Source organism: Aldersonia sp. NBC_00410 (genome assembly GCF_026342035.1).
Taxonomy (GTDB): domain Bacteria; phylum Actinomycetota; class Actinomycetes; order Mycobacteriales; family Mycobacteriaceae; genus Aldersonia.
Genome location: NZ_JAPENM010000001.1, coordinates 741,954 through 788,042, shown reverse-complemented (window position 1 = coordinate 788,042; position 46,089 = coordinate 741,954). Strand labels below are relative to the sequence as shown.

Here is a 46,089-nt window from a genome sequence, read left to right as displayed (position 1 = left end):
GAGCACCTCGTTGCGCGACATGAGACAGCGCGCCGGACGCGGTCGAACGGGCAGTCGGGCATCGGGTCGAGGTCGATGCGCCACTCGTCGGGGCGTTCGGTGTTGGCCCGGCGCGAGTTCCACGGATGGAACTCGACGGTGGACATCTGCACCGCCCAGATCACGCTGGCGAGTTCGGTGACGCACAGTTCGTCGGCCGTGCGGTTGTAGCGCGGGAAATGCACTCGCACGGTCTCGACCCAGTCGGGCGCGCCGCGCGGCAGCCGCTTCTGGTGCACCTTCTCACCCGCGAGTCCCTCCGGAAAGCGGTGCAGCATGCAGGGTCGTTCGCGCAGAGCCCGGACGATGCCGTCACCGACGGAAAGGTAGTACTGCACGAGATCGAGCTTGGTCAGCCCGGAAGCGGGGAAGTAGACGCGATCCGGGTTCGAGATGCGGACGGTGCGCTCGCCCACCTCGAGCTCGACCGATGGGGGCTTCCCGCGGGTGGCAGCCATGCGCTCAAACTAGCGCGGCGACCCCGGTTTCGGCGCGCGTCAGCCTCGCGCGCGCAGACCGTTGAGGAACGGGCAGCCCATCAGAATCCGGATTGCCTTGGTGAGTTCGGTGAAGTCGGTGACCGGGTCGTTGAACGGCATCCGCACATCACGATCGCCGTCGGCGGTTTCCACGCGCAGCGTCAGGCCGAACCGGTCGAGTGCGAGCGGGCGGACGCGACCACGACGCATTCCGGTGGGCAGGCGCCGGGCGAGCCGCTCGACAACATCGGGGTGGTCGCAGTCGAGATGCTGCAGCCACGGCTTCTCCATCTCGGCGAATGGGTCCGGGTTGGCGCTGCGCAGGGCGTCCGGCTGCACGGATTCGGCACCGGATGTGTCGGCGACGACGGCGGACGCGATCGTCAGGCGCAGCAGCGTCGAGCCGTGGCCGACATCGAGCAGAGACGGATGTGGATGCTCCGCGGCGACCTCGGCGGCGAGGGCGCGCTCGGCCTGGCTGCTCACCGCAGTGACGGTGCCGCGCAGCCACACCAGCGACCGCACCGGTTCGCGCAGCGCGAGCGGCGCTTCGTCGGTCAGCTCGAGCACGGCGGGCAAGCCGGTTCGGCTCGACTGCCACGCCATCGCGGTCGCGGGCGAATCGGTCGGGATCGCGATGACCGCATCGCCGCAGGCCCGCAGGCGATGCAACTGCGTGGGGACCGGATCGCTGCCGGGGATCGCGAGCACCGAACTCTCTGCTCGGGCGCACGCGCTGTGAATGCGCTCGGCAGTGGTCGGTCCATCGGTTGCGATCGAGCGTGTCATCGGGTCTCCCTCGACGCCGGGGTCAGTTAGGTAAACCTAAGCTAAGACATAGACCGGATGCTGGCAAGGGTTTCCTAACAATCCGAGCCGCTCGCTACCGTTGACGCGTGCCGATTCCGCTCACGCTCGGGGTGCCGAACCGCCCGGACGCCCGCCCGCTCGTCGACCGACTGCTCCTGCCGCGGCTCGACGTGCCGGGGCCCGTTCCGGGCGGGGACGCAGACGATTCGCGACTGCTCGGCACGCCCGTCATTCCGCTCGCCGCGATACCCGCCGGCGTCGCGCCCGGCAGCGTGATCGTGGCGGTCGACCTGCACGAACACGACCACGAGAGCGAACTCGTCTTGCCCAGGGGCGTAAGCGTGCACATCGACTGCCCGCCGGACCTGCTGAGCGAAGTGCTCGCGCTGCCCGCCCGCGCCGTGGTCTTCCTCGACGGTCCGGTCGACGTGGCAGCGGTGCGCCGCGTCGTGTCGGCCGGGCGGCGGCCCGGCATCGATCTCGCGGTATCCGGTGTGGAAATCGCCGACTTCCTCGCGGTCCTCGCGCACGCCGACACCGGGTTCGTCGCGCGCGCGTGGACCGGAGCCCAAGCGCTCGCCGGTATCGCCGCGACCGTGGCGGCACTGCGCGGTGACGATGTGCGCACCGCGTTCGCGACCCCCGACGTCGGGGCGCTGGCGCGGCTCAACCCGGCCGCGGCGGAGGCGGTGCGCGACGTGCTCGTCGGCATCGAAGTCACCGATCCGGTCGCCGTCGCCCGCGACCTCGTAGTGCTGTCCTGACCGTTGAGTAATCTCGTAGAGTGCCGCGCATCGCCTACTTCGGTCCCTCGGGGACATTCACCGAGATGGCTCTCGCAGCGATCGAGGCTGCCGGTGCGTTCGAGGGGCAGGTGGAGCGCGTCGTCGCGGTGAGCCAACTCGCGGCGCTCGAGCTCGTGCGCTCGGGTGATGTCGAGGGTGCGGTGGTGCCGATCGAGAGTTCGATCACCGGATCGATCCCGATCACGCTCGATGCGCTGGCGACCGGTTCGCGGCTGCAGATCGTCGCGGAGACGGAACTCGACGTGCGCTTCTCCATCGTCGCTCGCCCGGGGACGACGATGGCCGATGTCCGTACGCTCGCCTCGTATCCCATTGCCACCGATCAGGTTCGCGGCTGGATTGCGGGCACACTGCCCGGCGCGCAGATGGTGATCTCGGCGTCGAATGCGGCCGCGGCCGAGGATGTCGCTGCCGGCGCCGCCGATGCCGGTGTGTCCACCCCGCTCGCCGCAGAGCGGCTCGGGCTGATCGAACTCGCGTCCGGTGTCGCCGATCATGCCGATGCGGTCACCCGGTTCGTGCTGTGCACACCGCCTCGGCGCGCGCCTGCCCGCACCGGCGCCGACCGCACGTCGGTCGTACTCGGATTGCCGAACGAGCCCGGCTCATTGATGCGTGCCTTCGACGAATTCGCCACTCGCGGGATCGATCTCACCCGGATCGAGTCTCGCCCGACGCGCACCGGGCTGGGTACCTACCGGTTCTATCTCGACTGTGTCGGGCATATCGACGACACCGCGGTCGCGGAAGCGCTCAAGGCGCTGCACCGCACGGTGCAGGTGCGCTTCCTCGGGTCGTGGCCGGCGTACTCGGCGTCCGGTTCGCCGCCGCCATCGGACGCGGACGCGGCGGAGTGGTTGGCCGCGCTGCGCAGCGGGGAAGCCGACACGTGAGCGGGAAACTGATCCTGGTGCGGCACGGTGAGACCGAGGCGAATGTCGCGCGTCGCCTCGACACCCGCCTGCCCGGTGCTGCACTGACCCCCAAGGGCGCGCAGCAGGCGCGGACCGTCGGGTCGGTGCTTGCGGCGATGCCGCCGCTGGCGCTGGTGAGTTCGCAGGCGTTGCGGGCCAGGCAGACCGCAACCCATATCGAGTCGGTCACCGGTGTCTCGGCGCAGGCGGTCGACGGCCTGCACGAGGTGCAGGTGGGTGAGCTCGAAGATCGTGACGACGAGCCGTCCCATGAGCTGTTCAAGGATGTCTATCACCGCTGGCACACAGGCGAACTCGGCGCGCGCACGCCCGGTGGTGAGACCGGATACGAGGTGCTCGACCGCTATCTGCCGATCCTCGGTGACCTACGCGCGAAGTACCTCGACGTACCGAGCGACGACGCCGGCGCGGCGCCGAGTCGCGACCTCGTCGTCGTCAGCCATGGTGCGGTGATCCGGTTGGCCGCGGCGCGCCTGTTGGAGCTGCCGTCGGGGTTCGCCTCGAAGAACCATCTCGACAACACCGAGCGCATCGAATTGGTACCGGTGGTCGGTGGTGGCTGGACCTGTGTGCGGTGGGGGCGGTTCGAGCCGCCGTTCGAGTCCGCAGATGTCAGTCCGCTGCCCGACGACCCGATGGGCTGAGCGGCTAGCAGCAGTCGCATTCGTCGCCGGCATCGTCGCGCGTGGCAGTGGCGGTTGTCGAGGCGGTCGGAGCCGGGCAACACGGATCGCCCCGCCAAGCATCGATGCCCTCTCGCACGGCGATGGCGGCAATGAACAGCGCGGCCACGGGATCGGCCCACGACCAACCGAGCAGGCTGTTGGCGAGTAGTCCGGCCAGCAGTACGGCGGACAGATAGGTGCACAGCAGGGTCTGCTTGGAGTCGGCGACCGCCGAGAGCGAACCGAGTTCGCGCCCGGTTCGCCGCTGCGCCAGGGAAAGTATCGGCATGATCACCAAGCTCGCTGTGGCCAGGGCGATCCCGACCGTCGAGGGCTGTGGCTCGGTGGTGCCCAGGAGGGTGCGGACCGAATCGAAGCTCACGTACGCGGCGAGCCCGAAGAAGGAGAACGCGATGATGCGCAGCGCGGTCTTCTCTCGGACCTCGGGATCGGCGGCCGCGAACTGCCAGGCCACTGCGGCGGCGGAGGAAATCTCGATCACCGAGTCCAGGCCGAATCCGATGAGCGCCGTCGATGAGACCCGCGCGCCCTCGGCGAGTGCGACGACCGCCTCGATCACGTTGTAGGTGATGGTCGCGGCGACGAGCCACCGAATACGCCGACCGAGTTCGGCGCGCCGAGCGGCGGACGGTGCTGCGGCAGTGGCCATCAGCAGCAACCGTCGGCCGCCGCCGAGTCGCAATGCGCAGGGTCGACGGCGAGGACGACGTGCAGCAAGTCGTCGAGCGCTCGGGCGAGATTGACGTCCGCGAGTTCGTAGCGGGTCCGCCGGCCCTCGGGAACCGCAACGACGAGCCCGCAACCACGAAGGCAGGCAAGATGATTCGAGATCGACTGGCGCGATACGCCGGCCAATTCGGCCAACTCGGCCGGGTACTGCGGCCCGCTGCGCAGCGCCAGCAGGATCTGGGTGCGGGTCGCGTCGGAGAGCGCGTGCCCGAATCTGCTGAGCACCGAGACCTGCGTGAGCGTTGGGGGCATGGGTCAACGGTACATCGGGTTATGTATCCATAGAAGAGTGAATCCTCGCGTCAACTAAGACCGCCCGGCTTGCTAGCGAATGACGTTGCTGCGCAGCGGATTAGATGGCGATTAGCCGGCTCTCCCGGTAGAGCCCTGTGACCGGTTCGTCTGTGCCGTCGACGTCGAGTTCGACATGGATCAAGCCGTCTTGCGCGCTTGTCACGATCCCGTCGACAAGCCGGTAACCAAAGCGCACCCGGATACGATCTCCCGGCTCTAGTGCCGGGTTGTTGTGCTTACTCACTGGTCACCTCCCGCCTCGTTCCAACCTGATCCCGTCAGGTGCTGCAAGTATCCACCCACCACTTTGTCGAAGCCATAGACAGCGCCGTGGAGCGAACTTCTCCACTTCTTGAACGTTGCCAGACTCAACGGATGTTTGCGTCTGACCTCGGTGATCTTCGTTCCGTGACTGTGCGCCACCGCGTTGCGGACCTGATTGAGGTCGTCAAGCGTCGTGTTCCATTTCGTACCCTTCTTCGGGTATGCGGAATGTACATCGGCCCAAAGGTCATGCCCAGCACACCGAAGTCATTGCCCAGCCCTCCCGGCGAAGCGTTGCCGATGTCCAGCTTCCGCCCGCGTACCAGTGCGCTCAGAACGACGGAAATCTGAGCTCCTCGCCGTGTGCGACTGCTCAGACCCGGCGGTACGGGAAGGGCGATTCCTCGGGTAGGCCGTTCATCAGCGTCTGCAGCGCCTGCCGGATCCGGGTGTCACTGCCCGGGGAAAGGGCTGTCCACTTAGTGCCGTCGAGCGCTTCGCTCGCGGTCGCGAGAAAGCGCCCGTGGTGGGTGTCGAACACGGCGAGGTGGCCGGGTGCCTGCTCGCGCACACCGTCGCCGTACCCGATCCCGACGATCTCCGCGTGCGAGAAACAGTGCAGCATCGCATTGCCGACTGCGGCGGCGTCGTTGGCCGGAGCGCCCAGTTGCTGCAAGTGGTTGCTCGTCCGGTCCGGGTCCCCGGTGTCGTCGAAGATCGGGCTGAGCTGCTCGGTGGGGGCATTGAGCCCGCCGAAGGCGAGCGGTTGTGCCGGACCGAGTGCGGCGACCACAGGACCGGCCGGGTCGCCGGTCAGTTCGCTGATCAGGTAGGACTGCGGTCCACGCAGCGCGAGGACCGACATGTCCGCGCCGCGCGCGACGCAGAGTCGGGAGATCTGTTCGCCGGTGAACAGGCGCAGTGCCACCACCCAGTGCGGGCGACCGAGCACTTGCAGGCGGTCCTCGAGTTCGCGGGTGACCGCGTCGCCGTCGAGCAGCCCGCGGGCATCGAGCGACTCGCGCGCCAATCTCATCGCCGCATCGTGCTCGTCGGCATTGTCGTAGCGGCCGAGCGTGTCGAGGACGACCGGAAGGTCGACGTCCTCCAGCGACTCGAGCAGCCACTGCATCTCGTCCAGGCCCAGCCTGACCGATTCGAGTGAGGACGGCGTGTGGCCGGTGCCGAGATCGATCACCGCGTCGCTCCGGGATCCGCGCCGAGCACGGACGGCACGACCATCCGGCCATCCTCGAAGTGCTCGATGTTGCGCAGGTAGTCGGGAGTTTCGTGCTCGCCCTCGTCGTCGGCACCCGCGGTGCGCGGCATCATCTGACCCATCCCGGAGGTGCGCGCCGCGGCGGGGTCGACGCGACCCGCGCTGTAGGTCTGCTGGCCGCCGTCGGCGCCCGATCCGGCGATGCCGGTGCCCGGGCCCGACGTGGTGCCGCCGACCTGCCCGCCCGCCCAGCCTTCGGGCAGCGCGACCGGCGACAGCCGTGCGGCGTTCATATCGCCGACGCCCGCAGCGCGGGTCGACGTCGCCCCGGCGCCACCGCCACCCGTGCCGAGCCCGCCGAGTCCACCGACCGGGGCGAACGGTCCGCCCGCGGCGCCGGTGCCGCCGCCGGTCAACGCCGACACCGCGGCGTTGCCGATGTTGCTTGCCGCGGAGGCGGTCGTGGAGGCCGCGGTGCTGGCGATCTGTCCGGCCTGGGCGGCGACGGTCTGCACGCCCGGGTTCTGCAGCAGCCCGGTGGCGGCGAGTGAAGCGGCCCGCACCGGATCCCCCTCCACCAGCGCACGCAGCGGATCGGCGTCGTCGCCGGACTGCGCCTGGCCGACGCCGGATGCGATCGAGGGCGCGGGCGGGAAGATGCTCGGAGTGAGGACCGTGGCGGTCGTCGCGGCCTCGTAGGCCTCCATCGTGATTGCCGCGCGGATATCCATCGCGCGATCGGCCACTTCCGCCGCCTCGGCGGTGCCGTTCAGTACGCCGCCGGTGGTGTATGCGGCAGCCTTCGCGGACTTGACCGCGACGATCTCGGGCAGGCTCGGCATCGCGATCGAGGCGACGGTGTAGGCGGTGGCGTTGGCACCGGTCTTGGTGGCCATCACCGCGGCATTCTCCGCGCACCGCTCGGCCCAGACCGCGAACCCGGCGAGCTTGCCGCCTGCGATGACACCGTTGACACCTTGCATACCCACGGCGAGCTCGGCGATGACTCGGGCCGCTGTGAACGTGGCATCGGCGTACGCGGCCGAGATCGCCGTCCAGGCCCCGCTTGCCGCCGAGATCGGCACCGCGTGCGCGCCGGCGTTGAGCGTCGTCGAATTGACCGCCGCCATCCGGGGCAGCCAGAAGACGCCCGTGATGCCCAGAGTCATGAGTTCTCCCCCGTAGTGGTTGGTGCGATGCCGGTGGGCGTCCCGATCAGACCGGGATCGTGCCGATGGTGGCCGCGTTGGCCAGGTCCTGGCCGAGGTACTGCGCCACGTGGGTCCGCAGCGTGTTGGCGGCGTTGCGCAGTTCGAGGATGCCCTTGCCGAGTGCCTGATCCTGCAGGGTCGCGACCTGGTTGAAGTGCGTGGCAGCCAGGATCGAGACCTCTTCGGTCCCGGACGGGATCACGTGGGTCGCGGGGCCGGTGGTTGCCGCGACGCCGGCCAGGCGGTCGGCCAGCAGGTCGAGTTCCGCGGCGGCGGCGAGGACGATCTCGGGGACGACGAGAACGTGAGTCATATTCGAACTCCTTCGTGGGACCGGATGTCTCGAGACCGTGCGGCGCGGAGTCGGGAGCGTCAGCGCCCGAAAATCCCCTCGACAAGTTCGACGCGGTGCGACCGGCGAAGGTTCCGTGCCGCGCGAAATAAATCGGCGCGGCTCCGCCTCAGCCCCAGCCGAGCTCGTGCAGCCGCTCCTCCTCGATACCGAAATAGTGCGCGACCTCGTGAATCACCGTGATCGCCACCTCCTCGACCACCTCGGCCTCGCTGTTGCAGATGGCCAGCAGAGGTTCCCGATAGATGGTGATCGTGTCCGGCAGCGAGCCGCCGTAGTGACTGTCCCGCTCGGTGAGTGCGATGCCGTGATAGAGCCCGAGAAGCCCCGGTTCCTCCGGATTGTTCGGCTCCACCAGCACGACGACGTTGTCGATCGCGTGGGTCAGCTGTTCGGGTATGAGATCGAGCGCATCGCCGACCAGCTCGTCGAAGCGCTCGTCGCTCATCGTGACCGGCACGGCGTCAGCCCGGTGGGAGCGGCGCGGGCGCGGCGCCCGGCAGCGGCGTCGGAACCGATCGACCGTCCGGAACCGCGGGTGGCGGAACCGGCGGCTGCCCGTCGATGAGGATGTCGCCCTTGGCCGAACCCTGGATCGGCGCGAAGCCGACGTCGGCACCCTTACCCACCGAGCAGTTCACCCGGCGACTGCCGGCCAACCAGCTCGTCGCGTCGAACTGTCCCCAGAACAGTGTCAACGTCTTGTTGCGCAGCGCGTCGGGGGAGCCGAGGTATGCGGTGGAGGCCTGCGTACAGGCGGGCTCGATGAATTTGTCCTGGTCCTCGACCGAGGGCGGGCCGGCGGGAAACTGCGCGGCCAGGTCGACGATCCCGACGGTCTCGAAGGCATGCGGCTGGGGGCAGTCCACCGGATCGGCAGGCAGATTCTGGTTGATCCCCACACAGACACCGGGCTCCAGCACATCGGATTGGTCCTGCTCGGCGACCGTGCCGATGATCGGCCGCAGCGCACCGGAGCTGCCCGAGTACTGCAGCCCGCAGCGCAGCGTGCGCTCGTTGGACGCCCAGCCCGCGTCACCCGGATTGATCAGGCCGACGCTGAACTTGCCACTCGGGTCGAACTTCGCGCCGAGGTAGTTCTCCACCGCGGGGGTGCACAGCTGATCCTTCAGTTCGGCGAAGCGCAGCACACCGGGAAACTTCGAACCGGGGCCGAATTCGGCGCCGGGGTACGTGCTCAGATCGATCTCCGCGGCGACCTCGAACAGATGCTCGCCGCCGCAGTCGACCTTGCTCAGGTCGCTGGCATCCGACTTCGACCAGGTCAGGCAGTCACCGGGTCGCGCGGTGCCGAACGCCTCGCCCGCCGCCGCACCGGTGGCCGCGGCCTGCCCCGGCTGGCGGGTCTGCAGGTTGGAATCGTTGCTGAATCCGCCGGTCAGGAAGATGGTGACCACCGCGGCCGCGACCGCGCCGAACGCGATCACGGCGAGCGCGCGACGGGTCGTCGACGCGGAAAAGTGCAGGCGGTGACTACTTTCGCCGGCTGGCTCGGGATTCCGTCCGCCGCCCGGCTCGGGTGCCGGATCGGTTCCGTTCGGTTCCGATCCGGCCCGGTCGCGCGACGGACCGAGACCCGCGAGGCTTGCGCGCAGCTTCGCGAGTGGATTGCGTTTGGTTGGCATTTCTTCCTCGGGCATCGCGGTCCATAATGCCCAATCCCCGCGGGCGCGGAAGCCGCGAGGCAGGAACCGGGACGCGGGAGCCCGGCGGCGTCGGTAGTTTGGGCCGCGATGAGCGAAGACGTGCACGAACTCGCGGGTCGCCTTTTCACGATGGCGAGGGAGGGCGACGCGACCACCCTCGAGGCCTACCTCGACGCCGGTGTGCCGGTGAACCTGTCCAACGAGAAGGGCGACACGCTGCTCATGCTCGGCGCCTATCACGGGCACGCCGAAGTGGTCCGTTTGCTGGTGGGCCGGGATGCCGATGTCGATCGCGTCAACGATCGCGGACAGACCCCGTTGGCAGGCGCGGTCTTCAAGGGCGAGGACGAGATCGTCGCCGTGCTGATCGAGGCGGGCGCGGATCCCGCCGCGGGCAAGCCGAATGCACTGGACACCGCGCGGATGTTCGGCCGCGAGGAGTACTTCCCCGCCGGGTGAGGCGTCGACCGGCCGACTCGGCGCACCAAGTAGGGTTTTCAAGCGTGATCGACCTCAAGTTTCTGCGTGACCAGCCCGATGTGGTGCGTGCATCGCAGACCGCGCGCGGCGAGGATCCCGCGCTGGTCGATGTCCTGCTCGACGCCGATGTGACGCGCCGCTCCGCGGTCGCGACCGCCGATGGGCTGCGGGCCGAGCACAAGGCGCTCGGCAAACAGGTCGGCAAGGCGTCCGCCGAGGACCGCCCCGCACTGCTCGCCCAGGCGCAGGAACTCGCGGCGAAGGTGAAGGAAGCCGAGGCGCTGCAGCACAGCTCCGACGCAGCGCTGGACGCCGCGCACCGGGCGATCTCCAACGTGATTGCGCCCGAGGTGCCGCCCGGCGGCGAGGACGACTTCCGGCTGCTCGACACCGTCGGCGAGCCACGGACCTTCGACTTCGAGCCGAAGGACCATCTTGCACTCGGCGAGTCGCTCGGCTTGATCGACATGGAACGCGGCGCGAAGGTCGCCGGCGCCCGGTTCTACTTCCTCACCGGCTACGGCGCGATGCTGCAACTGGCGATGCTGCAGCTCGCTGCGCAGAAGGCGATGGCGAACGGGTTTCAGATGATGATCCCGCCGGTGCTGGTGCGGCCGGAGGTGATGGCCGGGACCGGGTTCCTCGGCGCGCACGCCGACGAGGTGTACAAGCTCGCCGACGAGGACCTGTACCTGGTGGGCACGTCCGAGGTACCGCTGGCCGGCTACCACTCCGGGGAAATCCTCGATCTGAGCAAGGGGCCGCGTCGCTATGCCGGCTGGTCGTCGTGCTTCCGGCGCGAGGCGGGCAGCTACGGCAAGGACACCCGCGGCATCATCCGCGTGCATCAGTTCGACAAGGTCGAGATGTTCGTCTACTGCCGTCCGGAGGACGCCGACGCAGAACATCGGCGGCTGCTCGATTGGGAGCGGGAAATGCTCACGGCGATCGAGGTGCCCTACCGGGTGATCGACATCGCGGCCGGTGACCTGGGCTCGTCGGCGGTGCGCAAGTTCGACTGCGAGGCGTGGGTGCCAACACAGGAGCGCTACCGCGAGCTGACGTCCACCTCGAACTGCACCACGTTCCAGGCGCGGCGATTGGCCATCCGGTACCGCGACGAGAACGGCAAGCCGCAGATGGCCGCGACGTTGAACGGCACGCTGGCGACCACCCGATGGCTGGTTGCGATCCTGGAGAACCACCAGCAGGCCGACGGTTCGGTGCGGGTGCCCGCCGCGTTGGCGCCGCTCGTCGGGACCGACGTGCTGCGCCCGCCGAACTAGCGCGAAATTCGCTTGACGCGGCTGCGCGTGGGTCGCAGAGTTGAGCCATGTTCGCCCGCGCCCCGAATTGAACCGATTCCGATCGATCCCTTGCGCTGCGTGCCGTCGCCTATCGAGGCGCCGGTGAGTTCATTCCGTTCTACGCGCTGTACGCGCTGCTGTTCGCCGACCATGGCCTGAACACGGCGCAGATTTCCGCCCTGCTCGCCGTCTGGTCGCTCACCGCGTTCGTGCTGGAGGTCCCGTCCGGGGCGTGGGCCGACCTCGTGTCGCGGCGGCTGCTGCTCGTGATGGCCGGGGTGCTGACCGCGGTCGGATTCGCATGCTGGTCGATCTTTCCCGGCTTCATCGGTTTCGCCGCGGGATTCCTGCTGTGGGGTGTCGGTGGCGCGCTGCAGTCCGGCACGTTCGAGGCGTTGCTCTACGACGAACTCGACGCCCGCGGCGCGGCGGGCGACTACGCCCGCATATTGGGCTACGCGACGGCTGCCGCGGAGTTGTCCGCGCTGCTGGCGATCCTGGCGGCGGCGCCGTTGTTCGATTGGGGCGGTTACGCGCTGGTTGGGTGGAGCAGCGTGGCCGCCGCCCTCGTGCAGGTGGCATTGGCGTCCACGCTCCCAGCTGCGCCCAAGGTCGCCGAGCCGCTGACTGCGCGCCGCACACCGCTGGCGGGCTATCTGGCCATGCTGCGCAGCGGCGTCGGCGAGGCGATGCGCCATGGCGTGGTGCGGCGCGGGGTGCTGCTCGCCGCGTTGCTCTACGGCCTGACCGCGATCGACGAGTATTTCGGACTGCTCGCCCACGATGCGGGCGCGGCGACCGGAACCGTGCCGCTGCTGGTCGGACTGACCGTCGCCGGCTCCCTGATCGGCAGCACCCTGGCCGCGCGGACCTCGGGGATGCGGGCGCGCGCGATGGCCGCCGCGTTGATCGTCGCCGGCCTCGCACTCGCCGTCGGGGCGCTGATCGGGGGTCCCGGTCTGTTCGGGGCGGCCGGTTTCGCCGCGATCGGCGTCGGCTACGGCATCGTCATGAACGCCACGGTGGTGACCGAGGCGCGACTGCAGGACGCGATCACCGGCCCCGCCCGCGCCACGGTCACCTCGGCGGCCGGGCTGTTGTCCGAGCTGGTGTCGCTGGCGATCTTCGCAGCTGTCGCGGTGCTGACGGCGGTCCTGCCCATCTCCGCGACGCTGGCACTGCTCGCCACTCCGGTGCTGCTGTCCGGCTTCCTCGCGCTGCGCTGGCTACCGCGTGCCCGGGCGATCGTCGCCGAAGACGGCACTACCCGGGCAACCGAAGATCGGCTGCCCGGGTAGCGGGGGTGGGTCAGCGCTGGACGTAGCGACGGTTCGACGCGTCCCAGCGCGGGGCGTTCAGCGTCACGAGGGTGAGCCGGTCGAAGGCCTGCGCGAATTTACGTACGGAAGTAATCAATGGGATTCGTACTCCTGGGTCGAGGCTGGTAGAGCGTGCCTCGTTGCACACATCAGTACTGCACCAACGCTAGCGAGGCTGCGCGGAGACGGCAAAGGTTTGCGGGGTTGAACTCGGCACAGCTTCCTGAACACGTGACGAGCGACACTGCTGTGCGAACCGCCAGATCATCGCGGGTCCGCCCGATACATTCGTTACGAAAGTGTCGAATCGACCGGAAAGCCGCGATGTGACGAGTCCGACCAGCGGGGGCATGAGCCCCGGCGAGCGCCGCCTGCTGGTGCTGTGGGTCGTGATCGCAGTGCTCGCGGTCGCTGGTGCGGCGGTGGTGATTGCCGTGCGTTTTGCGGGCGGTTCGGACTCGTCGGATGCGCTGTCGACGGCAACGGGCTCGATGACACCGTCGACGGCCGGGGCGGATTTCCCGGAGACCGGGGTCCCGCTCACCGCGGAGGACATCCCCCCAGCGCCCGTTCCGGTACCGCCGACGGTCGTGCCGCTGAGTAGTTCCACGCGCGCGAGCGCGGTGTCCGGCTTGCTGCCAATCGTTCCCGGCGCGGCCCAGCCCGTGAACGCAACGGCAGCCAATCCGCTTACCACCGTGGGTGTTTCGCTCTCCCGGCAGGCGTGCAAGCTACCCGGCTGGGGGGAGGACGCGGCTGCGGAGACGACGTTCCTGCAAGCCGCACTCGGCTGTCTGGACACGGCGTGGCGCCCGATCCTGGAGCGATTGAAGCTGCCGTTCGCACCCGCCTCCGTGGTGGTCACCGAGACCGTCACCGGCGGCCAGTGCAGCGCGGTACCTGCCCAGAGCAGCTTCTACTGTGACGGCACCATCTATCTGGTGCCGGCCAGCTACCGGAACACGACCACCGGTGCGCGTGGGGTGCCGGCCGCGGCGATGGGCATGCTGGCGCACGAGTATGGCCATCACCTGCAACGACTCAGCGGCACGCTGGCGGCGTCGGTGGAGCAGATGAACGCGGCCGGGCGGGGGACACCGGAGGGACTTGAGCTTTCGCGCCGCGCAGAGCTGCAGGCGCAGTGCCTATCCGGGATGTTTTTTGGCGTCACATTCGATCCGCCGAGTGTGGCGCTGGCCCAGCAGGACAATTACACCCGGGGGGACCAGCCGGGTGGCGCGCAGTCGCACGGCACCCCGCAGAGTTGGGGCGACTGGTTCACCAAAGGGCTGCAACGCAATTCGCTCGACGTCTGCAACACGTGGGTGGCGCTGCCGAACGCGGTGAGCTGAGCCGGTGCGTCGGCGTGCCGGCCTCGCGCTGGCCTTTCTGGTTGGCGTGCTCGTCGCGACGCAGGCCCGCGTCAACGGTGAACTGGGCGATCGACTCGGCAGCGCAGTACTGGCGGCGCTGGTCAGTTTTGCCGGCGGATTGGCGCTGCTCTGCGCCGCAGTGGTTTCGGTGCCATCGCTGCGAAAGCGAATGAGTGCGGTGCGCGGCGCGGTCCGTGACCACAGCCTGCCGCGCTGGCAACTCGCCGGCGGATTGTGCGGTGCAGGGCTGGTCACCTGCCAGGGCCTGACGGTGGCGTCGCTCGGCGTCGCAGCATTCACCGTCGCAGTCGTCGGCGGGCAGGTGCTGGGCAGTCTGTGGGTGGATCGGAGTGGGCTGGCGCCCTCGGGCGCGACCCCGATCACGGTGACTCGGCTGCTGGGGGCGGGGATCGCGGTGGCTGCGGTGGCGGTCGCGGGGGTGGGCGAATGGCGGACCGACGAGGGCTCGCTGTGGATGGCGGTGCTCGCGGCAATTGCCGGTGGCAGCCTGGCCTGGCAGCAGGCGGTCAACGGAAGGGTCGGGACGGTCGGCGGCCCCATCGTCGCCGCGTGGGTCAACTTCGCCGCAGGTACAGCCGCATTGGTACTGGTCACGGGCGTGGTCGTGGCGTTGCGCGGGGTGCCGGGCGACTGGCCCAGCACGCCGTGGCTCTACCTCGGTGGCGCGCTCGGCGTAGTGCTCATCGCGGCGGGCGTGCTGGCGGTCCGCTGGATCGGGGTGCTGCTGCTCGGTCTGGCATCGGTCGCCGGCCAGTTGGTGGGCGCCGTCGCGCTCGACGCCGTGACCCCGACTGGCGCGGGGTTGTCCGCCACCGCCGTGGTGGCCTGCGTGCTCACGGTTTTCGCCGTTGCGCTGGCGGCTCGGTCGCGTTAGAGGTGGTCGGGGAGGACCGGGGTGATGATGTCGAGGACTCTTTCGGCTTCGGCGCAGGCTTGGTCGATGGTGGTGATATCGCCGGGAAGTGGACCCATGGCCGGCGGGGTGTAACCGACGCGGATCTGCAACGTGCCCGGCGGGATGTCGATGCTGATGATGCAAAGGTTCGTGGCTTCGGACGCGTCTCCGATCGAGACGTCGCGTCCGGCGACGGTGCGATGTTCGCGCTCGACGAGCCGCTTGTCGGCCACGACCGCATCGTATGGCTTGCCGACGACGTGAATGCTTGGCGAATGGTTTGGGTCGTGGTGGACGAAGTAGCAAACCAGTTCAGGGGTTGGTGAAGTGCCGTCATGGCGTTCCGGCGAGGTGTATTCGCTGCCTGCCATGGCGGCCGTGAATTGTTCGCAGGGGTCCACACTCACTGGAACGGTGGTGGCGGTTGTGATCGAGGCCGTGGCGGTGTCACCGTCATCGGAGCACCCTGAGGCGACTACGGCTAGCGCGCCGATGGCAATGACAGCTCGGATCGCCGGCGCTGCGGATTGCTTCACGTGTCGGCCTCTACGTTCCCAAGAGTGGTGGCGGTTGCCGCGTCGGTGGCGAGGTACGCGTTGCGCGCCGCTTGCAGGGCGTCGCGAAAATCGGTGACCCAGGTGATCAGCGCTCGAATGTAGCCGACGGCGGAGCTCTGCTCGGGGATGCTGCCTCCGCCGCGTGCCTTGTGCTGGTATTTCGTGAGGAGCTGCTGGGCTGGCTCGAAGCCGTTCTCGCCGATTCCGAGCGAGTCGACCCACAGCTCATTGTGTGCCCGCTGCTGTAACACGCGGAGCGCGTCAATGTGCTTGTCGCAGTTGGCAATAACCTCCTGCAACCCGTCCGGGTCCATCGTCAGGTCCTGCCCCGACTCGATGTACTGGTCGATGGTTCGCTTCAACGCCGGCGCAGGAGCGACCGGCGGCGTCGCGGTGCCGGCCGAGAGCAGACCCTCGAGGGTGGTCGGGGTGGACGGTGCCGAGGTGGTCAGCGAGGTCAGATAGTCATCGACAGTGCCGGGAGTGCTCATCGCGCGCCTGTCACAACTGGTCCGGGAGGACGGGGGTGATGATGTCGAGCACCTTCTCGGCTTCGGCGCAGGCTTGGTCGATGGTGGTCAGGGCGTCGGGCTGAGTTATTGGCGGCGGGACGTATCCCACTCGGATCTGGAGAGTGCCGGGGGGAATGTCGATGCTGATGATGCACATGTCCGAGACTGCGGAAGCATCTCCGATCGAGACGTCGTGTCCGGCAACGGTGCGCGGCTCGCGTTCCACCAACCGATCGTCGGCGACCACGTCCTCGTACGGTTTGCCCATCACGTAGATCCCGGCGGAGTAGCCCGGGTTGTCGTGCGCGAATCCGCAGCTCAGTTCGGGATACGGGGTCGTACGGTCCGGGCGTCGTCGAGGCGTGTCGTATCCGCCAGCGGCCAATGCGGTGGCAAAGGGCTCACAGGGGTCCAGGCTCACCGCGACGGTGGTGACGGTAGTAGCTGGGCTGGCGGCGTTGTCCGTCTCGCCGGAACAGCCGGCGGCGAGCGCAGCGATACCAGCGAGAATGCTTACGACGCTCGCGATGCGCTTCACTGGTCGATCGCGATCGCGATCGCGATCGAGCCGAGTTTGCCGTCGGTCGCTGCGTCGGTGGCGAGATAGGCGTTGCGGGCGGATTGCAACGCGTCGCGGAAGTCGGTCACCCAGGTGATCAGGGACGCGATGTAGCCGACGGCAGAGCTCTGTTCGGGGATGCTGCCGCCGCCGCGCGCCTTGTGCTGGTATTTCGTGAGGAGCTGCTTGGCTGGCTCGAAGCCGTTCTCGCCGATTCCGAGCGACTCCACATACAACTCGTCACGTGCTCGCTGCTGCAGATCGCTGAGGGCCCTAATGTGCTTCTCACAGTTCGCAATAACCTCCTGCAGCCCGTCCGGATCCATCGTCAGGTCCTGCCCCGACTCGATGTACTGGTCGATGGTGCGCTTCAACGCCGGCGCGGGTGCGACCGGCGGCGTCGCGGTGCCGGCCGAGAGCAAACCTTCGAGCGTGGTCGTGGTGGACGGAGCCGAGGTGGTCAGCGAGGTCAGATAGTCATCGACATTGCCGGGAGTGCTCATCGCGATTGTCCCTCCTTCAACTCTTCCGAGGCCCGCTCGAGCAGCCCGTCGACGATCTGGCTGAGGCGCTGCGGGTCGGCCGGCGCCGCGCGGGTGCGATCACGCGGCCCGATCACGTACCGACCGTCGCCGGCGATGTCGATCCAGCGCACCTGGCCCGTCTCGGACTGCCGCCCGTACCGCGGGCCCGACCACACCCGGATCGTGCCATCTCCGGCATGCCGGGTTGCGAGCACCTGCTCGAGGCGAGCAGCCCGGCGGGAGACGGCGACGGTCGTGGTGAATCCGCGCGGGGAGTCTTCGGCAGGTTCGGTGGGGCCTTTGAATTCGCTGGTTCCGCCGGCATTGGGTGGCAGCACGCCGACGATCTGGCCGGCGAGTCGGCCCGCCGGCCCGAAGCCGAGCGTGACGTCGCCGCCTTGTTCGTCGTCGGGTCCGGGCTGCTGCACCGCGATCGCCGCGTATCGCTGCGCCTGCGCGCCGATCACGCGGATCCGCGCATTCGCAGCGGTACGGCCCGACACCGCGACATGCACCTCGGGGTTGGCGAGCACGCTGACGGCGGCCCGCATCCGCTCGTGCTCCGAACCGGCGAACGCGTCACGCACCTGCTGCTCGAATCGTTCGGCATCGTCGCGCCAGGTGAACCCGGAGACGATGTCGAACGGGAACGGATAGCGATCCAGGCCGGTGCCGTACCAGAGCGCGCCGAACTGGGCGGCCCCCATTTTCCAGTTGATCATGCGCCGATCACCGGGGGCGCGATCTTCGGCATCTCACCGATCAGCTCTTTGCCGTTGTCGACGGTCACGAGGTAGCCCGGCGAGCGGTGCTCCTTGTCCTCGTCACCCTTGCCGCGGGCACCGTGCCCGCCGGCCATTCCACCCATGCCTGCCGCACCGGCACGACCGACACCTGCTGCGGCACCGATTGCGCCACCGCCGCGTCCGCCGGACAGACCCGCACCGCTCGGACTTCCCGCCGACGGCGCCGCGAGTTTGCCACCGATCGCGGCACCACCGACACCGCCTGTGCCCGTGTGCGAGCCGACGCCGCCCGATGCGGATCCACCGGAACTGCCTGCGCCCGAACCGGATCCGACTCCGGTACCCGTACGCGAGGAACCGTCGGCGCTCGCCGGGCTGGTCGCGTCCGCCGAAGCGGGGCTCGTTGCGGAAGGGTCGGTCAGTGACGACGGATCGGTTGTGTCCGAGGTGTCCGCGGTGTCCGCCGCGGTGGGATCCCCGGATGTGTCGGTCGGGTCGTCGGTACCGGGCACATCCGTTCCGCGGTTACCGTCGCTGTTGCTCGGCGTGCGGGAGTTGGTCGTGCCGTCGTTGCCATTGTTCCCATCGCCCCCGGCACCGCTGATGACCGGCTTGCCGGGGGTGGGCGACAACGAGCCCGGCGCCGTAAACCCCGGCACCGTGCCGTCGGTGGTGACCAGGTTCGTGTTGTAACTGGTCAGTGCGGCGCGGGCCTCACCCTGGCGCCGGTAGTACTCGTCCTCGGTATCGGTGTCCCAGGGCGACACCTTGTCCCAGAAGCCCTTGTCGATCTTCTCCGGAACCCCTTGTTGGACAGCACTTACCGCACCGGCAAGTTCGGTCAACGTCCGCGCGACCTCTTGGAAGGCGCCCGCGCCCTGGTCCGCAGTCGGCGCGTATTCCTTGGTCAACGCCCCCGTGGCGAGCGTCCCGGCCTTGCTCTGCCAGGTCTCCCCGAGCTTCGTTGCCGAGGTTGTGGAGAACTGTGTGATCTCCGCATGGATGTCCTTGGCCAACGCTGCCCATCCGGCGTCCAGACCGCCCGGCCCCGCTGCCGACATGGGCTGTACGAGCCCGACGATCTTGCCCAGACTCCACCCGTCCACGGCCAGCGCGTGGACGTACTGCGGATCGGGACCGCCACCCGATGTACTCATTACGATCCCCCCGGATCATCGACCGCCGCAGCGGTAGCCGTCATACCCCCCCGCCCGGTGATGCGTCGTGCGAGACCACATCGGGGCAGGCGAATACTACCCGGCGCATGCGAAGCGTTCCGACCTGCGACGGTAAAGTCGCTCCGGTTCGGGGGAGAACACTTCGGGGGGAGTACCGGCATGAACGCGCCGTCGGGCGGCCACGCGCCGCCGCACGCACCGCGTCGCAAATGGGCGATCGCCGGGCTCACGCTCGCGCTCGTCGTTGTCCTGGCTGCGCTGGTGGTGCTGACGAGGGTCGCGCTCGACGCTTCGCGGTCACGGGCAGCGGTCGGACGCACCGACCCCAATCCAGTTGTCACCGTTGAAGAGTCGTATGCGGCGACCGACGATTCGGTGACCACGCCATCGCTCCCGATGTCTCCAACCAGGCCGCCGGTGCCCGCGGGCCCGCGCCCGGTCGCCGCGACCGCGGCGAATCCGCTGATGGCCGACCTCGGCATGCCGGACGGCGGGTGCGTGCTGCCGCCGTGGTCGAAGTACGAGAAGGGGGTCATGGACTTTCTTCGGGCCGGTCTGAACTGCCTGGACGCGCGGTGGCGGCCGATCATGGCGCAGCTGAACCTGCCGTGGCGTCCACCCGCGCTCGAGGTGACGTTGGAAAGCAAGACGACGCCATGTGGCGGCAGCAGGCTCGATCCGTACAACAGCTACTACTGTTCGGCGAACGACCTCATCACCGTGGTCCCGGAGAGTTATCTGAGCACGCCGGACGGCATCGAGTTCTCCGCGGCGACCGCGATGGCCATGCTCGCGCACGAGTACGGGCACCATCTGCAGTACCTCAGCGGGATTGGTCACGCGTCACGGGCGAGGGAAACCGCCGCGGGCGAGCACAGCCCCGAAGGGCTCGAACTCAGCCGTCGGCTCGAACTGCAGGCCCAGTGCCTGGCCGGGATCTTCTACGGCGCGACGTTCGGTGCGACCGCTGTCGAATTCGCCGTACGCGACGCCTACCGCCGAGGGGACGGGCCCGGCCGCGAGCCCGACCATGGGCAGCGGGCGAACGTGGGCGCGTGGTTCGAGCATGGCGTCACCAGGAACCGGCTCGCCGATTGCAATACCTACACGGCGGAGCCCGACGCCGTCGGCTGAGCGGTCAGAGCCTGCGTGAGCGCAGCTCGTGGCCTTTCGAGGTGAGGCAGCGTCCGCTCGTCAGATCCCATTCCCAGCCGTGCAAATTACAGGTGAGCCGCTCGCCCTCGATGACGCCGAACTTGGTCAGGTCCGCCTTGAGGTGCGGGCAGCGGCGCTGCACCTCCCAGCCGGCCACCTCGATCGAGGCGGTGTCGTCGTGGGCCTCGGCGAACCAGCCGTCGGCGTAGGCGATCCGCTCGTCGGTGAGGCATTTGAAGAACGTGTAGAGGAATTCGTTGTAGCCGCCGATGCGCCAGGCCTCGAAGCGGGTGGACAGAAAGATGCTGTTGACCCAGTCCGGTTCGTTGTCACGCAGCACCGTGCGAACCAGTTCGGGGGCGATGCGGAAGCCGTACCGGTACTTCTTGTCGTCGGGTGCCGGTGCACGGACCGTGCGGGTAGGGAAGTCCAGGACCACGGTCTCGGATCCCAGCTCGAGGGCCACCGCATAGCCGATGCCGTCGCAGATCAGGTCGCTCTGGCGCATCAGCGGCTCGAACCGGTCGCGCAAAGGCCCGAGTAGCGGCTCGCCAGCCGCCGGTGCCCACCGCGCCTTCTCGGACGCGATCACCGGGGCAGCCCGCCGCGCCATGTCCTCGATGTAGTCGGCCTTGTTCGCGAAGATCGCCTTGACCTCGCCGTCCGGGATCGGGTGGGTGAGCGTGAGCTCGCCACCGCGCAGGTCGGCGACCGACCCCGGGATCATCAACAACCCGTTATCGGCGCCGTGCAGGTTCATCTGCTCCAGGAACACGAGCTGGTCCGGGAAGATGTTGCCCTCGTCGCCGCGGTCGTCGTTGAGGTAGCGCAGATCCGCGTCGAGGAACACCGGCGGCCCGGCCGACGGCACCACCCAGGTGGCGTCCACCTGCTCGATATAACTGCGTGCCCGGTCCATGCCGCGCTGGCGCTTCTGCTTGCCGAAGACCGTTTTGCTGCGCTCGGGGATGTCGTAGACCATCGGGTACCAGATCGCGCCCGAGAACTGGACCAGATGGATATCGAGCTTGCCGAACGCGTCGTGTACGACGTCCATATCCATCGGCCGCGAGTCGTTCATGTTGAAACACGTGGTCTCGCCGTCGGACACGACCAACCCGGAGTCGCCAATCGGCCCGTCGGCCGGTGCGCGCAGCGCGACGATCATGATGTCGAGACTGCCGAGCTTGTTGGTGACCCGGTGCTTCACCGAATCCTCGGTCTCCAGGAACTTGTGGAACCCGAGGGCCTCCAGCTCGCGGCGCAGGTCCGGGACCGGGTAGTCCGGCAGCAGCACGGTGGCGTCCTTGTTGACGTGCTCGGCCAGCGTCGCCGGATCGAAATGGTCTTTGTGCAGGTGGGAGACGTAAAGGTAGTCGCAATCGCCGAGCGCGTCCCAGTTCAGCAAGGTGTTGTCCGGGAACGGGAACCATGAGGCGAAATAGGCAGGGTTCACCCACGGATCGCACAGAATCGATCCTGCCGCCGTCTGGATATGAAATCCGGCGTGCCCGACGCTGGTGACCTGCATGGTGTTGTCGGATTCCTTTCCGTTGCCATCCCGAACAGGGGACTACTCTACGTCGCACCGGAAATGGCCGTCCGTGACGCGACCCGGTGCCAGCACCGTCCGATGTGCCCCGAACGGATAGGCTCACTCGTTGTGGATCCCGTTTACCGGACGGCTATCGGCCTCGCCCGCGCCGTCTTCTTTCTGCAAGGCCTGACCTTCACCGTGCACGGCGCGGAGAACGTCCCCGCAAAGGGCGGCGCGGTGATCGCGATCAACCACACCGGCTACATGGACTTCACCTACGCCGGGCTGCCCGTCCGGACCCCGAAGCGCTACATCCGCTTCATGGCGAAGAAGGAAGTGTTCGACAACAAGATCTCCGGTCCGATCATGCGCGCGCTCAAGCACATTCCGGTGGACCGCGGAGCGGGCGCGGACTCCTACCGCGCCGCGGTGGACGTCCTGCGCAAGGGCGAACTCGTCGGCGTGTATCCCGAGGCGACGATCAGCCGCAGCTTCGAGATCAAGGAGTTCAAGTCGGGCGCTGCGCGGATGGCCATCGAGGCGGATGTGCCGATCGTGCCGGTCGTGATCTGGGGTGCGCAGCGGGTGTGGACCAAGGGCTTCGACAAGCACCTCGGACGCTCGAACACACCGATCTCGATCGCCGTCGGGGAACCGATCGCGCCGTTCGAGCCCGCCGCCGAACTCACCGCACAGGTGCGCGCCACGATGCAGGAACTGCTGGCGGGTCTGCAGCAGGACTACCCGCATCCGGCGGGCGAGTACTGGGTGCCGGCGAAGCTGGGCGGCAGCGCGCCCACGCTGGAGGAAGCCGATCGGATGGACGCCGAGGAAGCCGCGGCGAAGGCCAAGCGGCGCGCGGCGAAGGCCACCGACCAGGGGGAGTAGGAGCAGCCGACCAGGGCGAGTAGGAAGCAGCCGACCAGGGGAGTGACCGCGATGAAGCGCGAACCCGTCTACGACGCGTTGTCCGTGCTGGTGCAGACGGTGATCGCTGCGCAGGGTCTGCGCATCGCGATCACCGGCCAGCGCAACATGCCACGGTCGGGTGGTGCGGTGCTCGCGGTCAACCACACCTCGTACGTGGACTTCTTCGAGGCCGGGCTCGTCGGCCGCAAGTCGGGCCGCAATGTGCGCTACATGATGAAGGCCGAGCTCGAACGCAATCCCGTCGTCGGTTTCCTGATGCGGCACTGCAAGGCGATCGGCGTGGATCGTGAGGCAGGCGCCGAGTCCTATGGCAAGGCAGTGAACTCGCTGCGCGACGGCGAGATCGTCGTCGTGTACCCGGAGGCAACGATCAGCCGCAGCTTCGATCTCAAGGACTTCAAGACCGGCGCGGCGCGGATGGCGCTGGAGGCAGACGTGCCGATCGTCCCGATGACGATCTGGGGTGCGCACCGGGTGTGGACCAAGGGCTTCCCGCGCCAGCTCGGCCGGCATAAATTCCCGGTGAATATCGTTATCGGTGAACCGATTCCGCCGCACGGGACGGTCGACGAACTCACCGTCGAACTGCGTGCCGCGATGTCGGTGCTGCTCGACAAAGCGCAGACCGGATACCCGATGGAGCCCGGCGCACCCTGGGTCCCCGCGCGGTTCGGCGGCAGCGCACCGGATCCGGCGACCGCGAAGGAACTCGAGATCGCGGAGTTCGCCGCCCGTCGGGCGAAGGCCGCAGCAGCGCTCGCCGCACCCCGGAAACCGCGCCGCCGCACCCTCTTTTGACGGGATGAACGGAACCGTTCAGTCGAACAGATCGACTGAACGGTTCCGTTCAGTCGATTGGACGCACCAAATCTTCCATTCACACCTTGGCGGGTGCGCGACCGGACCCGCCCGCAACGGAAAGTTCGGAGAGCTCTTGCGCCGCCTCGCGCAGCGCGGCGACATACGCCTCGCGCTCGGCGCCCGGCACCGCGGGGCGCAACGGCGCCAGCTGCACCTCGAAGCCGGGCAGTGCGTCGTCGAACACGGGCGCGGTCAGGTAGCTCACCGGCAGCGCGGCGTCCGAATGCAGTTCGGTTGCGGTGTACGGACGCGACGTGAGGCTGGCGAGTTGGCGCAGCACCCGGTCGCGCAGTTGTGGCCGCAGGACGTCGCTGCCGACCACAGCGAGCAGATCCGCGAGCACGTCGACGAGGCCGACGTCGTCGGCGACGGGACGAAAAACCGCGCACCCGAATTCGCGCACGGTGCCAAGCAGTTCGATGCCTGCGCGGCGCGGTGCCGGTGCGGTGGCGAGCCAGGCGTCTCGGTCGTCGCGCTCCCGCCACGGCATGACCGCCGCGCCCGCTGGATACGCCAGCGGAATACGCTGTCCCACAGACAGTCCCGGCACAATCCGCAAACCGGCATGGTGTTTGGCGACCACGGTGAGCCGGCGCGGTTCGATGCGGCTCAGCGTGACCCCACACCCCGCGCGTGCGGCAAGCGCGGTGAGTACGTCGTCGACCCCGGCAGGGATGGGCGGGGCGGGAACGTGTAGGCCGGACAGTGCCGGACCGAGGCGGTAGCGCAGTTCGGAATCGCGGATGGTCCATCCGGCCGCGGTGAGCTCGGTCAACACGGCGGTGGCGGTCGCGCGCGCGGCGCCGGTCGCCTTCGCGATCTCGGCGATGGTGTATCCGCGTGCGGATTCGGTGAGCAGCGCGATCACGTCCACGACGCGCCGGGTGGGCGGCGAGGAGCTGTGCGGTGCCATCGTCCCTCCCTTGTCGTCACGTCCCGTCGGCGCTACTGTGCATCGACTATTCGGCGATTGCAAGTCGAATATTCGACGGTAAGCGATTGCTTAGGGAGTGAAGCCAGCGATGATTCTCGACAACTTCCGGCTCGACGGGCAGGTCGCCGTCGTGACCGGTGCCGGCCGCGGACTCGGCGCCGCGATTGCGCTGGCATTCGCCGAGGCCGGTGCCGACGTCGTGATTGCGGCGCGAACGGCCGCCGATCTGGACAAGGTCGCGGGCCAGGTGGCCGCCGCCGGGCAGCGGGCGCACGTGGTCGCCGCGGACCTTTCCGACCATGAGGCCGTCGCCGCGCTCGCGCAGGCCGCCGTGGACGAGTTCGGCCGGCTCGACATCGCGGTCAACAATGTCGGCGGTGCCATGCCGAAGCCGCTGCTCGACACCACGAACAAGGACCTCGCCGCGGCGTTCTCGTTCAACGTGATCAACTCGCACGCGTTGCTGACCGCGGCGGTGCCGAAGATGCTCGAGACCGCGGGCGGCGGTTCGATCATCAACATCACCTCGGCTGTGGGTCGGCTGCCGGGCCGGGGCTTCGGTGCCTACGGCACCGCGAAGGCCGCGCTCGCGCACTACACCAGGCTCGCCGCGCTCGACCTCTCGCCGCGGATCCGGGTCAACGGCATCGCACCGGGCGCGATCCTCACCTCGGCGCTCGACATCGTCGCGGGCGTCGATGAACTGCGTAAGCCGATGGAGGCCGCGACGCCGCTGCGCTACCTGGGCGACCCGTCCGATATCGCCGCCGCCGCGCTCTACCTTGCCTCGCCTGCCGGTCGCTACCTCACCGGAAAGGTGCTCGAGGTCGACGGCGGACTGAATACCCCGAACATGGAAATGCCACTACCCGATCTGTAGGAGGAATCGAATGAGTCTTCGTGTCGCGGCCTGGGGCATCGGCAACGTCGGAAAGCACGCGCTGACCGGAATCATCAAAGACCCGCGGTTCGACCTCGTCGACGTCGTCGTCTCCTCGGAGGCGAAGAATGGTGTGGACGCCGGCGCGCTCGCCGGACTCGATGTCGAGACGGGCGTCCTCGCGACGACCGACAAGGCCCGCGTACTCGCGGACAAGCCCGACGTCGTTGTGTACACCGCGATGACCGACAACCGCCTGATGGAAGCGCTCGAGGATCTGCGCGCGATCCTCGCCGCGGGCGTCAACGTGGTGGCCAGCGCACCGGTGTTCTTGCAGTACCCGTGGGACGTGCTGCCTGCGAACCTGCTCGAGCCACTGGAAAAGGCAGCAGCCGAGGGCAACTCGTCGATCTTCGTCAACGGTATCGATCCCGGCTTCGCCAACGACCTGCTGCCGCTTGCCCTTACCGGCACCTGCCAGCGGGTCGATCAGGTGCGCTGTATGGAAATCGTCGACTACGCCACCTATGACAATCCGGCGGTGATGTTCGACATCATGGGCTTCGGCAAGCCGCTCGACGAGACGCCGATGTTGTTGCAGCCGGGCGTCCTGTCCTTGGCCTGGGGCAGTGTGGTCCGCCAACTCGCAGCCGGTCTCGGTATCGAGCTCGATGCGGTCACCGAGGTCCACGAGCGGCTGCCCGCACCGGAATCATTCGACATCTCGTCCGGCAAGATTGCCGAAGGCACCACCGCCGCAATGAGGTTCGAGGTGCGCGGTGTGGTCGGTGACGAGATCCCGGTCGTGCTCGAGCACGTCACCCGCACGCGGGCCGACCTCGCACCGGACTGGCCGCAACCGGCGCAGGAGGGCGGCTCGTACCGGATCGAAGTCACCGGCGAGCCGAACTATGCACTCGACCTGTGCCTGTCCAGCTCGCTTGGCGACCACAACCACGCCGGGCTGGTTGCCACCGCGATGCGTGTGGTGAACGCCGCCCCGGCAGTCGTCGCAGCGAAGCCGGGCATTCGCACTACGCTCGACCTCCCGCTCATCACCGGCCCGGGACGCTGATCCCGGACTGAGCACCGCGAAGCGCCCGTTCCACCGAAGTCTCGTGGGGCGGGCGCTTCGCTGTGCCTAATGGTGAGTGTGGGTGCTGGTGTCGCTGTCGAGGGCGATCGCGGCCCAGATCGCGAAGCCGTACAGGGCAAGGATTCCGAGGCCGAGGATGGCCCACAGGATGAGGGAGATCTTGCCCAACGACTTGGTCTGGTCGGATGCGCGTTGGGCGCCGGCGTAGTCGCCCATCGACCAGAGTGGAAACACCCGCGAGGAGTGGTTGAACGCGGCGAATGCCAACGGCCAGAAAAACACGACGGTCGCAGCGGCCCAACCGGCGTTGATCGGCGGCAACGCTGGGCGAGGGTGGTGCATCGGTCCACCGGGGACGTTGCTCGGGGCGGGGGTCTGGAACTGATTTGGGTACAACGATTTTCCTTCCAAGCAAGGAGTTTCCGAAGGCTCGACATCGCGCCTGTGCTCGCTTGGATGCGGCTCGCGCTCGGTATGTTCCCGCTACCCGTTACCAGCCCTGTGCGCGCTATCCCAGCGGGACATTCACGAAGCTGGGCGCGTCGGGGTCGAGCAGCAGGTGCTGCTGGGCGAGTGCGCTCTCGTTCAGCAGCGGCCGCAGCGGCGTGCCCTTCGGGAAGTTGCTTGCGTAGATATCCACCCGCAGCCGATGCCCGGGTGCCAGCACGGCATCGGTCGGAGTCAGGCCGACGTCGAGTTGCGTTGGTTGCCCCGGGACGACCGGCTGGCGCGATGCCAGGGTGAGCGTGTTGTACGGGTCGGTGAGATCGCCGTTGGCCGAGTACCGACTGTGCGACGGATCGACCTCGCGCAATGACGACGTCAACTGCCCGGTGGTGAGCACGACCGAGGTGCCTTCGGGCGCAACATCGTTGAGGGTGGCGGTCCAGAAACCATCGGTCGCGTCGTGCACGGTGTTGAGATGCACGTTGATCGGCCCGGAGATCGGCGTCGGTCTCGTCACCGGTGCGGCGGTGAAGGTGAGCCCGTCGAGTTCCTGTGGCCGGGCATCGCGGCTGCAGCCAACCAGCACCGCGGACGCGCCTGCGGTGATGTAGGCGGTGTCGCGGGAGCAGACGCTCGTGACGCCGGGGCCGATCGTGAGCTGGTTGGTGCTCGAGGGCGGGGTGGGCAGCAGGCTGCCGTCGTACTGGCTATGCGCGGCAGTCCCGCTGGGCGCCGCCGACAGGTACATGCGCTGGTAGCTCGTGCCGGGCCGGGGAAACGCGCTCGTCGTGGTCCACCCACCGCCCTGCTGGAACAGATTGACCGGGCCGTAGCGGTCGATGCCGTTGTCGATTCCCTTGAGCCACTTGTCGAACCACGCGCGCTGTAGCACGTCTGTGCGCGGCGGAGCGCCCGGTTCGCCGAAGCCGCTGCTCGCCGAGATGTGATAGGTATCGCCCATCACCAACTGCTTCTGCCCGGGCGGCAGCGGAATCTCGTTGTAGATGCGCGGCTCGCCGTTGGCGAACAGATCGTGCCAACCACCGATGATGAAGGTCGGAATCCTGATCCTGCTCGCTTGCCCGAGCCAGTCCTGGCGTATCGAACTGACGTCGGTGAGCAGTTCCGCGAGGTTGGGCGGCACGGCGTCGATGGTCGGTGTGGTGAGCGACGCGAGGACCAGGTCTACGAAGGTGAATGGACTGGCGATCCGATCGGAAAGCCATTTCCAGTCGAATCTTCCGGAAGCCAGCGCGCTTACGTCGGGAATCATCTTGGTGCCGTTGACCGCGAGCAGCCACGGGACGAGGAAGGCGACACCGACCATGCCGCCGGGCGCGACGATGTCGCGCATCAGGTCGTTGCCCGGGACGACCGGGAAGATCGCCTCCAGATTTGGGGGGTGCTTGGCGGCGGCCTGCACCTGGTTGATCCCGGAGTAGGAGGCGCCGGTCATGCCGACTTTCCCGTTGGACCACGGTTGGGTGCCGGCCCAATCGATCGTCTCCACGGTGTCCTGCTGCTCGCGGGCCTGGAAGACGTTCCAGACGCCCTGCGAGAACCCGGTGCCGCGCACGTCGGCCACGACCTGCGTGTAGCCGCTGCGGACGAGTTGGCGATCGACGGCGAAGTTGCGTGCGAAACCACCACCGAGGGCCTGGGTGAGTTCGGTGATTCCCGCGAACGGTGTTCCCGACAGGTCGAACTCGCGGGCGTACTTCATCAAGGCGTCGGAGAAGCCGGGAATCGACAGCGTCGCATCCGCCACCGCCGACACGAGTTTCGTGTACGCGGTCATGTTCAGAATCGTCGGCAGTGGGGTGTCGATCGGCCGGCCGGACGCATCGGCGGGACGGTAGACATTCGCTTTGAGCACGACACCGTCACTCATCGTGATCGGCACGTCCCAATCGATGTGAACGTTCGGATACTGCTGCGGGCCATCTTCGACGGCCGTCCAGGTGGCGCCGAGGTTCCCCGCATCGGGTGTCATGATCGGCGCGGCCGATGCCGTCGCGCCGGCGAAGACCAGTGCGGCCATTGCCGGGGCGCCCAAGCGAACTGCCCAGCGACCGACGAATCCACCAGCTCCTAATGCGGCCACTTTCCTGCGGTCCCTCCGCGATGTGCGGCGCCGGTGCGCCGCAACTGTCACCGGCCACGGGGGTTGTCGGTGCGAGTCGGTTAACGGTAAATAGCGCACCGCAATGATAACGATCCGAACGTCACAAGATCGCGATTCGGTGAAATCGCGAATCCCATGGTCGTGGCTAGGCCGCCCCGTCGAGTGCGTGCAGGTTCCGCGCGGTCTTCGACGTCCTGGTCTCGTGGGGATCGGGATAGGTGCGCAGCACGCGGTCGGCGGTGCCCGAACTGGTGACGGTGAACCAGTAGTGCTCGTTCTTGAAGTGGTGGTGGCGGTGGTTGCGCCACACCGCGCGGTAGGGCGCGTGCCTCGGCTTGTAGTCGGTGTGGATGAGGTAGTGAATCCACTCGTAGACCATGAGGAAACTCAGTGCGGTAACCGAGAACGTCAACCCGAATGCGAGCCCGACGCTGCGGAACGCGAAGACCCCGATCAGGACGAGCGCCGGGAGCAGCCAGAGCAGCACCTGCCACGGCACGAAGATCAATGAAATGATCCGCGGATCGACGTGGTGCTCACGGTGTTTGCGGGACACCAGTGGATCGATCCCGAGCCCGACGATGCTCCGCGGCTTCCAGTGCAGCAGCGCCACATGGATGCCCCATTCGATGAACGGGAAGGCGACGAAGAAAATCACCGGGATCAGGAGATCGCGGATCTGCCAGTCGCCCAACGCGATCCGCGCCACGATGGCACCGGTCAGTGTCGTGACGATCAGCCACGGCGACGGATGGCGCAGGAACTCCACGAACGCGGCGGGGAGAGTCTCGCCGATCCGGGCGCGCGATCGATCTGCCCGGCGGGTGGTCATGGCATTTTCTCCAGCGCATCGAGTGCGGTCAGCATTGTGAAGGTGGCGGGTTCGAGGAGGTCGCGGGCGGCGGCGGCGGCCGCGGCGGGCTCGCCTGCGCCGATTGCATTGGCGAGCGCGTGGTAGGCCTCTGGTCTGCCGACCTCGGCGTCCATCACGAATGCCATCGCCGGCAATACCGGTTCGTAGGCGGCGCGCAGCGTGTTGAACATGAGCCGGAAGGCGATGGAGTCGGCGGCATCGACGACCCGATCCCAGTAGGACATCGCGATGAGCTGGCGCTGCACCGGATCGGTTGCCGATTCGAGTTCATCCACGAGCCGGCGAAGTGCCGTGGCCGCGTTTTCGTCGGCGCGCAGGGCCGCGAGCTCCGCGACCTTCGGGCCGTTGTGCATCCGCGCCTCGAGCATGCTGCGGGCGACGGAGACGTCGAGCCCGCCGCTGCGGATGAGCAGCTGAGGAAGCAGTTCCATCCCGGCGTGCCGGCGGTAGTCGCGCACGGTCGTCGCATCGCCCTGACGGACCTCGACGAGCCCGGCGGCCGACAGTCGCTTGATCGCTTCGCGCACGGTGGGTCGCGAAACACCCAGCACTTCGGCGAGCCTCCGTTCGCTGGGCAGGGCCTCGCCGGGCCGGAAATCACCGTCGAGGACCTTCGCGGCGATCTGCTCGAACACCTCCTCGGGCACCGAGCGCCGATTGACCGGCTCCAACGTCATCCGACGAGTGTGGCCGGGCGGTGGCTGTAGGTCAAGTGGTCAGACCAATTCAGCTCGGATCGGATCCGCCGATCGCCGACCACCAGATGGCCGCGCATGCGCCGACGATGGTCGCTCCGGCGAAGGCTGCGATCCCGCCACCTGCGACGAAGACCCACAGGACGCCGAGCAGCGGCGCGCCGACCGCGGACTGCGCATCGAGCAACAACCTTCGACCGATGTGGTTGGCGGCCAGCCCGCGAGCCGTTGCGTCGGGCGCGCTGCGCGAAGGATTGTCGATCAGCCGGCCCACCGGCTCGGTACTGCGCGGCCGCCCCGAGGCCAGGAACCGCCGGCCGTCCACCGTCACGACCCGCGCACCCGCGGTCCCCGCCGTCGGCGACGGCAGGGCGATCAGGGCGGGATCGAAATACACCGGTAGCCAGTAGGTCCGCTCGTCGTCACGCATTTCGAGCCAGGATCGGCTCGAGAGTCGGTGCTGCACGCGCACCCGGCGCACCCGCACCGGCCGGGTCTCGGGATCGGTCCGCGTGCCCGCGAGACGAACACCGGTCCAGCCGGCGACGACCAGCACGACCACGGCCAGCGCCGCGACCTCATCCGCGTTGCCGAATGGTACGAGCGCCAGGCAGAGCAAGATCGCCGAGATCGCCGTCCCAGCCGGGTAGCGCAGGGCCTGCGGAAGCACCTATTTCAGGAAGCCGATGATCGTGTAGTCGTAGGATGCCAGCCCTGCCGCGCCGAAGTTCGCGAGATTGTCACGCACGCCCACGTTTCCGGGCGCCTGTACGAGTGTCATCGAATGCCCCTCGGCCCAGACCTGCCGGTCGACTTCGTTGGCCATTTCGGTCGCCTTCTGCGGGTCGAGCTCGGACGTGGTGCGCTCGATCAGATCGTTGAGTTCCGGTGAACCGATCCGGCCGTAGTTGCCCTGCAGATCGTCCGGATTGTAGGCGTAGATCTGCGGCAGACTGCTGATCGGGAATGCGTCGCCGGCCCACGACCATTGCGCGATGTCGAAATCGCCGGGCTGGATGACATCGGTGAAATAGCCCTGACCGCTGCGGGTATCGATGTTCAGCTTCACCCCGATCTGTGCGAGGTTCTGCTGAATGATCTGCGCGATCTGTACCCAGGTCGTGGACTGGTACATCACGTCGCGGATCTCGAGCCGGCGACCGTCCTTCTCGCGGAACTCGCCATTGCGCTTCCACCCAAGCGCGTCCAATTCCTGTTCTGCGGCAGCGGGATCGTAGCCCGGGGCATTGTCCTGATAACCGTCCTGTCCGCGCAGGTAGACGTGATTGTTCAGCGGCTTTGGATCGGCCACCATGCCGTTCTGCATTGCGGTGGCGATGCCTTGGCGATCGACGGCCTTGATGATCGCTGTCCTTAGCCGGGCATCTTCCATGATGGAACCCGGAGCGCCGTTGAACGTCACATGCGAGAACTGATTTCCGGGCGCCCGGCGCACCACGACTCCGGCCGAGTTCTGCGCGGTCTTCAACTCGTCGACGGTGGCGAGGCCGACCGCGTCGATCTCGTTGTTCTGCAACGCCGGTACGCGCGCCGCGTCATCGAGCACACTGAACGTGATGGTGTCGAGCTTCGGAGTGTTGCCCCACCACAGCGGATTCCGGCCGAGGGTGATGCGGTTCTGGCCGCGATCGAGGTTGGCCACCATGAACGGTCCTGCCGTGAGCGTAATCCCGTTTGTCAGCGACGTGTTGAATGCTTCCGGGGTCGAGGTGACAGATTTGGGGAACAGCATCGAGTTTCCGGCGAATTGGCCCTGCCACTCCGCATACGGTTGGGCGTAGGTGAGCACGGCCTGCCGGTCGTCCACACCTCGTTCCACCTTCTGCACTCGCTCGAAGCCGCTGGTGTTCGCGATGAGGTAGGCGGGGTCACGGCCACTGAGCGCATTCGCCTGTGCCGCAATATCTTCCCAGGTGATCGGTGTACCGTCCGACCACACTGCCTTCGGGTTGATCGTGTAGGTGACGACCTGAGGATCGGAACTGGTCAGTTCGACGTTGGTGAAATAGTCGGTGTTGAGGGAGAGCCCCCCGGCCGCGTCGGTTTTGAACGACCTGGGCAGCATCGGTCGCTCGAGACTGCCGATCTCGCCATTGGCTCCGTCGACCGACAGGTTGTTCCAGGTTTCCGGCCACGCGGAAAGGGACAGTCGCAGATTCCCGCCGTCCGCGACGAGGTCCGGATCGGTCGGGTTGATGTCGTTCGTTGTGCCGAGCGAGCCCGAGGCGTCGCTCGAATCGGCCGTGTCGCCACCACAAGCGGCCAGCAGGAGAACGAGCGCGATCAGGGGTGCAACAAACCGAAGACCTGGGCGCATTGGCTTCCTTCCTGCCTGGGGTAGGGGCAGCGTAGTCGCTGAGATCCGGCGGTCATAGCTGTGACGCTGTCGGAATCGCCGCGAGCAACTCACGGGTGTATTCGTGTTCGGGCGCGTCGAAGACTCGCTCCGCCGGTCCCTGCTCGACGAGCTTGCCGCGGTACATAACCGCCACATCGTGGGCCAGATTCCGGACCACCGACAGGTCGTGCGACACGAATAGGTACGACATCCCGAGGTCGGCCTGCAGTCGGCGGAGCAGGTTGAGCACGCCCGCCTGGATCGAGACGTCCAGCGACGACACCGGCTCGTCGAGCACCAACAGTTCCGGATCGAGCGCGAGTGCCCGCGCGATATTGATGCGCTGCTTCTGCCCGCCCGAGAAGTCGGCCGGGTAGCGGTCCGCATGTGATCGCTGCAATCCGACGAGATCGAGCAGCTCGGGCACCCGACGAGCGATCTCCCTGCGCGGCCGGCCGTCGACCCGCAGCGGTTCGGCAATCAGGTCGAAAACCGGCAACCGCGGATCGAGCGCCGCGGTCGGGTCCTGGAAGATGATCTGCATCCGCGGTCGCAGGGCCCGCCGCTGCGCGCGCGTCAGTGTCGCGACATCGTGCCCGAGGACCTCGATCGATCCGGACTCCGGTGCGACGAGGTCCAGGATCTGAGTGAGCGTCGTCGACTTGCCCGAACCCGACTCGCCGACGAGCGCCAGGGTCCGGCCGGCGCGCAGCTCGAAGCTGATCCCGTCCACGGCGCGGACCTCGCCGCGCTGCCGCTTGAACACCAGCCCCGAGGTGATCGCGTAGGTCTTGGTGAGGTCCTGCACGCGCAGCACCACGCGATCCCCGTCACCTTCCGGAACCTCGGGCATTTCGGCAGCCTCGCGTCGGAAGGCTGCGAACAACGCGTCGCTGCCGAGTTCGTCGGTGCGCACACAAGCCGCGAGGTGGGTTTCCGTGGATTCGGGTACCTGCTCGAGCGGTGGTTCCGCGGTCACGCAGCGCGGTTCGGCCAGCGGGCAGCGCGGGGCGAACGAACAGCCCGGCGGCAGGGCGTGCAGCTGCGGCGGCGCGCCCGCGATCGGCACCAGCGGCGCCCGCGCCGGAGCGTCCAGTCGCGGGATGGAGCCGAGCAGACCTGCGGTGTACGGCATCCGCGGCTGGGAGAAAACATTTGTCGCCGTGGCAGACTCGACGATCCGGCCCGCATACATCACCATGATCCGGTCCGCCAGCGTCGCGGCGATCCCCATATCGTGCGTGATCATCACGACGCCGGCGCCGGTGATATCGCGCGCCTTGCGCAGCAAGTTGAGGATCTGGGCCTGCACCGTCACGTCGAGGGCCGTCGTCGGCTCGTCGCAGATGATCAGTTCCGGATCGTTCGCGATGGCCATCGCGATCACCACGCGCTGCCGCATCCCGCCGGAGAACTCGTGCGGAAAAGCCTTGGCGCGCAATGCCGGATCCGGGATACCGACGAGATGCAGCAGTTCCACCGCACGCTCGGCGGCCTCCGCGCGATTCGCGGCCCGGCCGTGCACCAGCAGGGCCTCGGCGATCTGATCGCCGACCCGGTACACCGGCGTCAGCGCCGAAAGCGGGTCCTGGAACACCATGCTCATCGACGCGCCGCGCAGCGCGGACAGTTCCCGGTCGCCCATGCCGAGTAGTTCGCGCCCGCGTAATCGGATCGATCCGGTCACCCGGGCGTGCTCGGGCAGCAGTCCGAGCACGGCCAAGGACGACACGGATTTGCCGGAGCCGGACTCGCCGACAATGCCGACGACCTCGCCGTCGTCGACGCGGTAGTCGACCCCGCGCACGGCCTCGACGCGGCCTTCTTCGCTCGCAAAGCTCACCCGCAGATCGGAGACCTCGAGCAGTGGTTGACTCATCGGCGAGCCTTCCGCGCGCCGGTTGCGCTGGGGTCGAACGCATCCCGCAGCCCATCGCCAATGAGGTTCGCCGACAGCACGGTGATCACCAGCAGTCCACCGGCGAACATGAACAGCCACGGATAGGTCAACGCCGACGCGGTACCACTCGCGATGAGCGAACCCAACGACACGTCCGGCTGCTGAACACCGAAACCGAGGTAGCTCAAACCGGTTTCGGCGAGGATCGCGGCGCCCACGTTGAGCGTGGTGTCGATGATGAGGATCGAGGCGATGTTCGGCACGATATGTGTCGCGATGACCCGATGCGCCGGCGCACCCATATATTTTGCGGCGCGGACGAATTCGCGATCCCGAAGCGACAGTGTCATGCCGCGCACGATGCGGGCGGTGATCATCCAGCCGAACACGCTGAGCAGCACGATCAGGAAGAAGATCGACCCGCTGGCCTTGGTGCGCGGGCTGAACACCGCAATGATGATGAAACTGGGCACCACCAGCAGCAGGTCGACCACCCACATGACCACCCGGTCGGTCCAGCCACCGAGGTAGCCGGCCAATGCACCCACGGTCGCCGCGAGCGCGGTGGTGAACAGTGCCACGCACACCCCGATGATCAGTGACTTCTGCAACCCACGCAGGGTCTGCGCCAGCACATCCTGGCCGATCTGGTTGGTGCCGAACGGATGCTCGCGACTCGGCGGCTGCAGCAGTGCCGTGTAGTCGAGTTCCTGATAGTCGTAGGGCAGAAACGGCGGCAGTAGGAAGCTCGCGAACAACAGCAGGACCAGGATCACCGCGCCCGCGATTGCCGGTCGGTTGCGCAGGAAGCGCCGGCGCACCAGCGTGCGACGACCCGCCGCGGCAACATCGACCTCGCTGTGGGTGACGATCTCGACTTCGCTCATTGGTCTCTCCTCAGCCGACCCGGACCCGGGGATCGAGCGCGGCGTAGGCCACGTCCGCCAGCAGGCCCGAGAGCAGCACGACCAGCCCGATGAACGACGTGCACGCGACGACGATGTTGGTGTCCTGGGTGTCGATTCCGGTGATGAGCCACTCGCCCATGCCATGCCAGCCGAAGATCTTCTCGACGAATGTGGCGCCGGTGACCAGAGCGCCGAACCCGTAGGCAAACAGTGTCGCCATCGGGATCAGCGCGGTCCGCAATCCGTGCTTGAGCATCGCGCGGCGCCGGGTCAGCCCCTTCGCCCGGGCGGTCCGAATGAAGTCGGCGCCGAGCACGTCGAGCATCGCGTTGCGCTGGTATCGGCTGTAGCCGGCCATCGCGCCGAGCGCGAGAGTCAGAGTCGGCAGCACGAGGTGTTTGCCACGGTCGACGAGTTGAGCCCACAGGCCCTCCACCGCGGTCGCGGACGTCTCGCCGGTGTAGAGGAAGATCTGTTGCCCGGTGGCCGAGTTAATCTCTAGCGCACCGTATTTGAGTAGGGTCGCGACCAGGAACACCGGCGTGCTGAGCAGTAACAGCGAAACTGCGGTGGTGAAGTAGTCGCTGAATTTGTACTGCCGGATCGCGCCCGCCGCGCCGATCAGCACGCCGAGCACGGCACCGATCACCGACCCGAGGACGAGCAGGCGCAGGCTCGCCGCGATCCGGCGGCCGAGTTCGTCCGTGATCGGCAGGCCGGTGTTCGTGGTGCCGAAGTCGCCGTGCAGCACCCCGCCCAGCCATTCCACGTATCGCTTCGGGATCGGTTCGTCGAGGTTCAACTCCTGCGCCTTCGCGTCGATCACCGACTGCGGCGGGCGTGGGTTGCGCTGCTCGAGGCTGTCGAGCGGACGGAATATGAGCGAGGTCAGGCTGAAGGTCAGAAACGACGCGAGCAGCAGCAACACCAGATAGTTGGCCGCGCGACGCAGCAGGAACCCAGCCATAGTGCACGCATCATAAGGACGGTCGGCTGGGTGTGTGCTGCGACGCGGCGGGCGCCACCCGGCGGTGTTTACGGCAGTATTGGGGCGTGGCAACGAACCGACCGGAGCCGTCGACTCGTCCGCCGCGGCCGATCGTCGGTGTCAAACCGAGCCTGATCGCCAGCGACGTCGACGGCACGCTGATGGATGACGACGAGCACATCTCCGCCCGTACGCGCGCGGTGGTGAAATCGCTGGTCGCCGACGGCGCCCACTTCATCCTCGCGACGGGACGCCCGCCGCGCTGGATCGCACCGGTCGTGGAGGGGCTCGGCTTCGCGCCGCTCGCGGTGTGCGGGAACGGCGCGGTCCTCTACGACAGCGACGCCGACCGGGTGCTCGATGCCAGCGTGCTCGATGTCGACACCCTCGACTGGGTGGCCGAACTGGCCTACCGCGTGCTGCCCGGCTGTGGCCTGGCCGCCGAGCGAATCGGAGCGAGTGCGCACGACGCCGCGACCCCGCAATTCGTCAGCTCCCCGGACTATGAGCACGCGTGGCTGAACCCGGACAACACCGAGGTCTCGGTGCGCGAAGTGCTCGCGGCGCCGGCCATCAAACTGCTGATCCGCTCGCCGAACGAACACAGCGAGACCATGCGTGCCGCACTCGCCCCGCACGTCGGCGATCGCGCAGACATCACCTATTCGACGAACAAAGGCCTGATCGAGGTGTCCGCGCACGGCGTCACGAAGGCCGCCGGGGTGCGGGAGCTGGCCCGCCGCCTCGGCATCGACGACCGAGCCGAGATCGTCGCTTTCGGTGACATGCCCAACGACGTGCCGATGCTCGAGTTCGCCGGGCACGGCGTCGCGATGGCGCACGCCCATCCGGACGCCCTCGCGGCGGCCGACGAGATCACCGCGACGAACAACGACGACGGCGTCGCCCTGGTACTCGAACGCTGGTGGGGCTAGGCGGTCACGGGGTGGCGGGGACGATCGACTCGTCCACGGGCGCCGGTACGGCTGCCTCGGGAGCAGGGACGGGAGCCGCGACCGGGGCCGGGACAAGATCCTCCGCCGAAGGAATCTGCAGGCCCGGGCCCCCGGGCGCTGCATTCGGCGCGGCCGCCCCCGGCACCGCCGCAGCTGCATTGTTGTAGGCGTCCGCGTAGGACTGCTGGTAGGTGTCGATGATCGTCTGCACGAACCCGGTGATCTCGTTGAAGATGAGCGAACCCTGTTCGAAGTCCGCCCGCATCCCCTCCGGCACCGCGTACTCACCGGTCAGCGGGAGACCGAGTTCGCCGCCATCGAGGCCGAGCGCGATGAACTTCTGCAGGATCTGGCCACCGAGCGTGATGATCTGTCCGCCCGGGACCGTGTAGACGTAGCCGTTGGTGAACTTCGCGTACTGCTGGCCGCTCTTCGCCTCGATCAGCCCGGTCAACGCCTGCCCGAGCGGACCATCGGCGCCGCCCTGCGCGGCCCAGGCCCGCGAGATCGGGTTGTCGTCGGACAGCTTGACCAGCGTGTCGACCAGACGCGGAACGTCGATGGTCGGCTTCGCCGGGCCGCCCCCCGGTGCCGCCGCCAACACATCCGGGGTCGGTGGCAGCGGGGCACCCGCACCGGCCGCGATGTCGCGGATCCGATCGAGTTGGGCGTAGGCCGCATCGCCCGGGCAGGTGGTGTTGCCGACGTCGCGGTGGGCGAAGATGACCGGCAAATCCACCGCTGCGCCCTGGGGGTACGGCGTGAAATCGGTGCCCTCGGAGTACATCGTCGTCTGGCCCTTGGGGTCGAGACCCGCGAGCTTGAGCCGCCAGCCGAGGAAGCGGCCGGTCGCGTCGATCGCCGCGTCGCTCGGCGCGACGGTTTCGAAGTCGCCCATCATTGCGACGCCCACGGTGTTCTCGTTGAATCCGCCCGCATGTGCGCCCTGCACGGGACGGTCGAGCCCGCCCGCGCGCCCCTCGAAGATCTGGCCGTACTTGTCGACCAACGCGTTGTAGCCGATGTCGCACCAGCCGAGCGTCTGCGCGTGATACGCGTAGATCGCGCGCACGATGCCGGCGGATTCGGACTGCGTGTAGTCGTTGTTGCCCGCGGTGTGGTGCACGGTCGCGCCGCCGACGAAGTCGTCGTAATCGGGGTCCTGGCAGCGGATCGACTCGTCGGCGCCCCACTGCGCCCGGCTGATCACGCGCGGACCGCCACCGGCCAGCGGCGCCGCGGCCTCATTGAGCAGCCCGTCGGAATCGCCGGTGCCCGGCTCGATGAGCGCGACACGAAGATCCTGCAGTTCGCTCGCCGGTGCCTGCTGCGGCAGCGGCGTAGTGAGCGACGCGGGGGTGTAGCCGAGCGGCGGTTCGCCGGCGGCAGGCTCGGCGGGCTGGGCAGGCACGGCGGGCTGGGCAGGCACGGCGGGTTCCGGTGCCGGCGCGGCGGCGGTGCGACGGGTGGCCATCACCTGGACGGCGCCGGCCTCGCCGACATAGATCGGCTCGGTCCCGGCGTCGCGACCCGGCGCACCGTTGCTCACCAGGTTTTCCGCCGAGTACCACTGGCTCCACGAACCGTCCAACGTCATAGCTCGGACGCGGATGTCGGTGTTGGCCAGATCGGCCGCGGTCAGCGCAACCATGCTGAACGGAGAGTCGCTCTTCAGCTCCTTCACCGTGGCGCCGAACTGGTCGACAATGTCGGTCGGCAGCTGATCTGCGGCGATCGGGGCGGCCGGGTCGGACAACTGCGGGGCGCCGGCCACGGCGTCGGTGGGCATCAGCTCGGCAAGTTCGGACAGCGCGGCCCCGACGGGGAGTTGCTCGATGAGGTCGGACAGCGCCGCCGCGTCGGTCGGGATCGGGAGCCCATCCGGGACCGGGATCCTGGCCGGGAGGGGCAGCTTCTTCAGGTCGGCGACGTGCAGGTCCGGCAGGTTCAGCCCGGTGAGCTGCTTCAGCGGGATCACGACATCGGGCAGTGTGGCGAGCGCGAGCTGGGCGATCTGGGTCGGGACGGCGGAACCCTGCTGCCGCGTCGGCTCGACCTCGTCGGTGGACCGCATCGCGGTGTGCAGCGCCCCCGCGGCGAAGGGGCTGCCGATCACCACGGCAGCGACCGCGGCCAGCACCAACGATCGCCGCCGAAGTGTGCGTTGTGCCGAATGGGCCAGGTTCCCTTGACGCCGTGCCTGTGGTTTCGGAAGCCAGGTTTTCGGAAGCCAGGTCGGTCCACGCTGTGGCACGAAGTCCCCCATCGAATGTTCGGGATTTGGTCGCAACGGATCGGTTGGTTGCTCCGCAAAGGTGATGCTGCTGTTACTCGAGCGGGCTATGTTGCATGCGAACGCAACATTGATCACACTAGTCACAAATGCCCCAAGACTCAATCTCTACTTGAGAGTCTTTGCGGCCGACCGCACCGGGAGTGCGGAGTCGCGCGACGACACCACCCGAGCAGGGAGCCGTTTTATGCGCAACAGAAGGATCGCCAACCGCTGGGCAGATGTTTGGGTACGCCAGGCGCCGGGCTGGACCACGCCGGGCCGGAAGCGGCGGCGGACCGTCGTCGGCCGGCCCGTACGCAGCGGCGGGGGACCGGTCGTGCTGCGGCGCGCCGTTCTCGCGGTCGTCCCGGTTCTCGTCGCAGGCGGTGTGGTGGCCGGGATCGCGGTGCGTTCCACGCCGTCGGACGGGATCGCCCCCGCCGTCTCGGCCGACACCGTCTTCACCATCGCCGGCCGGGGCAACGGGCACGGCCGCGGAATGGGGCAGTGGGGAGCGTTCGGCTACGCGAAGGAAGGCTGGTCCGCCGAGCGGATCCTCGGCTACTACTACGGCGGGACCGCCCTGGCCCCGCATCCGCCCGCGAAGGTCGCCATCCGGCTGATGGGCCGCGACGACCGACCGCTCGATGTCTACTCCGATACGGGCATGATCGTCGCAGGTCAGCGGGTACCCGCTGGGCAGGCGGTACGGCTGGCCCCGACGCCGGGTGGCGGCGCGCTCGTCACGGTGAGTGAGGGCTGCGGCGGCGCGGTGCAATGGGAGCAGCCGACCGACAACCCATGGGTCGATCCGGTGGACCCGGGCCCGAACCGGCCGGCGAACGAATTCCTGAAACTCTGCGACGGCGATGTGGCCTATCGCGGCGCGCTCGGCGTGGCGTTCGAGGGTGTCTCGTTCCGCACCGTGAACGCCGTCGACGTCGACGACTATCTCTATGGCGTCGTACCGCGCGAGATGCAGCCGAACTGGGCGGACCAGGGTGGTGCGGAGGCGCTGCGCGCGCAGGCCATTGCGGCCCGGTCCTATGTGCTCGCCGAGAGCCGCTACGACTACGCGCAGTCCTGTGACACCCAGTCGTGCCAGGTGTACGGCGGTGCCGGCGTGGAGGATCCGCGCACCACCGATGCGGTCCGCTCCACGAGCGGCACCGTGCTCATGCGCGACGGACAGGTGGTGCGCGCGGAGTACTCGGCGTCCACCGGTGGTGCCACCGCAGGCGGCGACTTCCCGGGTGTGGTCGACGCCGGCGACGGCTCGGCACCCGAGAAGGGCTGGTCGAAGTCGATGACCGCCGCCGAGATCGGGCAGGCGTTCGGCGTCGGCGAACTGACCTCGATCGCGGTGACCGGACGCGACCCCGCGGGGCGGGTGACCAACCTGCACGTCGAGGGCACCGGCGGCGCGGTCGACGTTTCCGGCGAGGACGCCCGCGGCAAGCTGGGACTCGACTCGGACTGGTTCGACATCAGCGAAGGGCCGGGCGGACCGCCGCCCGCTGTGCCGGCGGCACCGGCACCCGACGCTGTCGTGCCGGCGGAGAGCGGTGACGGTGACGCATCGACGGGCAGTTCCGGCGCGGAGCCGTCGGCAGGCCAGGCCGCGATCGAGGACAAGTACCGCTCGCTCGGCGGACTGAACGCCACGATCGGCGCGCCGGTCGGCCCGGTGATCGAACTGCCGGAAGGGTTCGGCATGTTCCGCATCTACACCGGCGGCGTCATCCTCTGGACTCCGGACTTCGGTGCCCAGGAACTCGATCTGAGCGCGCTGGCGAAGCTGCTGCCCGAGGGCGAGTAGCACTGGGGGTGCGAGCGCTCAGCGCGCGTGCGCGGGCTCCCGGCGCTGCGCCGCCCGGGCCAGTGCGCGATCGCGGGACTCCTCGAACCGCACGGTTTTCACCTCGAGCTCTTCGAGGTGCGCCGCGAGCCGGTCCCGGAGCTGCTCGCCTTCGGAGCCGAAGTCGTTGCGTTCGAAGATGTTCCACTTGCGCAGCACAGGACTGACGACCTCGTCGAGGTGCTGGCGCAGGTCATAGATTCCGGACTTCGCGATCAGCACCGCGTTGCGCCGGAACCCGGGCATCGAGTAACCGGGCATCGCGAAGTTCTCCAGGATTTCCACCACGGCACGCATCGCCTGATCGGGTGCGACGTCGAGGGCCGCGCCGACGATATTGCGGTAGAACATCATGTGCAGGTTCTCGTCCGCCGCGACGCGCGCGAGCATTCGATCGGCGATCGGGTCGCCGCACGCCTTGCCGGTGTTGCGATGCGAGACTCGCGTCGCCAACTCCTGGAACGTCACGTACGACACCGAGCGCAGCATCGAATTCTGTTCTCCTACACTAAAACCGCGTGTCATGTGGGCCATCCGCGCCTCCTCCAGCGCAACCGGGTCGATGCCGCGGGTGACGACGAGGTAGTCCCGCATGACGATGGAGTGCCTCGCCTCCTCGGCGGTCCACCGTCCCACCCAGGTGCCCCACGCGCCGTCGAGCGAGAAGTTCTCGGCGATCTCGCGGTGGTAGGACGGCAGGTTGTCCTCGGTGAGCAGGTTGGTGAACATCGCAGCCCTCGCGGCGTCGCTCAGCTGCGACTGCTCGCGATCCCAGTCGATCCCGCCGAGCGCGGCGAAGTTCCGCCCCGCGTCCCACGGTATGTAGTCGTGCGGGTGCCAGTCCTTCGCCATCGACAGGTGTCGCTCGACCTCGGCCTCGGCGAACTCCTCGAGTTCGTGCAGGAGTTCCTTGTCGGTCAGTTCGCGGCTCGCCATTGCGTCTCCCGGTTCGGCGCCAGCCGACACTGCGCGTGCCGGTGACGCCATCGTCGGTGCACTGCCGCCCGGCTCGTAGGGCCGAAAGTCCCGAGAATCGACCGCCTTCGGGCTCGCGAGCTTTCTTGACACATTTAGCGATATGTCTCATGATCGAAACATGTCGATCGCTGCGTCCAAGCGCGTCGAGTTTGTGCCGTGCGAGGGCCAGTCCTGGCTGCGGCCCTGGCAGATGTATGCCGACCTGCGTGAGTACGACCCCGTGCACCATGTCGTGCCGGACGAGACGCCCCGGCTCGACTACTTCGTGCTGTCCCGGCACGCCGATATCTACGCAGCAGCGCGCGACACCACGACGTTCTCCGCCAACCAGGGCCTCACCACGAGCTACGGCGAGTTGGAGAAGATCGGCATGGCCGACAATCCGCCAATGGTGATGCTCGACCCGCCCAACCACACCGACTTCCGCCGGCTGGTGGCGAAGGGATTCACGCCGCGCCAGGTCGAGGCAGTCGAGCCGGCGGTGCGGTCGTTCGTCGTCGACCGGCTCGAACGCCTGTGCGCGGCCGGCGAGGGGGACATCGTCACCGAGCTGTTCAAGCCGCTGCCGAGCATGGTCGTCGCCCACTATCTCGGCGTGCCCGAGGAGGATCGCGACCAGTTCGACGGCTGGACCGAGGCGATCGTCGCCGCGAACGCCTTCGGCGATCCGTTGCAGGCCGCCACCGCGGTCACCGAGATGATGACCTACTTCGGTGCCCTCATCGAACGCAGGCGCGCCGAGCCGGCGGACGACACCATCTCGCATCTCGTTGCGGCGGGCATGGGCGCGGACGGTGATATCGCCGGACTGCTCGGCATCCTCGGTTTCGCCTTCACGATGGTCACCGGCGGAAACGACACCACCACCGGAATGCTCGGCGGCGCAGTGCAATTGCTCACCGAGCGACGCGATCAGCGGCAGCTGCTGATCGATCACCCGGCACTCATCCCGGCCGCGATCGACGAGCTGTTGCGGCTCACGTCGCCGGTGCAGGGGTTGGCGCGGTGCACCACTCGGGCGGTGGAGATGTACGGCCGCGTCATTCCCGAGGGCCGGAAGGTGTTGCTGCTCTACGGTTCCGGCAACCGCGACTCGCGCGTGTACGGTCCCGACGCCGACGAACTCGACGTGCGGCGCAATCCGCGGCAGATCCTCACCTTCAGCCACGGCGCGCACCACTGCCTGGGCGCCGCGGCCGCGCGCATGCAGGCCCGGGTGGCGTTGGAGGAACTGCTCGTCCGCTGCCCGGATTTCACCGTGGACCTCGACGGCGTCGTCTATGCCGGTGGCAACTACGTGCGCCGGCCGTTGCACGTCCCGTTCCGGGTGAGCGACAAGTGAGCGACTGGCTCGCGGCCGACCGGACCGACCTTGCCGCCGAGCGGATTCTCGACGCCGCTGCGGAGCTGTACTCCGAGCGTGGCATCGCAGCTGTGGGGATGGCCGATGTCGCGCGGGCCGCGGGCTGCTCGCGGGCGACGCTGTACCGCTATTTCGAAAACCGGCGTGCGCTGCAGGTGGCCTTGGTGCACCGCGAGACGCGTCGAATCGGGTCCGCGGTACGCGCGGACATCGCCGACGTGCACGATCCGGGGGAGCGGATCGTAGCGGTCGTCGAGTCGGCGCTCGCGCGGGTGCGCGCCGAGCCGCTCCTGGTGATGTGGTTTCGCACCGACAACGCGGGTATCACAAGTGATCTCGCCAATTCGTCCGCGGTGATCGAGGGGTTCGCCGCGAACTTCTTTGCCGGCCTGGGCATAAGTGACGCCGATCCGAGCCCGGCCGCGCGCTGGTTCGTCCGGGTCATCGTGTCGCTGCTCGCGATGCCCGGTGCCGACGCGGCCGAGGAGCGCACGATGCTCGAACAGTTCGTCGTGCCGGCCGTGCTCGGGCGCATCCCATCGTGACGGTGCTGTCTCGCGCCACTTCGTGACGATGCTGTCTCGCGCCACTTCGTGACGGTGCGCGGTGCACTGAGCAGCGCGTCGGTTCGGCGTCGAGCATGATGTCGAAGTGACTTCGGTTGGTCTGGCTCTGCTCGCATGGCTTGCGACGCTGACGGGAGCTGCCGGACTTGCATTGCACTTCAGTGGGTCGTCGGCGCGGATGTTGGTGCTGGCCGCTTCTGTTGCGCCCTATCTGATGGTTGCCGCGGTAATTGGGCTGGTGTTGTTTGTGGCCCTGCGACATTGGATTGGTGTCGGGGTCGCCATCGTCGTCATTGCCGCCGCAGCGTGGACGCAACTTCCGCTGTATGTCAGTCACTCGGACAAAGACAGCGGCCGGGCAGTGATGGTGATGCAGGCCAATCTGCTCTTCGACGGAGCCGACCCGCAAACGCTGGTCGATCAGGTGCGGGCGCGCAAGATCGAAGTGCTCACGGTCAACGAGCTCACGCCCGCGACGGTCGACGGTCTCGGCCGGGCGGGGCTCGACCGGTTGCTGCCGTACCGGCATATCTCCCCGGGCAGAACCGCGGCCGGGACCGGAATCTGGAGCAGGTACCCGTTGTCGGACACGGTTGAGTACGACGGGTTCGTGCTGAACCAACTCTCGGCGACGGCGAATATCCCGGAGACCGGACCGGTCACGGTGTACGCGTTCCATCCGGTGCCGCCCGTATTCGGCACAGACGTCTGGGCCGACGAATTGTCCCGGCTGCACGGCATTCTCGACCGGGCACCGACGAATCGCCCGGTGATCGTCGGCGGCGATTTCAACGCGACCTACGACCATTCGCAGTACCGCGCTTTGGTCGCCGGCCGTTTCGGCGATGCTGCCGAACAGGCGGGTGCCGGGCATCTGGTCACCTACCCGACCGACAAGCGATGGCCGCCGCTCGTCGGTATCGACCACATCCTGCTCGCCAACGGCCGCGCGATTGCGGTGGAGACCGTCGGGTTGCCCGGCGCGGACCACCGAGCCCTGGTCGCGAAGGTTCTGCTGACCTGAGGTCCGGCGGAACGAACGCCTTGACATTGACGCGACGTCAAGTTGCATCCTGGGTTCATGCCCGAGGAGTGGTCGATCCACCAGCTGGCAAAGGTCGCCGGCGCCACCAGCCGCACCCTGCGCCACTACGGCGATCTCGGACTGCTCGTACCGACCCGGATCGGCGCGAACGGCTACCGCTACTACGGGCAGGACGCCCTGATCCGGCTGCAGCGCATCCTGCTGCTGCGTGAGCTCGGGCTGCCGCTGCGCACCATCGGCGACGTGCTCGACGGCGAGCGCGACTCCACCGCCGCATTGCGCACCCATCTCGAGCTACTGCGCAACGAACAGGACCGGATTGCGCGGCAAATCGCATCCGTACAGACCACCCTGCGCAAAACAGAGGAAGGACAACGGCTCATGCCCGACGAAGTAT

Annotated in this window: 47 protein-coding genes and 1 pseudogene (1 of these 48 cut by a window edge); 19 read left to right on the top strand and 29 right to left on the bottom strand. The window is 67.9% G+C overall.

From position 1 onward, the window contains the following. Positions 1 to 497 (bottom strand): annotated as a pseudogene (locus OG921_RS03700) (ATP-dependent DNA ligase); the annotation flags it as partial. A 39-nt stretch (positions 498 to 536) separates the two neighbouring features. Then, positions 537 to 1,307, bottom strand: a complete 771-nt coding sequence (locus tag OG921_RS03695) for a DUF2470 domain-containing protein (protein WP_266110981.1) — start codon at positions 1,305 to 1,307, stop codon at positions 537 to 539. Positions 1,308 to 1,414: 107 nt separating this feature from the next. Here OG921_RS03695 and OG921_RS03690 point away from each other — a divergent pair, with 107 nt between their 5' ends. The 3 genes from OG921_RS03690 to OG921_RS03680 are packed head-to-tail and all read left to right on the top strand — an operon-like array spanning position 1,415 to position 3,713. Further along, positions 1,415 to 2,092 carry a hypothetical protein gene (locus OG921_RS03690; RefSeq protein WP_266110979.1) on the top strand — a complete coding sequence of 226 codons (678 nt, stop codon included), beginning with the start codon at positions 1,415 to 1,417 and terminating at the stop codon, positions 2,090 to 2,092. A 20-nt stretch (positions 2,093 to 2,112) separates the two neighbouring features. Next, positions 2,113 to 3,027, top strand: coding sequence for a prephenate dehydratase (gene pheA / locus OG921_RS03685; protein ID WP_266110977.1), 915 nt, complete (start codon positions 2,113 to 2,115; stop codon positions 3,025 to 3,027). Then, complete coding sequence (locus tag OG921_RS03680) at positions 3,024 to 3,713, top strand: histidine phosphatase family protein (RefSeq protein WP_266110975.1); 690 nt, start codon at positions 3,024 to 3,026, stop codon at positions 3,711 to 3,713. The genes pheA and OG921_RS03680 overlap by 4 nt, the downstream gene beginning before the upstream one ends. A gap of 4 nt (positions 3,714 to 3,717) precedes the next feature. On the opposite strand, the gene OG921_RS03675 is transcribed toward OG921_RS03680, so the two are convergent. The 8 genes from OG921_RS03675 to OG921_RS03640 form a co-directional block, all read right to left on the bottom strand. Further along, on the bottom strand, positions 3,718 to 4,404 hold the full coding sequence (locus OG921_RS03675) for a cation transporter (protein ID WP_266110974.1): 687 nt from the start codon (positions 4,402 to 4,404) through the stop codon (positions 3,718 to 3,720). Further along, positions 4,404 to 4,736 (bottom strand): helix-turn-helix transcriptional regulator, encoded by a 333-nt coding sequence (locus OG921_RS03670; protein ID WP_266110973.1) that lies wholly within the window; start codon positions 4,734 to 4,736, stop codon positions 4,404 to 4,406. Before OG921_RS03670 ends, OG921_RS03675 begins: the two co-directional genes overlap by 1 nt. Before the next feature lie 100 nt (positions 4,737 to 4,836). Continuing rightward, positions 4,837 to 5,022 carry a hypothetical protein gene (locus OG921_RS03665; protein ID WP_266110972.1) on the bottom strand — a complete coding sequence of 62 codons (186 nt, stop codon included), beginning with the start codon at positions 5,020 to 5,022 and terminating at the stop codon, positions 4,837 to 4,839. 393 nt (positions 5,023 to 5,415) lie between these two features. Continuing rightward, positions 5,416 to 6,240: an ESX secretion-associated protein EspG gene (locus OG921_RS03660; protein ID WP_266110971.1), complete on the bottom strand. Its 825-nt coding sequence runs from the start codon at positions 6,238 to 6,240 to the stop codon at positions 5,416 to 5,418. Further along, a complete protein-coding gene (locus OG921_RS03655; protein WP_266110970.1) occupies positions 6,237 to 7,430 on the bottom strand; it encodes a PPE domain-containing protein in 1,194 nt (397 codons plus the stop codon). Before OG921_RS03655 ends, OG921_RS03660 begins: the two co-directional genes overlap by 4 nt. 46 nt (positions 7,431 to 7,476) lie before the next feature. Further along, complete coding sequence (locus tag OG921_RS03650) at positions 7,477 to 7,785, bottom strand: PE family protein (RefSeq protein WP_266110969.1); 309 nt, start codon at positions 7,783 to 7,785, stop codon at positions 7,477 to 7,479. Between the two features lie 148 nt (positions 7,786 to 7,933). Beyond that, complete coding sequence (locus OG921_RS03645; protein WP_266110968.1) at positions 7,934 to 8,284, bottom strand: metallopeptidase family protein; 351 nt, start codon at positions 8,282 to 8,284, stop codon at positions 7,934 to 7,936. Positions 8,285 to 8,288: 4 nt separating this feature from the next. Further along, positions 8,289 to 9,470 carry a septum formation family protein gene (locus OG921_RS03640; protein WP_266110966.1) on the bottom strand — a complete coding sequence of 394 codons (1,182 nt, stop codon included), beginning with the start codon at positions 9,468 to 9,470 and terminating at the stop codon, positions 8,289 to 8,291. A gap of 108 nt (positions 9,471 to 9,578) precedes the next feature. On the opposite strand from OG921_RS03640, the gene OG921_RS03635 reads away from it, so the two are divergent. The 5 genes from OG921_RS03635 to OG921_RS03615 all read left to right on the top strand — a co-directional run bounded on the left by OG921_RS03635 (position 9,579) and on the right by OG921_RS03615 (position 14,865). After that, positions 9,579 to 9,950 carry an ankyrin repeat domain-containing protein gene (locus OG921_RS03635; RefSeq protein WP_266110964.1) on the top strand — a complete coding sequence of 124 codons (372 nt, stop codon included), beginning with the start codon at positions 9,579 to 9,581 and terminating at the stop codon, positions 9,948 to 9,950. A gap of 44 nt (positions 9,951 to 9,994) precedes the next feature. Next, a complete protein-coding gene (serS, locus tag OG921_RS03630) occupies positions 9,995 to 11,257 on the top strand; it encodes a serine--tRNA ligase (protein WP_266110962.1) in 1,263 nt (420 codons plus the stop codon). A 95-nt stretch (positions 11,258 to 11,352) separates the two neighbouring features. Further along, positions 11,353 to 12,576 (top strand): MFS transporter, encoded by a 1,224-nt coding sequence (locus OG921_RS03625; RefSeq protein WP_266111057.1) that lies wholly within the window; start codon positions 11,353 to 11,355, stop codon positions 12,574 to 12,576. Positions 12,577 to 12,923: 347 nt separating this feature from the next. Then, positions 12,924 to 13,949 carry a neutral zinc metallopeptidase gene (locus tag OG921_RS03620; RefSeq protein WP_266110961.1) on the top strand — a complete coding sequence of 342 codons (1,026 nt, stop codon included), beginning with the start codon at positions 12,924 to 12,926 and terminating at the stop codon, positions 13,947 to 13,949. Between the two features lie 4 nt (positions 13,950 to 13,953). Further along, on the top strand, positions 13,954 to 14,865 hold the full coding sequence (locus OG921_RS03615; protein WP_266110960.1) for a DMT family transporter: 912 nt from the start codon (positions 13,954 to 13,956) through the stop codon (positions 14,863 to 14,865). On the opposite strand, the gene OG921_RS03610 is transcribed toward OG921_RS03615, so the two are convergent. The 6 genes from OG921_RS03610 to OG921_RS03585 are packed head-to-tail and all read right to left on the bottom strand — an operon-like array spanning position 14,862 to position 18,941. Then, complete coding sequence (locus OG921_RS03610; RefSeq protein ID WP_266110958.1) at positions 14,862 to 15,422, bottom strand: DUF3558 family protein; 561 nt, start codon at positions 15,420 to 15,422, stop codon at positions 14,862 to 14,864. The genes OG921_RS03615 and OG921_RS03610 overlap by 4 nt on opposite strands. Further along, the gene (locus tag OG921_RS03605) at positions 15,419 to 15,934 is read right to left on the bottom strand and encodes a hypothetical protein (RefSeq protein WP_266110956.1); all 516 of its coding nucleotides are present in this window, start codon (positions 15,932 to 15,934) and stop codon (positions 15,419 to 15,421) included. Before OG921_RS03605 ends, OG921_RS03610 begins: the two co-directional genes overlap by 4 nt. 10 nt (positions 15,935 to 15,944) lie before the next feature. Next, the gene (locus OG921_RS03600; RefSeq protein ID WP_266110955.1) at positions 15,945 to 16,493 is read right to left on the bottom strand and encodes a DUF3558 family protein; all 549 of its coding nucleotides are present in this window, start codon (positions 16,491 to 16,493) and stop codon (positions 15,945 to 15,947) included. Beyond that, positions 16,490 to 17,017: a hypothetical protein gene (locus OG921_RS03595; protein ID WP_266110954.1), complete on the bottom strand. Its 528-nt coding sequence runs from the start codon at positions 17,015 to 17,017 to the stop codon at positions 16,490 to 16,492. Before OG921_RS03595 ends, OG921_RS03600 begins: the two co-directional genes overlap by 4 nt. Beyond that, complete coding sequence (locus OG921_RS03590) at positions 17,014 to 17,760, bottom strand: ESX secretion-associated protein EspG (RefSeq protein WP_266110953.1); 747 nt, start codon at positions 17,758 to 17,760, stop codon at positions 17,014 to 17,016. The genes OG921_RS03595 and OG921_RS03590 overlap by 4 nt, the downstream gene beginning before the upstream one ends. Beyond that, entirely contained in the window at positions 17,757 to 18,941 is a 1,185-nt protein-coding gene (locus OG921_RS03585) for a hypothetical protein (RefSeq protein ID WP_266110952.1), read from the bottom strand. Before OG921_RS03585 ends, OG921_RS03590 begins: the two co-directional genes overlap by 4 nt. A 180-nt stretch (positions 18,942 to 19,121) precedes the next feature. On the opposite strand from OG921_RS03585, the gene OG921_RS03580 reads away from it, so the two are divergent. Further along, positions 19,122 to 20,096 carry a neutral zinc metallopeptidase gene (locus OG921_RS03580; RefSeq protein WP_266110951.1) on the top strand — a complete coding sequence of 325 codons (975 nt, stop codon included), beginning with the start codon at positions 19,122 to 19,124 and terminating at the stop codon, positions 20,094 to 20,096. Between the two features lie 4 nt (positions 20,097 to 20,100). Here OG921_RS03580 and OG921_RS03575 read toward each other — a convergent pair whose 3' ends face one another. After that, positions 20,101 to 21,648: an MBL fold metallo-hydrolase gene (locus OG921_RS03575; protein WP_266110950.1), complete on the bottom strand. Its 1,548-nt coding sequence runs from the start codon at positions 21,646 to 21,648 to the stop codon at positions 20,101 to 20,103. Positions 21,649 to 21,780: 132 nt separating this feature from the next. Between OG921_RS03575 and OG921_RS03570 the strand changes: the two genes are divergently transcribed. Both OG921_RS03570 and OG921_RS03565 read left to right on the top strand, forming a co-directional pair. Next, positions 21,781 to 22,542 (top strand): 1-acyl-sn-glycerol-3-phosphate acyltransferase, encoded by a 762-nt coding sequence (locus OG921_RS03570; RefSeq protein WP_266110949.1) that lies wholly within the window; start codon positions 21,781 to 21,783, stop codon positions 22,540 to 22,542. A gap of 51 nt (positions 22,543 to 22,593) precedes the next feature. Beyond that, a complete protein-coding gene (locus OG921_RS03565; RefSeq protein ID WP_266110948.1) occupies positions 22,594 to 23,382 on the top strand; it encodes a 1-acyl-sn-glycerol-3-phosphate acyltransferase in 789 nt (262 codons plus the stop codon). Positions 23,383 to 23,461: 79 nt separating this feature from the next. On the opposite strand, the gene OG921_RS03560 is transcribed toward OG921_RS03565, so the two are convergent. Beyond that, positions 23,462 to 24,358, bottom strand: coding sequence for a helix-turn-helix domain-containing protein (locus tag OG921_RS03560; RefSeq protein WP_266110947.1), 897 nt, complete (start codon positions 24,356 to 24,358; stop codon positions 23,462 to 23,464). Between the two features lie 109 nt (positions 24,359 to 24,467). Here OG921_RS03560 and OG921_RS03555 point away from each other — a divergent pair, with 109 nt between their 5' ends. Beyond that, positions 24,468 to 25,259: an SDR family oxidoreductase gene (locus OG921_RS03555; RefSeq protein ID WP_266110945.1), complete on the top strand. Its 792-nt coding sequence runs from the start codon at positions 24,468 to 24,470 to the stop codon at positions 25,257 to 25,259. 10 nt (positions 25,260 to 25,269) lie between these two features. Further along, positions 25,270 to 26,334, top strand: coding sequence for a diacylglycerol kinase (locus tag OG921_RS03550; RefSeq protein WP_266110944.1), 1,065 nt, complete (start codon positions 25,270 to 25,272; stop codon positions 26,332 to 26,334). Positions 26,335 to 26,400: 66 nt separating this feature from the next. Here the strand turns inward: OG921_RS03550 and OG921_RS03545 are convergent, their stop codons facing one another. From OG921_RS03545 to OG921_RS03505, 9 genes are all read right to left on the bottom strand, one after another. After that, entirely contained in the window at positions 26,401 to 26,751 is a 351-nt protein-coding gene (locus OG921_RS03545) for a CD225/dispanin family protein (protein ID WP_266110942.1), read from the bottom strand. Between the two features lie 112 nt (positions 26,752 to 26,863). After that, entirely contained in the window at positions 26,864 to 28,843 is a 1,980-nt protein-coding gene (locus OG921_RS03540) for a CocE/NonD family hydrolase (RefSeq protein ID WP_266110940.1), read from the bottom strand. 229 nt (positions 28,844 to 29,072) lie between these two features. Next, positions 29,073 to 29,759, bottom strand: a complete 687-nt coding sequence (locus tag OG921_RS03535) for a sterol desaturase family protein (RefSeq protein WP_266110938.1) — start codon at positions 29,757 to 29,759, stop codon at positions 29,073 to 29,075. After that, entirely contained in the window at positions 29,756 to 30,478 is a 723-nt protein-coding gene (locus tag OG921_RS03530; protein ID WP_266110936.1) for a FadR/GntR family transcriptional regulator, read from the bottom strand. Before OG921_RS03530 ends, OG921_RS03535 begins: the two co-directional genes overlap by 4 nt. Before the next feature lie 49 nt (positions 30,479 to 30,527). Then, entirely contained in the window at positions 30,528 to 31,166 is a 639-nt protein-coding gene (locus OG921_RS03525; protein ID WP_323182660.1) for a hypothetical protein, read from the bottom strand. Further along, the gene (locus tag OG921_RS03520) at positions 31,167 to 32,834 is read right to left on the bottom strand and encodes an ABC transporter family substrate-binding protein (protein ID WP_266110935.1); all 1,668 of its coding nucleotides are present in this window, start codon (positions 32,832 to 32,834) and stop codon (positions 31,167 to 31,169) included. A 52-nt stretch (positions 32,835 to 32,886) separates the two neighbouring features. Continuing rightward, positions 32,887 to 34,734 (bottom strand): ABC transporter ATP-binding protein, encoded by a 1,848-nt coding sequence (locus tag OG921_RS03515; protein WP_266110934.1) that lies wholly within the window; start codon positions 34,732 to 34,734, stop codon positions 32,887 to 32,889. Continuing rightward, positions 34,731 to 35,642, bottom strand: coding sequence for an ABC transporter permease (locus tag OG921_RS03510; protein ID WP_266110933.1), 912 nt, complete (start codon positions 35,640 to 35,642; stop codon positions 34,731 to 34,733). The genes OG921_RS03515 and OG921_RS03510 overlap by 4 nt, the downstream gene beginning before the upstream one ends. A 10-nt stretch (positions 35,643 to 35,652) precedes the next feature. Further along, positions 35,653 to 36,630, bottom strand: a complete 978-nt coding sequence (locus OG921_RS03505; protein WP_266110932.1) for an ABC transporter permease — start codon at positions 36,628 to 36,630, stop codon at positions 35,653 to 35,655. A 131-nt stretch (positions 36,631 to 36,761) separates the two neighbouring features. Here OG921_RS03505 and OG921_RS03500 point away from each other — a divergent pair, with 131 nt between their 5' ends. Continuing rightward, positions 36,762 to 37,586, top strand: a complete 825-nt coding sequence (locus tag OG921_RS03500; protein ID WP_266111055.1) for an HAD family hydrolase — start codon at positions 36,762 to 36,764, stop codon at positions 37,584 to 37,586. A gap of 4 nt (positions 37,587 to 37,590) precedes the next feature. Here OG921_RS03500 and OG921_RS03495 read toward each other — a convergent pair whose 3' ends face one another. Continuing rightward, a complete protein-coding gene (locus OG921_RS03495; protein ID WP_323182658.1) occupies positions 37,591 to 39,747 on the bottom strand; it encodes an N-acetylmuramoyl-L-alanine amidase in 2,157 nt (718 codons plus the stop codon). A 340-nt stretch (positions 39,748 to 40,087) separates the two neighbouring features. Here OG921_RS03495 and OG921_RS03490 point away from each other — a divergent pair, with 340 nt between their 5' ends. Beyond that, positions 40,088 to 41,701: a SpoIID/LytB domain-containing protein gene (locus OG921_RS03490; RefSeq protein ID WP_266110931.1), complete on the top strand. Its 1,614-nt coding sequence runs from the start codon at positions 40,088 to 40,090 to the stop codon at positions 41,699 to 41,701. 18 nt (positions 41,702 to 41,719) lie between these two features. Here OG921_RS03490 and OG921_RS03485 read toward each other — a convergent pair whose 3' ends face one another. Further along, on the bottom strand, positions 41,720 to 42,676 hold the full coding sequence (locus tag OG921_RS03485; RefSeq protein WP_266110930.1) for an acyl-ACP desaturase: 957 nt from the start codon (positions 42,674 to 42,676) through the stop codon (positions 41,720 to 41,722). Between the two features lie 160 nt (positions 42,677 to 42,836). On the opposite strand from OG921_RS03485, the gene OG921_RS03480 reads away from it, so the two are divergent. The 4 genes from OG921_RS03480 to OG921_RS03465 form a co-directional block, all read left to right on the top strand. Then, positions 42,837 to 44,060, top strand: coding sequence for a cytochrome P450 (locus tag OG921_RS03480; protein ID WP_266110929.1), 1,224 nt, complete (start codon positions 42,837 to 42,839; stop codon positions 44,058 to 44,060). After that, positions 44,057 to 44,626, top strand: coding sequence for a TetR/AcrR family transcriptional regulator (locus tag OG921_RS03475; protein ID WP_266110928.1), 570 nt, complete (start codon positions 44,057 to 44,059; stop codon positions 44,624 to 44,626). The genes OG921_RS03480 and OG921_RS03475 overlap by 4 nt, the downstream gene beginning before the upstream one ends. 106 nt (positions 44,627 to 44,732) lie before the next feature. Beyond that, a complete protein-coding gene (locus OG921_RS03470) occupies positions 44,733 to 45,671 on the top strand; it encodes an endonuclease/exonuclease/phosphatase family protein (protein WP_266110926.1) in 939 nt (312 codons plus the stop codon). A gap of 57 nt (positions 45,672 to 45,728) precedes the next feature. Next, positions 45,729 to 46,089 carry the beginning of a TipAS antibiotic-recognition domain-containing protein gene (locus OG921_RS03465; RefSeq protein WP_266110925.1) on the top strand. Its footprint extends 512 nt past the window's final position, so only the first 361 of its 873 coding nucleotides appear in the window; it begins with the start codon at positions 45,729 to 45,731; the stop codon falls past the right edge of the window.

What these genes read in the sequence shown, in the direction of transcription:
- OG921_RS03565 (WP_266110948.1), top strand. Translation starts at nt 22,594, where the DNA reads ATGAAGCGCGAACCCGTCTACGACGCGTTGTCCGTGCTGGTGCAGACG.
- OG921_RS03555 (WP_266110945.1), top strand. Translation starts at nt 24,468, where the DNA reads ATGATTCTCGACAACTTCCGGCTCGACGGGCAGGTCGCCGTCGTGACC.
- OG921_RS03505 (WP_266110932.1), bottom strand. Translation starts at nt 36,630, where the DNA reads ATGGCTGGGTTCCTGCTGCGTCGCGCGGCCAACTATCTGGTGTTGCTG.
- OG921_RS03695 (WP_266110981.1), bottom strand. Translation starts at nt 1,307, where the DNA reads ATGACACGCTCGATCGCAACCGATGGACCGACCACTGCCGAGCGCATT.
- OG921_RS03575 (WP_266110950.1), bottom strand. Translation starts at nt 21,648, where the DNA reads ATGCAGGTCACCAGCGTCGGGCACGCCGGATTTCATATCCAGACGGCG.
- OG921_RS03515 (WP_266110934.1), bottom strand. Translation starts at nt 34,734, where the DNA reads ATGAGTCAACCACTGCTCGAGGTCTCCGATCTGCGGGTGAGCTTTGCG.
- OG921_RS03670 (WP_266110973.1), bottom strand. Translation starts at nt 4,736, where the DNA reads ATGCCCCCAACGCTCACGCAGGTCTCGGTGCTCAGCAGATTCGGGCAC.
- OG921_RS03655 (WP_266110970.1), bottom strand. Translation starts at nt 7,430, where the DNA reads ATGACTCTGGGCATCACGGGCGTCTTCTGGCTGCCCCGGATGGCGGCG.
- OG921_RS03540 (WP_266110940.1), bottom strand. Translation starts at nt 28,843, where the DNA reads ATGGCCGCACTGGTCTTCGCCGGCGCGACGGCATCGGCCGCGCCGATC.
- OG921_RS03580 (WP_266110951.1), top strand. Translation starts at nt 19,122, where the DNA reads ATGAACGCGCCGTCGGGCGGCCACGCGCCGCCGCACGCACCGCGTCGC.
- OG921_RS03485 (WP_266110930.1), bottom strand. Translation starts at nt 42,676, where the DNA reads ATGGCGAGCCGCGAACTGACCGACAAGGAACTCCTGCACGAACTCGAG.
- OG921_RS03490 (WP_266110931.1), top strand. Translation starts at nt 40,088, where the DNA reads ATGCGCAACAGAAGGATCGCCAACCGCTGGGCAGATGTTTGGGTACGC.
- OG921_RS03510 (WP_266110933.1), bottom strand. Translation starts at nt 35,642, where the DNA reads ATGAGCGAAGTCGAGATCGTCACCCACAGCGAGGTCGATGTTGCCGCG.
- OG921_RS03560 (WP_266110947.1), bottom strand. Translation starts at nt 24,358, where the DNA reads ATGGCACCGCACAGCTCCTCGCCGCCCACCCGGCGCGTCGTGGACGTG.
- OG921_RS03520 (WP_266110935.1), bottom strand. Translation starts at nt 32,834, where the DNA reads ATGCGCCCAGGTCTTCGGTTTGTTGCACCCCTGATCGCGCTCGTTCTC.
- OG921_RS03675 (WP_266110974.1), bottom strand. Translation starts at nt 4,404, where the DNA reads ATGGCCACTGCCGCAGCACCGTCCGCCGCTCGGCGCGCCGAACTCGGT.
- OG921_RS03635 (WP_266110964.1), top strand. Translation starts at nt 9,579, where the DNA reads ATGAGCGAAGACGTGCACGAACTCGCGGGTCGCCTTTTCACGATGGCG.
- OG921_RS03640 (WP_266110966.1), bottom strand. Translation starts at nt 9,470, where the DNA reads ATGCCAACCAAACGCAATCCACTCGCGAAGCTGCGCGCAAGCCTCGCG.
- OG921_RS03550 (WP_266110944.1), top strand. Translation starts at nt 25,270, where the DNA reads ATGAGTCTTCGTGTCGCGGCCTGGGGCATCGGCAACGTCGGAAAGCAC.
- OG921_RS03530 (WP_266110936.1), bottom strand. Translation starts at nt 30,478, where the DNA reads ATGACGTTGGAGCCGGTCAATCGGCGCTCGGTGCCCGAGGAGGTGTTC.
- OG921_RS03480 (WP_266110929.1), top strand. Translation starts at nt 42,837, where the DNA reads ATGTCGATCGCTGCGTCCAAGCGCGTCGAGTTTGTGCCGTGCGAGGGC.
- OG921_RS03590 (WP_266110953.1), bottom strand. Translation starts at nt 17,760, where the DNA reads ATGATCAACTGGAAAATGGGGGCCGCCCAGTTCGGCGCGCTCTGGTAC.
- OG921_RS03585 (WP_266110952.1), bottom strand. Translation starts at nt 18,941, where the DNA reads ATGAGTACATCGGGTGGCGGTCCCGATCCGCAGTACGTCCACGCGCTG.
- OG921_RS03605 (WP_266110956.1), bottom strand. Translation starts at nt 15,934, where the DNA reads ATGAGCACTCCCGGCACTGTCGATGACTATCTGACCTCGCTGACCACC.
- OG921_RS03595 (WP_266110954.1), bottom strand. Translation starts at nt 17,017, where the DNA reads ATGAGCACTCCCGGCAATGTCGATGACTATCTGACCTCGCTGACCACC.
- OG921_RS03650 (WP_266110969.1), bottom strand. Translation starts at nt 7,785, where the DNA reads ATGACTCACGTTCTCGTCGTCCCCGAGATCGTCCTCGCCGCCGCCGCG.
- OG921_RS03535 (WP_266110938.1), bottom strand. Translation starts at nt 29,759, where the DNA reads ATGACCACCCGCCGGGCAGATCGATCGCGCGCCCGGATCGGCGAGACT.